This window comes from Streptococcus sp. 4094 (assembly GCF_013277125.1).
GTDB lineage: Bacteria > Bacillota > Bacilli > Lactobacillales > Streptococcaceae > Streptococcus.
On sequence record NZ_VMMI01000031.1, the window covers coordinates 1 to 49235 of the forward strand.

Annotated in this window: 34 protein-coding genes and 5 pseudogenes; 8 read left to right on the forward strand and 31 right to left on the reverse strand. The window is 40.4% G+C overall.

What is annotated here, in order from left to right; genetic code table 11:
• Window positions 1-339 precede the first annotated feature (339 nt).
• Entirely contained in the window at window positions 340-1314 is a 975-nt protein-coding gene (locus HT721_RS07015; protein ID WP_173229397.1) for an Rpn family recombination-promoting nuclease/putative transposase, read from the reverse strand.
• A gap of 198 nt (window positions 1315-1512) precedes the next feature.
• On the opposite strand from HT721_RS07015, the gene HT721_RS07020 reads away from it, so the two are divergent.
• Both HT721_RS07020 and HT721_RS07025 read left to right on the forward strand, forming a co-directional pair.
• Window positions 1513-2490: a Gfo/Idh/MocA family oxidoreductase gene (locus HT721_RS07020; RefSeq protein WP_173229399.1), complete on the forward strand. Its 978-nt coding sequence runs from the start codon at window positions 1513-1515 to the stop codon at window positions 2488-2490.
• On the forward strand, window positions 2487-3569 hold the full coding sequence (locus tag HT721_RS07025) for a DEAD/DEAH box helicase (protein ID WP_173229401.1): 1083 nt from the start codon (window positions 2487-2489) through the stop codon (window positions 3567-3569). The genes HT721_RS07020 and HT721_RS07025 overlap by 4 nt, the downstream gene beginning before the upstream one ends.
• Before the next feature lie 80 nt (window positions 3570-3649).
• Here the strand turns inward: HT721_RS07025 and HT721_RS11145 are convergent, their stop codons facing one another.
• The 11 genes and pseudogenes from HT721_RS11145 to HT721_RS11390 all read right to left on the reverse strand — a co-directional run.
• Complete coding sequence (locus tag HT721_RS11145; protein ID WP_240149975.1) at window positions 3650-3955, reverse strand: hypothetical protein; 306 nt, start codon at window positions 3953-3955, stop codon at window positions 3650-3652.
• A 98-nt stretch (window positions 3956-4053) separates the two neighbouring features.
• Window positions 4054-5250: an elongation factor Tu gene (tuf, locus tag HT721_RS07035; protein WP_001040724.1), complete on the reverse strand. Its 1197-nt coding sequence runs from the start codon at window positions 5248-5250 to the stop codon at window positions 4054-4056.
• A gap of 1071 nt (window positions 5251-6321) precedes the next feature.
• Window positions 6322-7191, reverse strand: coding sequence for an aquaglyceroporin Gla (gla, locus tag HT721_RS07040; protein ID WP_000348121.1), 870 nt, complete (start codon window positions 7189-7191; stop codon window positions 6322-6324).
• A gap of 179 nt (window positions 7192-7370) precedes the next feature.
• Window positions 7371-7604 (reverse strand): annotated as a pseudogene (locus tag HT721_RS07045) (ATP-binding cassette domain-containing protein); the annotation flags it as partial.
• A gap of 160 nt (window positions 7605-7764) precedes the next feature.
• A pseudogene (locus tag HT721_RS07050) lies at window positions 7765-8190 on the reverse strand (flagellar assembly protein H domain protein); the annotation flags it as partial.
• Window positions 8191-8616, reverse strand: a pseudogene (locus tag HT721_RS07055) (flagellar assembly protein H domain protein); the annotation flags it as partial.
• A complete protein-coding gene (locus HT721_RS07060) occupies window positions 8612-9601 on the reverse strand; it encodes an Rpn family recombination-promoting nuclease/putative transposase (protein WP_173229406.1) in 990 nt (329 codons plus the stop codon). The gene HT721_RS07060 and the pseudogene HT721_RS07055, both read right to left, overlap by 5 nt.
• Before the next feature lie 553 nt (window positions 9602-10154).
• Window positions 10155-13598 carry a G5 domain-containing protein gene (locus tag HT721_RS07065; protein ID WP_173229408.1) on the reverse strand — a complete coding sequence of 1148 codons (3444 nt, stop codon included), beginning with the start codon at window positions 13596-13598 and terminating at the stop codon, window positions 10155-10157.
• A gap of 102 nt (window positions 13599-13700) precedes the next feature.
• On the reverse strand, window positions 13701-20255 hold the full coding sequence (locus tag HT721_RS11305; RefSeq protein ID WP_345890558.1) for an LPXTG cell wall anchor domain-containing protein: 6555 nt from the start codon (window positions 20253-20255) through the stop codon (window positions 13701-13703).
• Between the two features lie 141 nt (window positions 20256-20396).
• Window positions 20397-20906: pseudogene (locus HT721_RS11385) on the reverse strand (adhesin); the annotation flags it as partial.
• 2199 nt (window positions 20907-23105) lie between these two features.
• Window positions 23106-23210 (reverse strand): annotated as a pseudogene (locus HT721_RS11390) (YSIRK-type signal peptide-containing protein); the annotation flags it as partial.
• Between the two features lie 462 nt (window positions 23211-23672).
• Between HT721_RS11390 and HT721_RS07075 the strand changes: the two are divergent.
• From HT721_RS07075 to HT721_RS07090, 4 genes are all read left to right on the forward strand, one after another.
• A complete protein-coding gene (locus HT721_RS07075; RefSeq protein WP_173229412.1) occupies window positions 23673-24596 on the forward strand; it encodes an Rpn family recombination-promoting nuclease/putative transposase in 924 nt (307 codons plus the stop codon).
• A 211-nt stretch (window positions 24597-24807) separates the two neighbouring features.
• Window positions 24808-25770, forward strand: a complete 963-nt coding sequence (locus HT721_RS07080; protein WP_173229414.1) for an Rpn family recombination-promoting nuclease/putative transposase — start codon at window positions 24808-24810, stop codon at window positions 25768-25770.
• Window positions 25771-26065: 295 nt separating this feature from the next.
• On the forward strand, window positions 26066-27784 hold the full coding sequence (locus HT721_RS07085; protein WP_173229416.1) for a phospho-sugar mutase: 1719 nt from the start codon (window positions 26066-26068) through the stop codon (window positions 27782-27784).
• Between the two features lie 111 nt (window positions 27785-27895).
• Window positions 27896-28243 carry a PedC/BrcD family bacteriocin maturation disulfide isomerase gene (locus tag HT721_RS07090; protein ID WP_173229418.1) on the forward strand — a complete coding sequence of 116 codons (348 nt, stop codon included), beginning with the start codon at window positions 27896-27898 and terminating at the stop codon, window positions 28241-28243.
• Window positions 28244-28520: 277 nt separating this feature from the next.
• Here the strand turns inward: HT721_RS07090 and HT721_RS07095 are convergent, their stop codons facing one another.
• From HT721_RS07095 to HT721_RS07120, 6 genes are all read right to left on the reverse strand, one after another.
• Window positions 28521-29360 carry an amino acid ABC transporter substrate-binding protein gene (locus HT721_RS07095; protein WP_173229420.1) on the reverse strand — a complete coding sequence of 280 codons (840 nt, stop codon included), beginning with the start codon at window positions 29358-29360 and terminating at the stop codon, window positions 28521-28523.
• 9 nt (window positions 29361-29369) lie between these two features.
• A complete protein-coding gene (locus HT721_RS07100) occupies window positions 29370-29999 on the reverse strand; it encodes an amino acid ABC transporter ATP-binding protein (protein WP_173229422.1) in 630 nt (209 codons plus the stop codon).
• A 9-nt stretch (window positions 30000-30008) separates the two neighbouring features.
• Window positions 30009-30650 carry an amino acid ABC transporter permease gene (locus HT721_RS07105; protein ID WP_112444235.1) on the reverse strand — a complete coding sequence of 214 codons (642 nt, stop codon included), beginning with the start codon at window positions 30648-30650 and terminating at the stop codon, window positions 30009-30011.
• A gap of 145 nt (window positions 30651-30795) precedes the next feature.
• Window positions 30796-32025, reverse strand: coding sequence for a tetratricopeptide repeat protein (locus tag HT721_RS07110; protein ID WP_173229424.1), 1230 nt, complete (start codon window positions 32023-32025; stop codon window positions 30796-30798).
• Window positions 32015-33181, reverse strand: a complete 1167-nt coding sequence (locus HT721_RS07115; RefSeq protein WP_173229426.1) for an AI-2E family transporter — start codon at window positions 33179-33181, stop codon at window positions 32015-32017. The genes HT721_RS07110 and HT721_RS07115 overlap by 11 nt, the downstream gene beginning before the upstream one ends.
• 223 nt (window positions 33182-33404) lie before the next feature.
• Window positions 33405-35381: a peptide ABC transporter substrate-binding protein gene (locus HT721_RS07120; protein ID WP_173229428.1), complete on the reverse strand. Its 1977-nt coding sequence runs from the start codon at window positions 35379-35381 to the stop codon at window positions 33405-33407.
• Window positions 35382-35578: 197 nt separating this feature from the next.
• Between HT721_RS07120 and HT721_RS07125 the strand changes: the two genes are divergently transcribed.
• Window positions 35579-36592 carry a lactonase family protein gene (locus HT721_RS07125; protein ID WP_173229430.1) on the forward strand — a complete coding sequence of 338 codons (1014 nt, stop codon included), beginning with the start codon at window positions 35579-35581 and terminating at the stop codon, window positions 36590-36592.
• Between the two features lie 47 nt (window positions 36593-36639).
• Here HT721_RS07125 and HT721_RS07130 read toward each other — a convergent pair whose 3' ends face one another.
• The 13 genes from HT721_RS07130 to mltG form a co-directional block, all read right to left on the reverse strand.
• Complete coding sequence (locus HT721_RS07130) at window positions 36640-37059, reverse strand: F0F1 ATP synthase subunit epsilon (protein WP_000068041.1); 420 nt, start codon at window positions 37057-37059, stop codon at window positions 36640-36642.
• A gap of 10 nt (window positions 37060-37069) precedes the next feature.
• The gene (gene atpD, locus HT721_RS07135) at window positions 37070-38476 is read right to left on the reverse strand and encodes a F0F1 ATP synthase subunit beta (RefSeq protein WP_000094360.1); all 1407 of its coding nucleotides are present in this window, start codon (window positions 38474-38476) and stop codon (window positions 37070-37072) included.
• Between the two features lie 85 nt (window positions 38477-38561).
• Window positions 38562-39440 carry a F0F1 ATP synthase subunit gamma gene (locus tag HT721_RS07140; protein WP_000301223.1) on the reverse strand — a complete coding sequence of 293 codons (879 nt, stop codon included), beginning with the start codon at window positions 39438-39440 and terminating at the stop codon, window positions 38562-38564.
• A gap of 15 nt (window positions 39441-39455) precedes the next feature.
• On the reverse strand, window positions 39456-40961 hold the full coding sequence (gene atpA, locus HT721_RS07145) for a F0F1 ATP synthase subunit alpha (RefSeq protein ID WP_173229432.1): 1506 nt from the start codon (window positions 40959-40961) through the stop codon (window positions 39456-39458).
• 14 nt (window positions 40962-40975) lie between these two features.
• Window positions 40976-41512 carry a F0F1 ATP synthase subunit delta gene (locus HT721_RS07150; protein ID WP_173229434.1) on the reverse strand — a complete coding sequence of 179 codons (537 nt, stop codon included), beginning with the start codon at window positions 41510-41512 and terminating at the stop codon, window positions 40976-40978.
• Window positions 41512-42006 carry a F0F1 ATP synthase subunit B gene (gene atpF / locus HT721_RS07155; protein WP_112444247.1) on the reverse strand — a complete coding sequence of 165 codons (495 nt, stop codon included), beginning with the start codon at window positions 42004-42006 and terminating at the stop codon, window positions 41512-41514. The genes HT721_RS07150 and atpF overlap by 1 nt, the downstream gene beginning before the upstream one ends.
• A gap of 13 nt (window positions 42007-42019) precedes the next feature.
• A complete protein-coding gene (gene atpB / locus HT721_RS07160) occupies window positions 42020-42736 on the reverse strand; it encodes a F0F1 ATP synthase subunit A (protein ID WP_000392851.1) in 717 nt (238 codons plus the stop codon).
• 34 nt (window positions 42737-42770) lie between these two features.
• The gene (locus HT721_RS07165; RefSeq protein ID WP_001054562.1) at window positions 42771-42971 is read right to left on the reverse strand and encodes a F0F1 ATP synthase subunit C; all 201 of its coding nucleotides are present in this window, start codon (window positions 42969-42971) and stop codon (window positions 42771-42773) included.
• 255 nt (window positions 42972-43226) lie between these two features.
• Window positions 43227-43385, reverse strand: coding sequence for a hypothetical protein (locus tag HT721_RS07170; RefSeq protein ID WP_173218090.1), 159 nt, complete (start codon window positions 43383-43385; stop codon window positions 43227-43229).
• A 45-nt stretch (window positions 43386-43430) separates the two neighbouring features.
• The gene (locus HT721_RS07175) at window positions 43431-43841 is read right to left on the reverse strand and encodes a GNAT family N-acetyltransferase (protein ID WP_173218092.1); all 411 of its coding nucleotides are present in this window, start codon (window positions 43839-43841) and stop codon (window positions 43431-43433) included.
• A gap of 100 nt (window positions 43842-43941) precedes the next feature.
• Window positions 43942-45303: an amino acid permease gene (locus HT721_RS07180; RefSeq protein ID WP_173262165.1), complete on the reverse strand. Its 1362-nt coding sequence runs from the start codon at window positions 45301-45303 to the stop codon at window positions 43942-43944.
• A gap of 75 nt (window positions 45304-45378) precedes the next feature.
• The gene (gene greA / locus HT721_RS07185) at window positions 45379-45861 is read right to left on the reverse strand and encodes a transcription elongation factor GreA (RefSeq protein WP_000818760.1); all 483 of its coding nucleotides are present in this window, start codon (window positions 45859-45861) and stop codon (window positions 45379-45381) included.
• Window positions 45862-45922: 61 nt separating this feature from the next.
• Window positions 45923-47587, reverse strand: coding sequence for an endolytic transglycosylase MltG (gene mltG, locus HT721_RS07190; protein ID WP_173229435.1), 1665 nt, complete (start codon window positions 47585-47587; stop codon window positions 45923-45925).
• 207 nt (window positions 47588-47794) lie between these two features.
• On the opposite strand from mltG, the gene HT721_RS07195 reads away from it, so the two are divergent.
• Window positions 47795-48961, forward strand: coding sequence for an IS30 family transposase (locus HT721_RS07195; protein ID WP_173229437.1), 1167 nt, complete (start codon window positions 47795-47797; stop codon window positions 48959-48961).
• Window positions 48962-49235: the final 274 nt, after the last annotated feature.

Here is a 49235-nt window from a genome sequence, read left to right on the forward strand (position 1 = left end):
CTTCTAAAACATTGATAGAAATTACTTTGACTTTCCTGACTGATTTGTTCAGTTCTTATTTCATTCATATATGCTATGCATTAACCGATAGCGGATACCTACGGAGAACTTGCCACTCAGATGTAGGACCTGCCCATCATACAAAAAAACAGACTTCATCCCACAAAGAGATAAAATCTGTTACTATTTTCTACACGATATTTCCTAATTTTTAATCCAGCAGTTGGTCTGCCTGACTGATGGCTCGCTCGGGGTGCTGGGTAAAGGGTTTGTTCCCGAAAAACTCCAACCATGGTTTACGAACCTCGTCTTTGCTGGTTTCTCTGTATTTTTCAATTCTTATTTATAATGGTCTTTCAATAATTCTTCAAACTCAGAGACAGTCACGCCTAATTGCTGACTGGCAACCTCGGAAGTCAGAAGTCCTTGACGGACCATATCTAGGAAGGCAAAAAGTTTTCCACGCTCTAGACCTTGTTCAATCCCTTCAGCTCGTCCACGTTCAAGACCACGCTCTAAACCTTGTTCAATACCTTCTGCACGACCTCTCTCCAACCCTTTTTCTTCAGCTTGTTCCAAGGCATAGTCATGAGCGAGTAAGGCTTGTTCTTCTCGCATACGTAGTTGGCTAAACATTTTCCTGTCCTCCTCGGACCAGCTCTTGTAGTCCAGTAGTTGATCTGCTTGGCTGATGGCTCGCTCGGGTTCTTGGGTAAAGGGCTTGTTGCCGAAAAACTCCAACCATGGTTTACGAACCTTGTCTTTGCTGGTTTCTCTGTATTTTTTGAGTTCCAAGAACGCCATCTTGACCAGATGGTTTTCTTGTCCATTGTTTGTAATTGTTAAAATCTCACCTGTCGTGTCCTCGCGCATACTAAAGCTATGGAAAGCCAAGTCATCTGAAAAGTAATTGCTATCCACAATGGCAATTGCGTATACTGGTGCGATGTGTTTGTAGCTCTGGTGAGTATCTCCTTCACGTTGACGGATTTTTTCTAGGTTTTGATTGACCTGACTGCACAGGTAAGCCCATAGGCGATTGATGAAAAAATTCTGATGATGAACTTGAATTTCAATGATAACCTGTGTCCCATTGTCCAACTCTGCCAAAACATCTATACTGGTATAGAAATCCTGCGCCGAGTAGGGCAGGGAAGGCAAGACGTGAATGTTGCTTCCCTCCAAAATGGTCACATTTTTGGCTGGCAAGTCCAGCATATCGCGAATAAATTGACAAGTGATTTCTGGGTTGCTGAAAATTTTCTTAGCAACCAAGTCATTAGTTGGGCTAATGCCCGGATGTCTGAGAATCATCCTTTTCCTCCTTCTATTATAGCACATTTTTAAATCTAGGTTTACTAGATTCTCTGGCTCTATCTATTTATTCGTAAAAGAAAGCTTTTTTTCAGAAGAAAGCTAATCGCTTATTTGAAATTTTTTCCCCTCTGTTGGATAGTCCCGTCTATCTATGTTATAATGAAAGAAGGATTTAAAATCGGAAAAGGAGTATTTATGCTAAAATTAGGTGTCATCGGAACAGGTGCTATCAGCCACCATTTCATAGAAGCAGCCCATGCTAGTGGGAAATACCAGCTGGTCGCAGTCTATTCTAGAAAACTAGAAACTGCGGCAACCTTTGCTTCTCGCTATCAGAATATCCAACTCTTTGATCAAGTAGAGGACTTCTTCAAGAGCTCCTTTGATGTGGTCTATATTGCTAGCCCAAACTCCTTGCATTTTGCTCAGGCAAAAGCTGCCTTGTCTGCTGGTAAACATGTTATTCTTGAAAAGCCAGCTGTCACTCATCCACAAGAATGGCTGGATTTGGTTCAAACAACTGAAAAAAATCACTGTTTTATCTTTGAAGCAGCTCGCAATTACCATGAAAAAGCTTTCACTATCATCAAAAACTTTTTAGCGGACAAGCAAATTTTGGGAGCAGATTTCAACTATGCCAAGTATTCTTCCAAAATGCCTAACTTGTTGGCTGGACAAACACCAAATGTCTTCTCAGACCGTTTTGCTGGCGGTGCTCTCATGGATTTGGGGATTTATCCTCTCTACGCTGCCGTTCGCCTTTTTGGAAAAACTAATGACGCAACCTATCAGGCTCAAAAACTTGACAATAGCATTGACCTAAATGGAGATGGAATCCTCTTCTACACTGACTATCAAGTTCATATCAAGGCTGGAAAAAACATCACTTCCAATCTCCCTTGCGAGATTTATACGACAGATGGTACCTTGACTCTCAACAGCATCGAGCATGTCCGCTCAGCTATTTTTACCGACCATCAAGGCAATCAAGTCCAACTCCCTATCCAACAGGCTCCTCATACGATGACTGAGGAAGCCGCTGCATTTGCACACATGATCCAGCAACCAGACCAGACACTCTACCAAACTTGGCTGGAAGATGCAAGTTCAGTTCATGAGCTACTATATACCATGCGCCAGACTGCTGGCATTAGATTTGAGGCAGAAAAATGAAAACCAAACTACCGACTGAATGGCAAGAACTGAGTGACCAACTCGGTTTCCAAGAATTCACCCCCATTCAAACTCAACTATTTGAGCCCCTTCTTGCTGGAGAAAATCTTCTAGGAGTAAGCCCAACAGGAACAGGCAAGACCCTAGCTTATCTCCTACCAAGTCTTCTCAGACTACAAAAGAAAAAAGCCCAACAACTCTTGATTCTAGCACCAAATACGGAGCTTGCTGGACAGATTTTTGATGTATGTAAAACGTGGGCAGACGCTATCGGCTTAACTGCCCAACTCTTCTTATCAGGTTCGAGTCAGAAACGCCAGATTGAACGCCTAAAAAAAGGACCAGAAATTCTGATTGGAACCCCTGGCCGTATCCTTGAACTCATTAAATTGAAAAAAATCAAAATGATGAATGTGGAAACCATCATTCTAGATGAATTTGACCAATTGCTCGATGATTCTCAGATACACTTTGTCGAGAAAATTACTCACTACGCACCGCGTGACCACCAACTCATCTACATGAGTGCGACGGCCAAGTTTGACCAAGAAAAGATTGTGCCGAATACACGCACTATTAATCTCTCTGATCAAAAACTGGACAATATCCAGCATTTCTACATGCAGGTAGACCAACGTCACCGCGTTGATATGCTACGAAAACTGGCTCATGTTGAGGATTTCCGCGGACTAGTCTTCTTTAACAACCTGTCAGACCTTGGAAGTGCAGAAGAAAAATTACAGTATCGTGATATCTTGGCTGTTTCTCTAGCTAGTGATGTCAATGTCAAATTTAGAAAAGTCATCTTAGAAAAGTTTAAAGACAAGCAACTAACCCTGCTTCTTGCAACTGACCTTCTGGCTCGTGGAATTGATATCGATATCCTAGAATGCGTCGTAAACTTTGATGTCCCGAGAGATAGCGAAACCTACACACACCGTGCTGGCCGTACTGGCCGTATGGGCAAAGAAGGTTATGTTATCACTCTCGTCACTCATCCAGAAGAACTTAAAAAACTCAAGAAATTTGCGAGCGTACGTGAAATTGTCTTGAAAAATCAAGAACTCTATATTAAATAATCCCCCATTGCTCTATACACATCTAGTGTATGGAGCTTTTTCTGTAAGCAATTCAATTTTATACTCTTCGAAAATCTCCTTCAAACCGCGTCAGCTTCGCCTTGCCGTATGTATATGATACTGACTTCGTCAGTCTTATCTACAACCTCAAGACCATGTTTTGAGCTGACTTCGTCAGTCTTATCTACAACCTCAAGACCATGTTTTGAGCTGACTTCGTCAGTCTTATCTACAACCTCAAAACGGTGTTTTGAGCTGACTTCGTCAGTTCTATCTGCAACCTCAAGACAGTGTTTTGAGCTAACTTCGTCAGTTCTATCTACAACCTCAAAACAGTGTTTTGAGTAGCCTGCAGCTAGCTTCCTAGTTTGCTCTTTGATTTTCATTGAGTATTAGTTCAATATCTGAAAAAAAAAGAACCTTGCAAAGCAAGATTCTTTTAGTGTCTGACTTAAATAATTGTTCTTCTGGGAACTAAATCGAATTAAGCTTCGATTTCTGTAACCATACCTGAACCAACAGTACGTCCACCCTCACGGATAGAGAATGTAGTACCTTGTTCTACGGCGATTGGGTGGATCAACTCAACGTCGATTGTCACGTTATCACCAGGCATTACCATTTCAGTACCTGCTGGAAGTTCGATTGAACCTGTAACGTCAGTAGTACGGAAGTAGAATTGTGGACGGTAGTTGTTGAAGAATGGAGTGTGACGTCCACCTTCTTCTTTAGTAAGGATGTAGACTTCACCTTTGAATTTAGTGTGTGGGTTGATTGAACCTGGTTTAGCAATAACTTGTCCACGTTCGATTTCATCACGTTGAACACCACGAAGAAGGACACCTACGTTATCTCCGGCAAGACCTTCGTCAAGTTGTTTACGGAACATTTCAACACCAGTAACAACTGCTTTTTGAGTTTCTTCTTTGATACCAACGATTTCGATTTCGTCGTTGACTTTAACGATACCACGGTCGATACGTCCTGAAGCAACTGTACCACGACCAGTGATTGAGAATACGTCCTCGACTGGAAGAAGCAATGGTTTGTCAGTGTCACGTTCTGGTTCTGGGATGTACTCATCAACTGTGTTCATCAATTCCATAACGATGTCTTCGTATTTAGAGTCACCTTCAAGAGCTTTAAGTGCTGAACCTTGGATAACTGGAAGATCATCACCTGGGAAGTCGTATTCTGACAATAGGTCACGGATTTCCATTTCAACCAATTCAAGCAATTCTTCGTCGTCAACCAAGTCAACTTTGTTCATGAAGACGATAAGGTGTTTAACACCAACCTGACGTGAAAGAAGGATGTGCTCACGAGTTTGTGGCATTGGTCCGTCAGTTGAAGCTACTACAAGGATAGCTCCGTCCATTTGAGCGGCACCAGTGATCATGTTTTTAACGTAGTCCGCGTGTCCTGGAGCGTCGATGTGAGCGTAGTGACGTTTTTCAGTTTCGTACTCAACGTGCGCAGTGTTGATTGTGATACCGCGTTCGCGTTCTTCTGGAGCAGCATCGATAGACGCATAGTCTTTAGGTTGGTTAACTGATGAAGGCAAGCGACGTGCCAAAACAGTTGTGATAGCTGCAGTTAGGGTAGTTTTACCGTGGTCAACGTGTCCGATAGTACCAATGTTAACGTGTGGTTTACTACGATCGTATTTTTCTTTTGCCATTTGAGTAAAAGCCTCCAATAAAATATATTTTATAGATAGACAGTAGGCAATACAGTCTAACTTTCCTTACTATTTTATCAAATTTCAGCTAAATTGCAAGTGTTTTACAACGTTTTTGTGAATTATTCTTGGTAAAAATTTAGCTAGCTAGTAGAAAGTACTAAATAGACTTAGCCTTCAAGGAGTTTTCAGCATTATTCATCCACTCACTTGCTGAGAATGCAAACAGTCTCTGGTTTATACTACAAAAGCAAACTAGGAAGCTAGGTAAAAGTTACTCACAATATCGAGTTAATACTCTTCGAAAATCTCTTCAAACCACGTCAGCGTCGCCTTACCGTAGGTATAGTTGAGACTGGTCAAAAAGTCTTTGCAATCAGAAAAACATATAGTATCCGGTCTTGTGAAACCTTGGTACTATACGTTTTATTGTGGAAAGATTTACTTCATTTTCTCCTAAAATCGAGTTTTTGCCCAACCTCTTCATCTACAACCTCAAAACACTATTTTGAGCTGACTTCGTCAGNNTGCGGCTAGCTTCCTAGTTTACTCTTTGATTTTCATTGAGTATAAGATTGCAGATAAAACGATAACCATCATAGGACACAGCAGAGCCAATGTCGGTCGAAGAATAGCCCCCTAATCGCTTATTTTATAGTAAAATGAAATAAAAACTGAACATTTTGTTGAGGAAGGCAAATCAATTCCTCACAATGTTTGAGAAAGAAGGGCGGACTATTCCAACTTCAACCCACTATAAAGCAGACTTACAAGATAGGGAACCCATCTCCGATAATATCGATAATATATAGTAGAATGAAAACTGCACAATTTGATTGGGGAATTCAAACCAATTTCTCACAATGTTTTAGAAACAAGGGTCTATTATTTCAACTGCAACCTACTATAGCCCATTGAAGTTGGAATAGCCCACTGAGACTTCTAAACCACTGCTGGAGAAGAGTTTATTTCGATTTTCTTTCATTTCCCTAAAAAATCAAAAAGAGAGAACCAATCTGATCCTCTCTTACTTATAGATGGTGCTCACTCAAATGTTAAAGGAGCTATTTCTTAGAGATAAAGGAATTTGAATACAGCTACTGCCGCAATTGCTGCTGCAATAGGTGCTACTACTGGTACCCAAGAATACCACCATTTTGAATCGCCTTTATGCTCACCAAGAACTGATTTTGGAAGGAAAGCATGAAGGAGACGTGGTCCCAAGTCACGAGCTGGGTTCAAGGCAGGTCCTGTAGGTCCTCCAAGTGATGTTACCAAAGCCATAACGAGGAATCCAAGTGCCAAGTGAGCCACAGAAAGTCCTGAAGCAGTGTGTGGAGCCACCTGTGCTTTAATAGCCAAGTCAGAAAAATCAACTGTTTGTCCTGCTTGTGTTGCCATTTGTTTCATGTATTGAAGCACTTCAGCACCAAAGAAGTTTTTAGTCAAACCAAGAGCTGCAAAGAACAAAACAAATGAACCAACAAACTCGTTAATCAAACCATTGACAGTTGCTGCATAGCGACTTTCTTTTGTACCATGGTCAATACTTGAAATAGTTGAGAAAGTTCCCAAGATGTTATTTGAGTTTTCAGTTTTCAAGTAGAATGGACGGTGTGTTGCCACAACCAAGGCTTGACCAAAGATAGCCCCCAAGACTTGCGCGATAATGTAAGGTACCACTTGTGCCCAAGGGAAAAGACCGCTAACTGCAAGTCCTAGAGTGAAAGCAGGGTTGATGTGGTTCCCAGATACGTTACCAAACATCAAGGCTGGGATCATAACCCCCATACCATAACCAACAGCGATGACGATCCAGCCACTTTGGTGACCTTTCGTACCTTTAAGTTCAACGTTGGCAACTGCACCATTCCCAAGAATGATCAAAATGGCAGTTCCCAAAAATTCAGTGGCATACTTCAGTGCCCATGTGAAATCCATTTGCTAGATTCTCCTTAAAATTTTTTAGATATTCCTTATTTTATCAATTTTTACCCTATTTAGCAACTAGTTTCTGGAAAGATTTTTTAAAAATAATACTCTTCGAAAATCTCTTCAAACCACGTCAACGTCGCCTTGCCGTATGTATGGTTACTGACTTCGTCAGTCTTATCTGCAACCTCAAAACGGCTATCTTGGGCTAGGTAAGACAGAGAAATATCTTTTTTCTTATTGATTTCTCCGCTAGTTGGCTCCTCTTCTCCAACTAAAATCTTCAAAAGAGTAGACTTACCTGCACCATTTTTCCCAACAAGGGCAATCCGATCTCGTTCATCAACCTGCAGGTTGATATTATCAAAAAGAACCTCTCCTGCAAAAGAACGTTCAATTTTATTAGCTTGTAAAATAATCATACAAGTAGTATAGCATGTTTCCCTAAGGCATTCAAGACAATCGTCTTAACTCAAATATCCTAGAAAAACCGGCTCTGCTTATTCTTGGTATTAAAAAGTATTTGGATTATAAACTCTACTTATTTTTTTGCAAGATAGCTAGCTAAACATTTTCGCTCGTTTACAAGAGTGACTCAAACTCAGCGACAGTCATTCCTAACTGCTGGCTGGCAACCTCGGAAGTCAGAAGACTTTGGCGGACCATATCCAGGAAGGCAAAGAGTTTTCCACGTTCAAGTCCTTGTTCTAAACCTTTTTCGATGCCCTGTTCAATCCCCTCTGCACGACCGCGTTCCAACCCCTGTTCAATACCTTCTTCCCTAGCTGTTTCCAAGGCATAGTCCTGTGCTAACAAGGCTTGTTCTTCGCGCATACGTAGTTGACTAAACATTTTCCTGTCCTCCTCGGACCAGCTCTTGTAATCTAGCAGTTGGTCTGCTTGGCTGATGGCTCGCTCGGGTTGTTGGGTAAAGGGCTTATTCCCGAAAAACTCCAACCATGGCTTGCGAACCTCGTCTTTGCTGGTTTCTCTATATTTTTTTAGTTCTTATTTGTGATGGTCTCTCAATAGTTCTTCAAATTCAGAGACAGTCATACCCAACTGCTGACTGGCTATCTCCGAAGTCAGAAGACCTTGACGAACCATGTCTAGGAAGGCAAAGAGTTTTCCACGTTCAAGTCCCTGTTCAATGCCCTCAGCTCGCCCACGTTCAAGACCACGCTCCAGTCCTTGTTCAACCCCCTCAGCCCTAGCGGTTTCCAAAGCATAGTCCTGTGCTAACAAGGCTTGTTCTTCTCGCATACGTAGTTGACTAAACATTTTCCTGTCCTCCTCGGACCAGCTCTTATAGTCCAGCAGTTGGTCTGCTTGGCTGATGGCTCGCTCGGGTTGTTGGGTAAAGGGCTTATTCCCAAAAAACTCTAACCATGGTTTGCGAATCCTATCTTTGCTGGTTTCTCTGTATTTTTTAATTCTTATTTATGTCTTTCAATAACGCTTCAAACTCAGCCACGGTCATGCCTAACTGCCAGCTGGCAACCTCAGGTGTTAGAAGACCTTGACGTACTAGATTTACTAAACCTACTTTTAATCCCTGTTCGATGCCTTCAGCTCGTCCACGTTCAAGTCCTTGTGCTAAACCTTTTTCGATGCCTTGTTCAATCCCCTCTGCACGACCACGTTCAAGTCCACGCTCTAAACCTTTTTCCTCAGCTTGTTCCAAGGCATAGTCCTGCGCTAACAAGGCTTGTTCTTCGCGCATACGTAGTTGACTAAACATTTTCCTGTCCTCCTCGGACCAGCTCTTGTAGTCCAGCAGTTGGTCTGCTTGGCTGATGGCTCGCTCGGGGTGCTGAGTAAAGGGTTTATTCCCGAAAAACTCCAACCACGGCTTGCGAACCTTGTCTTTGCTGGTTTCTCTGTATTTTCTTAATTCCAAGAACGCCATCTTGACTAGATGATGTTCCTGTCCATTGTTTGTGATGGTTAAGACTTCACCTGTCGTGTCTTCGCGCATACTGAAACTGTGGAAAGCTAGATCATCTTGGAAATAATTACTATCCACAATAGCTATTGCGTAAACAGGTGCGATATGCTTGTAACTCTGGTGGGTATCACCTTCTCGTTGGCGAATTTTTTCAAGATTTTGATTGACCTGACTGCACAAGTAAGCCCACAAACGATTGATGAAAAAATTCTGATGATGAACCTGAATTTCGATGATAACTTGCGTACCATTATCCAACTCCGCCAAGACGTCTATACTGGTATAGAAATCCTGAGCCGAGTAGGGTAGAGAAGGCAAGATGTGAATGTTGCTTCCCTCCAAAATCGTCACATTTTTGGCTGGTAAGTCCAGCATATCGCGAATAAATTGACAAGTGATTTCTGGATTGCTAAAGATTTTCTTAGCAACCAAATCATTGGTTGGGCTAATGCCCGGATGACGTACAGTCATATTTCTTCTCCTCTCATTATAGCACATTTTTTAATCTAATTTACTAGATTTGATGCTTCTATCTATTTATTCGGAAAAAGAGTAGAAAAAACAAAAGAAATTCAAACTTTATAGCAAAAGGAAATAAACTCTGAACAAATAGGATAGTAAAGTCGAATCAATTTCTAGCAATGTTTTATAAGTTATAATGTTCTGTTCTGAATTTAAGATAACATATAATTTAAAGAGACTGGACCAAAACTCAACTTCCGGAGAAAATAAAGTAAATCTTCCCACAATAAAACGCATAGTCTCAAGTTTTGAACACCTGATACTATGCGTTTTTCTGATTTGAGAGGCTTTTTCTCAGCCTCTTCTTAATCTTATACTCAATGAAAATCAAAGAGGAAACTAGGAAACTAGCCGCANNTCAGTTACATATATCTACGGCAAGGCGACGTTGACGCGGTTTGAAGAGATTTTCGAAGAGTATTAGCTTTTCTCCACCCCACTACAGTTGACAATGAGCCAAAAAAAGAAGATGACGAATCATCTTCTTAAAAACTATGAGTTTTTAGTCTTCTTTTTTCTTGAAGAATCCTAGTCCTAGACCAGCTAACAAGGTCATGATACCAGCGCTAGCCAAGGTAGCATTCGCTTCTGTACCTGTGTTTGGCAACTCTGCTTTATCAGATGTTTTTGTAGATGTTGCACTATCTACTGTCTTTTCTGATGTAGCTGTAGCCACTGCCTCACCTTTTTGTTCTGAAACTTTAGATGGTGCTGGGCTTGAAGCCTGTTCTGGACTTGGAGTTTGGTCTTTTGGAGCAGGAGTTTGAGCTTGCTTGGTTCTAAACACATGAACTATCAAGTTATCTCCTTCACGGTGACTCTCAACAAATTCATAGCCTGGAACTTCACCTGCTTCTTGCTTATCAACTGATGGCACTTTCAAGTCTTTTCCGTTTTCATCGCGCCATACTGTACGAACCGCTGGAGTTTCAGCTTTGTTTGGTTTTTCTGGCGTTGAAGTTGATGGCGAACTTGATGGAGTCATTGGATGACTAGTTGGGCTTTCTGGTAAAATTGGGGTTCCATTCGCTACTTTCTCAAATGTATGCGTCAAAATACCTTCTTCTAAGCGACTAGATAACCACTTGTAGCCTGCAATTTCGCCAGCCTGTACTTTTTTGCCAACTACTTTTTCCTTAATCTCCTTACCTGCTCTATCTACCCACAGCGTTACTGGATACTCTGGGTTTGCTTCTTCGATTGATAAAGCAGCGTATACAAACGGAGTATACTCACTCGTTTTATGCTTGGCTTGAGCTTGGACTTTTTCTTTATTGACAACTGATTCTCGTGGAATGGTTACAGTACCTGTTTTCTTGTCTAATGTAACATTTTCAGGTTGTTTGTCTAAAGTCCATTCGCCACTAGGTTGCTTGGTAAGAGTGAGAACCTCCTCACCAGAGCCATCACTCTTAGGATAGGTGATTTTGACTGTATCCGCATCTTTCTTAGGTGCTTTGACTTCGATGCTTGCTTTATTCGCTTCTTCCACAATAGCGATAGTCGGCGGAGCTACCTTAAGATTTGGTTGGTCTTCAGGCTCAGATGGTTGTCCTGGTTGAGCCGGTGCTTCCTCAGGAGCGGTTGGCTGTCCTGGTTGACTTGGAGTTCCTTTTGGTCCTCTCTTAACCGTTCTTTTTACCATTTCTTTGGTAATTTGAGTTGTAGTCGTTTCAGTAATATCACCTGTTTTTCCATCTACAGTATAAGTAGTCGTTGTTGTTTTTTCACCTGGTTGACCTGGTGTTACTTCTTTTTCTGTTCCTGGTTCAAGAGTTGGGTCATCTTCATACTCTGTGACAACTGGAATTTCTTCTACTACCACTTTATCCTTAGCTGGGACTTTGACGACAGTTTCTGTTGGTTCTACCACAACTGGATCGCCTACTTTTTCTGTAACCTTACCTGTTTTTGGATCTACTTCATAGGTTGTAGTCGTTGTAGATGTACCTGGTTTCCCTGGAACTTCTTGGTTTGGTTGTCCTTTTTCTTTATCTGGATCCTTCTCATATCTCTTAGGAGATGGGACAGGAGTTACATCTACTTTCGGTTGGGTACCAACTTTAACAACACGCGTCACTGGCTGCGTTGTTTCTGTTGTTGGTTCATTTTGTGTTACGACACCTGTGTCAGGATTCATCGTATACGTTGTCTTTTTGACTGTTTTTCCATCAACACCTTTTACAGTTTCTCTTTCTTCTCCATTTGGAATAGAGTCATCACGTTCATAACGAGTTGGGAATGGAATTGGTGTTTCTTCAACTTTTGGTTTTACTCCAACACGAACAACTTTTTGTACCATCTCTGTTTTTTGAACAGTTGGTTGATTTTCAGTAGTTGTTCCATCTTGTTCATTTAAAGTATAAGTTGTAGTTGTTACAATTTTTCCTTCTGAACCTGGATTGTCAATAACCGTTTTTCCATAGTCTAGGTCTGGGTCTTGGATATATTTAGTCGTAATGTCAATAATCTCTGTTGTTTCTACAGGTTTGATACCAACTTTCACTACTTTTTGCTCCATTGGTTTATCGTCTTCTGTCACAACAGGAGTATGTGTCTCACCAGTGTTTGGATTAACACTATAAGTCGTAGTTTTTGTATGAACCCCTTTTGAACCTGGAGTTACCACTTCTTGCTCATCACGAGTTCTAGTTTCATCAGGAATATAACGAGTTGTGATTTCAGTCTCAACCACTTCTTTCTCAACATTCCCGACTCGAACTTCTTTTGGAACCATAGCCACAGTAACATTCTCTGTTCTTGTTGGATTAGACAAATCACCAGTTGTTGGTGAAACTTCATAGACTTTCGTTATTTCACGAGTTCCTTCCGTTCCATTGTTATCTGTTTCTTGTCTATCTTTTTCTAATCTTGGATCAGCGGTATAGTGGGTCGTAATATCAATTTTTTCAGTTGTGACTTCTTTATTACCAACTTTAACAACTTTGTCTTCTTTCTCTACAGTAGTAACTGTTTCTTTTGGAGTGACCTCACCTGTATTCTCATTCAAATCATAGGTTGTCTTTTTGGTAACTGAACCATCATGACCATCAACAGATGTTACTTTCGTATTGTAAGGAGTATCAGAATCTCCTACATAACGAGTTGTTTTAGGAGTTGTTTCCACTTCTTTCTTTGGTTTTGTTCCGATTTCGTAAACGTCGTCTACTTTATCAGCATCTTCTCCTTCATTCACATGGATACGATAATACTTAGATAGTACAACATTACCATCTTCTGTTACCACATTTTCTTCTGCATCTGGATTTACTGTTAGGGGTTTATTCGATTCTACGACACTATCATCACTATCAATTTCACCACTAGCCTCATCTGGTTTACCATCGTGGTTACTGTCATCTTTATCTGGAGTATATATACCTGAGTCAAGACGATGAGGATACTTAGGGTCAATTTCACTCACTTTAGGTTCAACAAAATTAGGATCATTCTCAAGTGGTTGACCTGCATTTGCATTTATAGCATCAGCATCAGCTCTTTTATACTTAGGATCAACTTCACCATCGCCATCGTCATCATATAATTTTTTGAATAAATTTTCTAGTTCATTACCCGATTCCTCAAAATGATCTGTTATCTTTTCCTCTGTCAAATTCTTATTTGGCTTTGCTTTTAAAATGAAACTATTACCATTATGACCCTCTGTGATCAATTTAGGTTGAGCATTAGGATCATAATCCACATCATCATTTCTTACATATTTTTTACCTTTAGGAACAAAAACTTGGTAACCCTCAGTGGCACTAGACAATTCACCAATATTTGGTTCCTCGTCTGAACTAGTATCTGAAGCATAAACTGTAACATTTGGTGCCATTATTGCAACACCACCTAGGGTAATGACAGTAGCCACTACACAGGAACCGAAAACTTTTCCGATTTTGCGTAGAGCATATTTTTTATTCTTAGTTGATTGTCTTGACATATTTTCCTCAATTTTACTTTTATTTTAGTTTCTAGGTTGTTGACTCCGAGCCAAAAGCCAGATAACTCATCCAACTTTTGGCAAGAAGCAACGTTTTCTATATTATTCGGATTCATCTTCTTTTTTCTTGAAGAATCCTAGTCCCAAACCTGCTAACAAGGTCAACAATCCTGCCCCAGCTAAGCCAGCATTAGCTTCTGTACCTGTGTTTGGCAACTCCTCTCTCTTACCTGTCTCATAAGTCGGAACTTCTGGGTCTGGACTCACTGGAGTTTCAGGTTCAGGAGTTGGCTCTGGTATTGGAGTCTCTTGATTTGGTAGTTCTGGGCTTGGAGTAGGAGCACTTGGATGCTCTGGATTTGGTTGTGGTCTCGGCTCCTCAGGTCTATCTGGAATTGGTTCGTTAGGAAGAACTGGCGGTATCTTTTCAAATCTATGAATCGTAATACCATCCTCCGTTACAGTTGTAATATATCTGTATCCTGGAATATTTCCAGCTTCATGAGTACCTGGTTGATCTGGTTTAAGTGGATTACCATCTTTATCAAACCAGACTGTAATTTTATATTCTGGCTTGTCTACAGATGGAGAACCTGCAAAGAAAATATGTGTGACTTTATTTCCTTCCAAACGACTTTCCAACCAAACATGATTTGCAATTCGACCTTTTTCATGTAAACCATTTTCAGTTGGTCTTAAGACATTTCCATTTACGTCAATCCATTCTGTTGTTCCTTCAAATTTAGGTACATCAAGAATATTCGGCATAACACTAACAATCTTACTTTGTTTGTACTTATGTTTTGTTTGCGTATCTACCCATGTCTTCGGTTGAACTTGTTCACTTGGAATGTAAACACGACCATTCGTCGGATTGATAGTCACTCCAACTGGAGATTTTTCAATTTTCCACGTACCATCTTTATCTTTCTTCGTAACGATAGTTTCTTTTTCAGTACTGTTTCGTTTTGTAAATGTAATAGATAAAGTATCAGCATCTTTATTTGGCACGTCAACTTCTACAGTATTACCGCTTGGACGTTCGACAATTCTCGGTGTCGGTGGAATAACATAGATTTGACGTAACTTCACGACAAAGACTTGAGACGGATCTTTTCCTTCTTCATCTTTTACGTTATCAAATGTTGCTCCATCTTTCAGTGGATTGTCTACTAACTCGTAGTCACCATTATTAACTGGGTCACCTGTTAGTTTCTTCAATGTATCATTAAAGTTTTCTGTTGGGATTTTCTCTCCAGTTTTACCTGTCAGCGACATCCTTGAAGCAACAAGCTCCGTTTCTTTTCCGTCTTCGCCTATGACAACAAATTTGACAATAGCTCTTTGTCCATCTGGTGTATACTTGATTGGTGTATCCATCTTAGGATCATTTGGCGTTTCTGGAACTGGTGGCACCTTATATCCTTTTTCTGGATGTTCTGGATCTATAGGTACTAATGGAGTTCCGTTTGGTGTCTTAGGTGTATAGCCTGGAACGTATGGAATCACTGGCACTTTCGGTACTGGTTGACCTGGTTGTGGCGGAGTGGTTGGATAATCTGGAGTTTTAGGCTTAGTTGGATCATCTGGATCATTTGGATACGGAATTGGTGTTGGTTCTTCTTTTCCTGGTACTTTTGGCACCCATGAACCGATTTTTCTGTATACCACTTTTTCCACGAATGATTCACTATCTCCTGTCACTTCACGAGATTCTACCTTGACTTTATCCGCTAGATAGCCTTCTAACACTGGAGTCTTCACTTCTCCTAGTATTTGTTTTTCACTCCATTTTCCATTACTAATCCGACCTGTAGCCAAGTTTATACTGATGTCACGACTAAAGTTTACAGTCTGAGTATTGGTTGGTTGTGCATTCTCAACTTCTACTTCTGCGCCATTTTGTTCTTCAATTTTAACGTATTTAATCGTTCTTGTAACTGCTTTTGTCTCTGTATCAAAGCTTATCCGTTCTCTAACGAGGAGATCATATACCTGTGTTGGGTCTCCATTTTCTGGATCTTTTTGATTATCAAAAACTTTACCTTTCAACAAGTCCTTGTTATCAACAGTGTATCCACGTTTTTCCAACTCTTTGATTTTATCTTCTAAAGATTTAGTTGGAATAGCTTGATCCGTTTTACCATCATTGATACCTACAGTATCATTTTCTAATGGTATCTTCACTCCATCTTTCACATTGTACACTTTGACCAATGCTCGTTGCGAATCAGGAACATAGCTAATTTCTTTATCTGTTCCTGGTTCTGTCGGTATTGATGGCGGAATATAACCTTTTGTTGGGTCTCCTGGAACTTTTGGTTGTAATGGAGTTTCCCCAATTTTCGGTGTGTATCCTGGTACATACGGAATTACTGGGACGTTTGGTGTATTTGGATCTGTTGGATCTCCAGGCTTCGTTGGATCTGTTGGATGGTTTGGATATGGTAGTGGTGTTGGTGTGTCTTCACCTGGGACTTTCGGAATCCACGAACCTAATTTCGTATAGACTACTTTCAGTTCTTGATTTGCAGAGTCTGCTTTTAGATGTTCACTTGCTACTACACTTGCTCCACTTGCCTCTACTAAACCACCTTGTGTATCTTGGTTGGCCTTTAAGACATAACCTTTGACCATCGGAGATAGTACCGCAGCAAATGTAGTGTCATTATCTACAGCCATCCATTCTCCATAAGTAATGGTTTTGGTCACGACATTGATGAACGCTGTTCTAGTAAAGGTTACTTTATCTGTCACTGCATCTGTCGTTTCTTGACCATTAGCTGTATAGGTGACCTTAGCTCCCTCTTCATCCACATACGTAATTGTACGTGTCACTTCCTTCTTGGTATCCAGCTGTTTCACTAAGTCCTCTGTCCATCGTGGGATGGTTGGATCATTTGGTTTGTCTGGATCAACTGGGGTCGTTGGATCAATTGGTGTTCCAGGTTCGATTGGCTTATCTGGCGTTGGCGGTGTTACTGGCACCACTTTTTCATGAACTTTCAGTGTAAAGACTTGCGTTGGGTCTCCATCATCTGGATCCTTCACATTATCAAATTTTTGATTATCTAATAAGTCTTTGTTTTCTACGACATAGCCACGTTTTTCCAAGTCTGTAATCTTCTTGTTAACGTCATCTTTCGGAATATCTGCATCTGTTGAGCCGTTACCAATAGCTACCGTATCGTTTGGTAATGGTATTTCTTTTCCTTCTTTAACGTTTACGACTTTAACTACAGCTCTTTGTGGATCAGCAAGATAGCTTATTTCTGTATTTGTATTAGGCTCTGTCGGTACTGCTGGTGGAATATAGCCTTTTGTTGGGTCTCCTGGTACTTTTGGTTGTAACGGAGTTTCCCCAATTTTCGGTGTATATCCTGGGATATACGGAATCACCGGAACATTTGGATCTGTTGGATTACCTGGTTTTGTTGGATCGGTTGGGTGGTTAGGGTAAGGTTTTGGATTCGTATCAGTTCCTTCTGGTGGCACTACACCTTTTGGTATTTTCGGAATCCACGCGCCTAATTTCGTATAAATAACTTTTTCTACTAAATTATTTGAAGTTTCAGAAACTGTTACACTAGCTACGGATAGCTTATCTGCTACATATCCATCTAGTTTTTCTGTTGTTACTTCTGCTAAGTTTTTATCCGTACTTGTCCAGTCTGTATACTCTACAACTGTTCTAGTTGCTACGTTTACTTTTACATTGCGTTTAAAGTGTGCTGTTTGAGTTACAGTTGGTTTAGCGTTTGGAATTTCTTCTCCATTTGGAGTGTCTTTCTTAACATAAGTAATGGTACGTGTAACATCTTTCTTAAGTGACAATTGGTTCACTAACTCTTCTGTCCATCTTGGAATACTTGGATTATTAGGATCATCTGGAGTATCTGGGTCGATTGGTGTATTTGGAGTTGGTGGTTCTGTTACTTCTACCACTTTTTCATGAATTTTTAGCGTGAATACTTGGGAAGGGTCTTTCCCTTCTTCGTCTTTTTGCTTATCAAAGCTTGACTTGGTAATCTCAGCGATTACCTCATCCTTATTATCCACAATAAAGCCACGTTTTTCCAAGTTCGTAATCTTGGCAAGCACTTTCTCTGTTGAAATCTTTTCTGCAGTCCTACCTTCAAGATTGACATCTTCTGCTGGTAAGCGCACTTCCACTCCAGTTGTGGTATTGACGACTTTGACCAATGCCTTTTGTGGATCTGGTTCATAGGTGACAGCTGTGTTAGACTTAGGATCGCTTGGTTTTGGCGGTGTATAGCCTTGACTTGGATCTCCTGGTACCTTTGGTTCCAACGGTGTTTCCCCAATTTTTGGTGTATATCCTGGCACATGCGGAATCACTCCTGGTGTCGGATCACCTGGTTTTGTTGGATCAGTAGGATGGTTTGGATAAGGAATTGGATCAATTGGAGTTTCTCCTGATGGGAGATTTGGTACCCAAGTCCCAATCTTAGTATAAACAACTTCTTCTTGAATATCTTCAGTTGTAGCTGTTACTTCACGTTCTCCAACTTCCGCTCTATCTGCTATATAGCCTGATAGGACTGGCGATGCGACTTTATTTAAGGTTTGTGCTTCACTCCATTCACCATAGGTCGTCTCCCCTGTAACAAGGTTGAACTTGATTTCACGGTTAAATGTCGCTCTATCCGTCACTGTCTCATGTGCTTCAGATGGAACTTCTACACCATCTACAAGGTCTTTTTTCACGTATTTGATCGTACGCGTTACAGTTTTACTATCAGTGTCTATGCTGATTGGTTCTTTAACAAGTATTTTATAAGTCTGAGATGGTTCTCCCGTAGTGGCATCGTCCACTCTATCGTACTTGGTAGTTGCCGTGATAGGATTGGTGCTCTCCACAGTATAACCACGTTGTCTCAAGGCTTTTATCTTGTCATCAACTTTCGTTTTATTCTTATCCCCAACTACTTGGTCGGATACGCCACTAAATTCCAGTTTTTCTTTTGGCATTTCCACTTCTTTCCCTGTCGTGATATTGACAACCTTAATCAGGATTTTTTGTGGATTTGGCACATACTCTATCTCTTTATTCTTCTTAGGATCACTAGGTATTTCTGGCACCTTGTATCCCTTTTTAGGATCATTTGGATCCAATGGTTCTAATGGTTTTAAAGGATTGGTATCTGGATTTTCAGGTTTTGTTGGATCCGTCGGTACTTTTGGTGTGTATCCTGGTACATATGGAATGACTGGTGGTGTTGCTGGAGTTTCAGGTGTCCCTGGATCTCCCGGTTGAGGATTTGGTGTCTCTCCTGGAGTGTCAGGGGTTTCTGGATAAGTTGGAGTTTTAGGCTTGGTTGGATCGTCTGGGTCATTCGGATACGGGATCGGTGTTGGTTTGTCTTTGCCTGGTTCTTTCGGTATCCAGCCTCCTATTTTTCTATAGACAACTTTTTCCTCTATATCCGCACTGTCTCCTGTCACTTCACTTGATTCTACTTTTGCTCTGTCTGCTACATATCCTTCTAATACTGGAGTTTTTACTTCTTCTAATGTTTGTTTCTCACTCCATGTACCAGTTGTAGTTTCCCCTGTAACTAGGTTCCTTGTCAAGGTACGTGTGAAGCTCACTGCTTTTGTATTTGTTTGCTGGGCATTCTCGACTTCTACTTCTACACCGTCTACAAAATCTTTTTTCACATACTTGATTGTACGTGTAACTGGCTTCGTTTCTTGTGTTGTTTCAGTTCCTTGGTCATATGTTACTGTTATTGTACTATTTTTACTATCTGATGTTACCTCCATTGAGGAGACTTCCGTCATTGACGGATTCGTATATTTATCAATTGTTGGTGAAACTACTTTTTCCCAGTTACCTTTTGTCCATTCTGTATAAGTCGTCGTTCCTGCTGCTTTATTCTCTGTTTTCTCTCGAGTTAGAGTTACTGTCTGTACGACATCCTCTTTTAGTTTTTGTTTCGTAACGTTATCAACGTAACGAATTGTACGTGTAATAGTTTTAGTTTCTGTAGTTTTTACTGCATCTACTTCATAGTAGACAGTTTCTTCCACGTTACCTCTATCTGCAATTTCTTGCGTGATTGTTACGCTGTCAACTTTATCTTTTGCTTCGTACCTGTCTCCAACTTTTACTGTTGGATTTTGGTAACCATCTAGTTTAGGAGATACCACCTCTTCCCATTTTGTACCATCTGGAATTTCCCAAGCTTCTTCTGCTTCTACTTTTCCTGTTTGTTTATTTTTATACACCTTTCGTGACACTGTTACCGTTTGTGTTTTAGATTCAGATACAAGATGTGTTTCATTCCCTTTTTCTACATATTTAATAGTACGTGTCAAGGTTTTTGTTTCTGTATCCTCTACAGATTCTGGTATTTCCTCATAAACATAAGTTACAACTGTTTCTCCAGGACTTAGTTCCCCAGCTGCTGCAGCTGAATTCTCTGCTCGCTCTGGTGTGTTATCTGCTAATGAACGACGTACACGGTAGCGTTTACCATCACTTGTTGAAATAATATTATCTACCGTTTTATCAAATGTGTCTGTGTAGCTCAAACCTAAATAACCAGCTTTATTATCCGTAGTCTCTTCTTCTTTTGGCACAGAAACTTCTTGATCCTGGTTATTATTATCTTTTATCTTAACGGTTACCATAACTGGATTTCCAGATTTATCCAGATATTTAACGAGTTGTTTTCCAACCTCTCCTGGTTTATCCGTTATATTGGCGGTATTTCCATCTTTATCTGTAAAAGTCCTCAAATACTTGGCATCCTTAATCTCTGTACCCGTAGTATCAACATAACGAACTTTTACACTTCCTTTTAAAAGTTCTTTTAATTCAGAAGTTTTCTTAACTTTTTCAATCTCCTCCTTTATTTTTTTTCCTTTATCTTCTGGAATTTTCTTTTCTTCTATTAGTTTATCAATAATACGACGAGAAACTTCTTTAGCTGGCTCAACGGTATCTTGAATAACAGAAAAATCAGCTAAGATTGGTAGATTATACTGAACGCGATGACTTTGAGGATTGACCCCAACTCTTTCGTTATCGGCCGAAAACACTTGAACAGTATAAGATACCACATCTTTCCCTAATGGAATATCTCCACTAGAAAAATAACCTCCTTTTCCTAGTTTACTATCTCCTTCTCCAAGTTTTTCTTTGATTTTGTTCGATAATTGATCATCTGTCAGAACTTCATGTGCTGGTCGTTCTATTTTATCTGTTCCAACAATGTGTCCAAATATACCATATTCCTCACCACCTTTTACAATCCCATCTCTACCATGTGAATTTGCTATAGTGTTCGTTCTAGTCCTTGCTAACATATTCTCAGTAATATCATACTCGTTTGCAGTACCAGTGGCTCTTATCGTTGATCCTTGAATAATAGTCTCTTTCCCATTATGAGCTTGTAGATAAGTGTAACTATATTTATCCTTCAGCTTGTTTCTGAGGTTATCACGCTCCTCAACTAGTTTTTTGCGTTCAGTTTCATCTTTAGTGGCTGTTATAGCTTCATTTTTTTCTTTAATCTCTTCTAAAATTGTCTTCGTCTCTGGACTGACATAATTGTTCTCAATCTCTAGTCTATCTTCCTCTGGATGATAGGTGATTTTAGATGCTTGTGGAAGCAGAAGTCTAAGCAGCTTGTACACGCGATCGGGATCATGTGCTTTATCTCTTTCTTTAACAGCATTAGTCCAAGTCGGGTCAGTTGGTTCCTTAATGACAGTTTTTAAGAAATTATTCAACTCATTTGCCGATGCTATATACTTTTTACCTATACCTGGTAAAGTTTCTTTTAACTTATCTTCTTTTAAAGCTTCTTCACTGACTTCCATCACGATGTCGCTTTGTTTCGCCTCTTCTTTTGCTTCTTCACTCAACTGTTTTTTTAAATTTTTCTCTTCTTCCGACAAAACCTTTTTATTTAATCTATGTTCCGCTAATTTTTTATTTTGGATTTCATTACTACGATGGTTTAGCTCGTACTCTAAAATTTTTTTAATAGTTCTCGTAGCATCCGCCTCTCTTAGACTCCCATCAGGTTCAAGTTTTAAACCTTTTTTATATAAGTCTTCATTTTGAACGACTGTATCTATACGATGAACCGTTTGATCGTAGACTGTTTCTTCTGTACCATCACTTTTCTGAGCCTTAACCACTACTCGATAAGTCCCTTTAGAACCGTTTATATCCGAAATGTAACCTGTTACAAACTCTACCTTAACACGACTTCCATACTTAGTAGAAAAAGCAGTAAATTTCTTTTCAATCCCATTAAATCCCTTCACATTAGGAGAGTACTTAGTATACTTATCTTTCTCTACAGGTGGAAGTTTATCTAATGCCTTTAAGTCACCTGAGTAGCGTTCATTTGCGGCACGAGGATCATAATCTTTTCCATCTGAAACTTCTTCAGTACGATTGGCACGAGTACGTCCTTTAGCAAGCATAAGCATATACTTGAAACGACGATCTAAGGCTTGTTCATGAACATAGACATTATCTAGACCATCTCCACCAAGCATACCACCTTGCTCAATCGTACCATCTTCTTTACGACGCCAACCTGTGAAATAGCCATCTTTATTTCGTTTACCAATGACAAACTTCCCGCCATCAATAGCTTTCCAACCACCAAATTCCGTTAATTCCTTAATCTCTCCTGGTTGTAAACCTACAGCATCTCCCAGTGTATCCATGTTTCTTAGATAAGAACGCTCATTATTTTGGAAATCATCTGGTAGATTTTCGATGGCTTTAAACATTTCTTCGATAGTTGCACCATCTTTAAGCTCAAATGTCAAGTGAGCATTTTCATCTCCATCATGACTTGTATCATCTTTTCTTACCCAGTCATGATTTTTTGAAAAGACTGCTCCTTTTCGTTTGTTGATAGCGTCAGCAACAGCCTTATCCACATAATCTACATCAACAGTCTGGGGCTGATCTGTAAGGGTAATTGATTTGGGACCTGTTAACACTGGAACATAGGTCTTGATACCACTCTTAATCTCTTCAGGAACATAAGAAATGCTATCGCCTACTTGGTGTTCTCCAACAACTTGGATTTGTTTTGCTTCTCCTAGTTTTTCTCCGTCAACTTTCGGTTGATATTTTATATCCGTTGAAACAAGAGAACGTTTGCGCCGAGTTTTAGGTTTATCCGCATCTTCGGTTTTATCCCGGCTAGACTCTGTTTCTTTTTTCTCTGTTTCGTTATTAGAGGAAATCTCTTTAGTAGCAGGTAAAGAAACTCCGCTATCATTACTCTCACCAGAAGGAGTATGTTCTTTACCAGAGACTAGACTAGTATCCCCGATAATATCTGTCGCTTCTTCATTTGTCTTCCCAGAAGACATCTCTATACTGCGTGCCGGACTCGCTTCATAAACCGTCCCATTTACCGGAGAGGCATTTCCAGACTGTTCTGGATCTGTCGGGTTTGCTGTCCTCTCAGTTTCTCTAGCAGACTCCACGCCCTCCGCATGAGCAATCCCAGCTCCCATCAAAAGATAGAGCGCCCCAATGACAACACTAGCCGCACCGACACTCACTTTCCGAATACTATATTTTAATTGTTTTTCTGTATGATTCATTCTTACACTCCATATATATATATATCGTACCCTATTACTTCCTATATAATAGAATACAATTCATGAATATATTATACACCAGTCGGCTTGAAACTTCAAATTTTTTGAATGGAAGACCAGGAGATAGACGACTCTTTTTACTGAGACCAAAGCTAGGTTAGGAGTCCCTCATCAGTAAGTCGACACAAAAGATGAAGCCTCATCATCCTTGCCTTGTCGTGTGCATCTTATGGACTTACTTCCTCCTATCAGCAAGCTCAGCATTGCGCTTTGAGACCTTTCCAGCTTGCTTTTGGATTTCCATTAACTTTTACACTTATTTCTTTAAAAATGAGCCAATTTGACATTTTTTCTACTCTTTTTCTACTTTTTCCGAATTCTACTTTTTCCGAATAAATAGATAGAAGCATCGAATCTAGTAAATTAGATTAAAAAATGTGCTATAATAGAAGGAGAAAAAGGATGATTTTAAGACATCCGGGCATCAGCCCAACTAATGACTTGGTTGCTAAGAAAATCTTTAGTAATCCAGAAATCACTTGTCAATTTATTCGCGATATGCTGGACTTGCCAGCCAAAAATGTAACCATTTTGGAGGGAAGCAATATTCACGTCTTGCCTTCCCTGCCGTACTCGGCACAGGATTTTTATACCAGTATTGACGTCTTGGCAGAGTTGGACAATGGCACTCAAGTTATCATTGAGATTCAAGTGCATCATCAGAATTTTTTCATCAATCGCCTGTGGGCTTACCTGTGCAGTCAGGTCAATCAAAACCTAGAAAAAATTCGTCAGCGAGAAGGTGACACTCACCAGAGTTACAAGCACATCGCCCCCGTTTATGCCATTGCAATTGTGGACAGCAACTACTTCTCAGATGACTTGGCTTTCCACAGTTTCAGCATGCGCGAAGACACGACGGGTGAAGTCTTAACCATCACAAACAATGGACAAGAAAACCATCTAGTCAAGATGGCATTCTTAGAATTAAAGAAATACAGAGAAACCAGCAAAGACGAGGTTCGCAAGCCCTGGTTGGAGTTTTTCGGAAACAAGCCCTTTACCCAAGAACCCGAGCGAGCCATCAGCCAAGCAGACCAACTGCTGGACTACAAGAGCTGGTCCGAGGAGGACAGGAAAATGTTTAGTCAACTACGTATGCGCGAAGAACAAGCCTTGTTAGCGCAGGACTATGCCTTGGAACAAGCGGAGGAAAAAGGATTAGAACGTGGTCGTGCAGAAGGTATTGAACAAGGACTTGAACGTGGAAAACTCTTTGCCTTCCTGGATATGGTTCGCCAGCATCTTTTAACACCTGAGGTTGCCAGCCAACAATTGGGAATGACTGTGGCTGAGTTTGAGGCATTGTTGGAAAAACATGAGTGAGAAATCTGTCAACCTTATGCAATCTTAAAACAAACTAAAAAAGATAGCTAAATTTCTTGATGTAAAGAGTTTGGCTATCTTTTTTTACTTAATGTATTGTTATTTTCAAGAAAATTTGAACTTTTCCCTTTCTTTTCCGAATAAATAGATAGAGCCATAGAATCTAGTAAACTTATATTTAAAACTGTGGTATAATAAAAGGAGGAAAAGGATGATTCTCAGACATCCGGGCATTAGCCCAACCAATGATTTGGTTGCTAAGAAGATTTTTAGCAATCCAGAAATCACTTGTCAATTTATTCGCGATATGCTGGACTTGCCAGCCAAAAATGTGACCATTTTGGAGGGAAGTAACATTCATGTCTTGCCCACTACACCTTACTCGGCCCAAGACTTCTATACAAGTATAGATGTTTTGGCTGAGTTGGACAATGGTACGCAAGTTATTATTGAGATTCAAGTTCATCATCAGAATTTTTTCATTAATCGTTTGTGGGCTTATCTATGTAGTCAGGTCAATCAGAACCTAGAAAAAATTCGCCAGCGTGAAGGTGATACTCACCAGAGCTACAAGCATATCGCACCTGTTTACGCTATCGCTATTGTAGATAGCAACTACTTCTCAGATGACTTAGCTTTTCATAGTTTTAGCATGCGCGAGGACACGACAGGTGAGGTTTTAACCATTACCAATAACGGACAAGAAAACCATCTGGTTAAGATGGCATTCTTGGAATTAAAAAAATATAGAGAAACCAGCAAGGATAGGATTCGCAAACCCTGGTTGGAGTTTTTCGGGAATAAACCCTTTACCCAACAACCTGAGCGAGCCATCAGCCAAGCAGACCAACTGCTGGACTACAAGAGCTGGTCCGAGGAGGACAGGAAGATGTTTAGTGAACAACGCAGACGCGAAGAACAAGCCTTGTTAGCACAGGACTATGCCTTGGAACAAGCGGAGGAAAAAGGTTTAGAGCGTGGTCGTGCAGAGGGGATTGAAAAAGGGCGAGAAGAAGGTCTTGAACAGGGACTGGAGCGAGGGAAAGTTGAAGGAAGTTTGTCCATGCTACTAAATTTAGTCCGTCAAGGTCTTCTGACTTCTGAGGTAGCCAGCCAACAATTGGGAATGACTGTCTCTGAGTTTGAAGCCTTGCTGGAAGATTATCACCAATAACGGTCAAGAAAACCATCTAGTCAAGATGGCATTCTTAGAACTAAACGTCTAGTCACAGATTAAAGATGCTGGGTAAAAGTCTTCTCATAATAAAACGTTTGGTATCAATGTTTTATTATGAGAAGACTTACTTTTTTACTGAGATTGAATTTTTCCTAGCCTCAACATCATATAAACCCCAAATTCAATCTGACCTGGTTTGAAGAGATTTTCGAAGCAGATAAGGTTTTACTAAAATTAAAAAAAATGATATAATCAAACTGATTAAATGTTTTAAAAATAAAGGAGAATTTGAATGTCTTACCAAGAAAATTACCAGAAATGGGTTGATTTTGCGGAGCTTCCCGACTACCTTCGTCAAGATTTAGAAAATATGGACGAAAAAACTAAGGAAGATGCCTTCTATACAAATCTTGAATTTGGTACTGCAGGGATGCGTGGCTTGATTGGTGCTGGTACAAACCGCATCAACATCTACGTTGTTCGCCAAGCTACTGAAGGTTTGGCTCGTTTGATTGAGTCAAAAGGTGGAAACGAAAAAGAACGCGGTGTCGCAATTGCCTACGATAGCCGTCACTTCTCACCTGAGTTTGCCTTTGAATCTGCGGCAGTTCTTGCTAAACACGGTATCAAATCTTACGTATTTGAAAGCCTTCGTCCAACTCCAGAACTATCATTTGCGGTTCGTCATCTCAACTGTTTCGCAGGTATCATGGTCACAGCCAGCCACAACCCTGCTCCATTTAACGGATACAAGGTTTACGGTGAAGACGGTGGACAAATGCCTCCACACGATGCGGACGCTTTGACTACTTATATCCGTGCAATCGAAAACCCATTTGCAGTTGAAGTTGCTGATGTGGAAGCTGAAAAAGCTTCTGGCTTGATTGAAGTTATCGGCGAAGCTGTCGATGTGGAATACCTCAAAGAAGTGAAGGACGTTAACATCAACCCAGCCTTGATTGAAGAATTCGGTAAAGACATGAAGATTGTCTACACACCACTTCATGGTACTGGTGAAATGTTGGCTCGTCGTGCTCTTGCCCAAGCAGGATTTGACTCTGTTCAAGTCGTTGAAGCGCAAGCAACTGCTGACCCAGACTTCTCAACTGTAACATCTCCAAACCCAGAAAGCCAAGCAGCCTTTGCACTTGCTGAAGAACTTGGTCGTCAAGTTGGTGCAGATGTTCTTGTGGCAACTGACCCTGATGCTGACCGTGTTGGTGTTGAAGTTCTTCAAAAAGATGGTAGCTACCTCAACCTTTCAGGTAACCAAATCGGTGCTATCATGGCAAAATACATCTTGGAAGCCCACAAAAACGCTGGAACTCTTCCTGAAAATGCAGCCCTTTGCAAATCGATCGTATCAACTGACTTGGTAACGAAGATTGCTGAAAGCTACGGCGCAACCATGTTCAACGTTCTGACTGGTTTCAAATTCATCGCTGAAAAAATCCAAGAATTCGAAGAAAAACACAACCACACTTACATGATGGGATTTGAAGAAAGCTTCGGTTATTTGATTAAACCATTCGTACGTGATAAAGATGCTATCCAAGCCGTTCTTGTCGTTGCTGAACTTGCTGCCTACTACCGTTCTCGTGGTTTGACACTTGCTGACGGTATCGAAGAAATCTACAAAGAGTATGGCTACTACGCAGAAAAGACAATCTCTGTTACCCTTTCAGGTGTTGATGGTGCTGAACAAATCAAAGCGATTATGGCTAAATTCCGTAACAATGCTCCAAAAGAATGGAATGCAACAGCTATCACTGTCGTAGAAGACTTCAAGGCACAAACTGCTACTGCTGCTGACGGAACTGTTACAAACTTGACAACTCCTCCAAGTGATGTGTTGAAATACACACTTGCTGACGGTTCATGGATTGCCGTTCGCCCTTCAGGGACAGAACCAAAAATCAAGTTCTACATTGCAGTTGTAGGGGAAACCAACGAAGAATCACAAGCTAAGATTGCTAATATCGAAGCAGAAATCAATGCTTTTGTAAAATAAAATCCTATAAAAGATGAGACCAACCAATCTCATCTTTTTTTCGTATCAAATCTAAGCAATTTTAGAAACTTTATGGCATACTAGACTTATCAATGAAAGCGAGGTAATCTCATGGAACAATTTTTAGATAACATCAAAGACCTTGAAGTCACTACAGTTGCGCGTGCGCAAGAAGCTCTTGATAAAAAAGAAACTGCCACTTTCTTTATCGGTCGTAAAACTTGCCCTTACTGCCGTAAATTTGCAGGTACTTTGGCAGATGTCGTAGCTGAAACCAAAGCTCACATCTACTTCATCAATAGTGAAGAAGCAAGCCAACTCAATGAGTTGCAAGCATTCCGCTCACGCTACGGAATTCCAACTGTACCAGGCTTTGTTCACGTTGCAGATGGACAAATCAACGTCCGTTGCGACTCTTCAATGTCAGCACAAGAAATCAAGGACTTTGCTGGATTGTAAAAAATCAGCTAACAAGTCTTAAAATCACAAAAACGCATAATGTAAGGTGCAAAAACCTTGATATTATGCGTTTTATTGTTCCTAAAACAGTTGCATCAGCATTTCATTACAGAACATTTTAATTTTGTAAGTCAAATCAATTTTTAACAATGGTTTAGAAATCACAGTGGGCTATTCCATATTCAATTATGCAGATTCAATCGCTATTATCGTTTTCCTAGACTACAAAAAAACTACGTTTTGCTAATCAAAACGCAGTCTCAGCCACTATTTTATCTTACTGTCCTTCATTTACTTCTTTGGTTGCTACATCTTCTCCAAACCATTTTTGGCTGATTTCTTGGAACTTGCCTTCTTGATGTAGTGCAATAAAGGCTTGATTTAAAGCTTGCAGCAATCTCTTGTCTGCTGGTCTAACTCCGACCGCAAAAGATTCACTTTCAAATCCTGCTGAAAAAACATTATAATCATTTAATATCCCTTCAGACTGAAGATAATAATTGGCATACACTCGGTCAATTAACAGAGCATCAATCCGGTCATTTTTCAAATCAATCAAGGCCTCATTAAAACTCTGGTATTGATTGGCCTTCTGATCTTTGACACGATTTTTCAGTAAATCTGGCTGGGCTTCAAAATCCAAATAACCAGAGGAACCGGCTTGGGCTCCCAAGGTCTTATCCTTCATATCCTCTACTGAACGAATTTGCTGGCTTTTCTTCGCAACCAGAACTTGCTGATTTTCCATATATGGAATGCTAAAGGCAACCTTCTCTCGGCGTTCATCAGTGGCAGAATAGCCATTCCAGATGGCATCTATAGTTCCATTTTGCAGTTCCGTCTCCTTCATATCCCAGTCGATTGGCTGAAATTGAACCTTAAAACCTAATTTTTCAGAGACAGCTTGCGCTAAGTCAATATCAAAGCCTGTATATTGGCCATTCTTTTCTTCAAAACCCATGGGTACAAAGGTATTATCAAAACCAATGGTTATACTCCCCTGCTCTTGATACTTATCCCAGTTATCCTGCTTTGGATCGCTAGCCTTCTGAGTACAAGCCGTTAAAAAGAGAGTCAGGAGCGAAACCAACACTAAAGCAATTTTCTTATTAGTCATTGGCACCTCCTACTTGGGCTCAACCTTGAGAATCTGATCTGCAATATTTTCCGCGAACTGCAAATCATGTGTTACCACAATCTGGGTCATCCCAAGTTCCCTATTTTGCAAGATTAGCTTCTCCACTTCCAAACGTAATTCTGGATCCAGGGCAGAAGTTGGTTCATCGTAGCCAATGATTTCTGGGTCAATCATCATAGCACGCGCCAAGGCCACCCGTTGCTTTTGCCCACCAGATAGTGAGAAAGGATAGGCATCTGCGTGTCCTTCTAGTCCTAATTGTTCCAAAAGACCACGCGCCTTCTTCTCAGCCTCCTCCTGCTTCATTCCCATGGTCTTCACAGGCGATAAAGTCAAATTGTCCAGAACTGATAAATGAGGGAACAGTTGAAAATCTTGGAATACAAATCCCAGTAGGTTTCGCTTCTGCAATTCATCCAGCTCTAAAGGTTGTCCATTATAAAAGATTTGCCCAGAATCAATGGTTTCAAGACCCGCAAGCATACGTAAGAGAGTTGTCTTACCTCCACCGGAAGGCCCAACGATAGCCAGGATTTGCTTTTCAGGAATACTTAGACTGAAATTAGACAGGATTTGTTTGTCTCCAAATTTCTTATTGATATTTCGTAATTCTAACATGGCAGCCTCCTATCTATAATAACTATACTTCTTCTCAACTTTTTTGGAAATAATTGTCACAATCCCAATCAAAATCAAGTAAATGGCTCCTGCCAAGAACATAGGAACCAGACTAGCATCACGATTGGCAGCTGTTCGACTAGCCAAGATAAGATCAGAAATTCCGAGAGCATAGACCAGAGAAGTATCCTTGACCAAACTCATAACTTCGTTAAAGACACTAGGAAGCACGATCTTGATCACTTGGGGCAAGATAATATAGCGCACTGTGTCAAAGGGACTAAACTTCAAGACCTTGGCAGCCTCATACTGTCCTCTTGGAATAGTGTCAATTCCTCCACGGAAAATTTCTGCAAAGTAAGCTGCATAGTTGAGAACAAAGGCAATAATAGCAGCAGGAAGGCGATCTAAACGAATCCCAATACTTGGGAGCACATAATAAATAAAAATCAATTGCAAGAGCAAGGGGGTACCACGCATAACCCAGATGTAAATGTTAATCAGATAATGGAGGGGCTTCCAATGGACTTGCAAGGCAAAGGCAATCAGAACGCCCAAAGGAATCGAAAATAGCAAGACCAGTGCAAAGACCTGTACAGTCGTGCTCGCACCATTCAGTAAACTCGGTAATATCTCAAATAAATAAGACATACTGCACCTCCTAAAAGTAATTGTTCCTATTATAGCATGAATAAACAAAATAACCAACCATTTTTGCAAAAAAATTCTATCATATACAAATAAAAACCGTAGCTATCAAAAGAGATAAACTACAGTTCTATATGTTTAAACATTCTTACAATCTCTCAAACAGTTCTTGCATTTGCACATCATCTGGAACCAGTTTTAAGTAAGCGTGAGCATGGACTTTGGCTTCTTCAAAATAGCCTAATTCACGCAAGAGATAGATATAGTGTTCCAGAAACTCTGGATTGTCCTTCAAATCTCCTACTAACTCTTGGTAATGCTCATAGGCAGTATCCAAATCGTCCATTTCTTGATAAGAACGAGCAATCATCCACTTGGTCAAGAGATTTTCTGGCTCCTCGCTCTGTAAGTTTAGAATATCCTCATAACGCTCCTGCTCCAGATAAATAGTTGCTATACGGAGTAAGATTTCTTCCGTATCCTCAGCATCTTCTTTTGCAGTAAGGAGGTAGTTTTCTGCACCACTGGCATCATGTAATTCATAAGAGAATTGTGAAGCAGCTAGCAAGAGGCGAGTTTCAAAGGGATTTTTCTCTAAGCCTTGCTTAGCGATACGCAGAGCTTCTTGAACTTGGTGTTCCTTATGCAAGGCCTGACTATAGCCATACTCATAGCCTTCAAAGTCAGGAGAAATAGTATCGATCTGCTTAAAGTAGAGGACGGCTTTTTGGTATTCTTCTTGATCAAAGTAAAGACTGGCCAGCTCAAAAGCTGTTAGGTCATCGTATTCTAACTCCAGAGCTTTTTCTAAAAACTCTGTGGCCGTTTCAAATTTACCTAACTGGGCATAGGCAAAGCCAATTCGTTGATAGGTGGAAATGCCTGTTTGCTCATAAATAGTACGATTATCTAACTGGGCATAGCCTTGAATGGCCTCTTGGTAATTTTCCAACTCACTATCCAACTCTGCCAAGCCCAATATCAAGAGAGGATCCTCTGAATAAGTCAATGCTTCTAGCAACTTCTCACGCGCCACATCTGTCAAACCTTCCATCTGGTAAAGGTCTGCTTTTAGAGTCAAAGCCGAAACATACCAGTCACTGTCAGCTTGGATTTCCTCAAGGTAAGCGAAGGCTTCCTCGATTTGACCATCCTCGCTAGCAATTGCAGCTAGATTAAGATGAACCTCTGGAAAATCCTCTACGATTTTCAGGTAAATTTCCTTGGCCTGAGGATAGAAACCAATCCCTTCAAGATAAGTTGCCAACTCATACAGAAGATCACTTGAATCATTTTCTAAAGCTTTGGCGAAATAATGCTCAGCCTTAGTTAAATCTTGCTCCTCCAAAGCCTGTAACATCTGTTGACTATTGTTCACTTTTGACTTCCTCACCCTCTAATTCATATAGACCACTGACTACCTTATACCATTCGAAAATGGCTGAAATGACAACCTTAGCAGAGGCATAAACCGGAATACCAAGTAAGACTCCCCAGATACCAAACATAGATCCTGAAGTTAACAAAACAAAGAGAACATTAATGGGATGGATATTTAATTGACTTCCCAAAATCAATGGAGAGACAAAACGACCTTCAATAGTTTGTTCTACGATAAAGACAATCACTACTTTCAAAAGCATGACTGGACCAGCAATCAAGCCCAATACTAGGGCAGGAAGCATGGCTAGGAAGCTACCAAGATAAGGAACCAGATTTAAAATACCAGCAGTAACACCCAGCGTAACCGCATAGCGTAGACCGATAATCTTGAAGAAGATCATAAACATTACTGCTACAATAATAGCCACTGTCACTTGCCCTCGAACATAGTTGGACAACTGTTGATTCACATCTGACAAAACCTGTCCAACAGGTTCTTTCAATTTTGTCGGCATGAATTGCGTCAAATAGTTACGCAAGCCTTTCCCATCACGCAAGAGATAAAAGAGCATGAAAGGAACGATAATCAAGGCAACAATCACTTGAGAAGCTCCGCTAATAAAGGCACTCACCCAGTTGACTGCCTGAGATGAAACCTTGCTTGCCCAAACTGTAGCCTGACTAGAGAAGTTTGTCAAAACTTGCTCTAACTGGGGTCTGAAATCATCTGGCAAACGCTTGGTGACCAAATCATCAATAACCCGATCAGCATCTTCAAGATAGATTGGTACATTTCTTGCAAATGTTAAAACTTGACGTTGCAGATTTGGAATGGCAACTGCCAAGCCCCAAATGATAAAGAGAGCGATGATGACAAAGACAATAGTGATAGCTATAACACGATTAACCTTATGCTTCTCCATCCAATCAACAATAGGATTCAGTAAATAGTATAGTAAACCAGACAGAATGACTGGCAACATCACAACTGCTAAAAAGTCTAAAACAGGTGAAAATAGAAAACTAATCTTACTTAAAATAAAAAGATTCAGTCCCAATAATAAGGTTACCAAAAATACCGTAATGGCCTTGTTATCTAAAAACCACTTAAAAAACCAAGATAGGCTAAAATGTTTCTCTTTTTGCTCCATAAATACTTCCTTTCTATCGTTCTCTCATTATACCATTTTTGAAGTAAAATAACTCTTTTTTTAAGTGCTTATACTCTTCGAAAATCAAATTCAAACCACGTCAGCTTCGCCTTGCCGTACTCAAGTACAGCCTGCGGCTAGCTTCCTAGTTTGCTCTTTGATTTTCATTGAGTATTACATGGAGACAGCGACATAAAAAATCCCCTCAAAAGAGGAGATTCGATTAGTCTTGAATATGACGGTCTAAGTTCTTCTGATAATCAGCATTTGATTTGGCTTTTTCATCAGCAAATTTCTTACGGAAGTCATCCATTTCTTTAGAAGTGACAATCTTGTCTTGTAATTTTTGGTACTTGTAGCTGTGTTCACTTGTCTTATCACCTACCCAACCATCTGCACCGCTACCTGGAACTTTCTTCGTTATTAGCATTTGGGCACCATCTGAGTATACAGGAATAACTAAGGCACTATCTGTTAACCAAGCTTGAGCTTTAGCATATTTAGAATAACGTTTTTGCAGATCTGTTTTCTCACCACTAGCATCAGTAATTAACTCTTTAAACTTATCTAAACCAACAGCTTTGATTGCCGGATTATCTGTACCTGGTGCTACACCAAGTGCTCCTAGAAGAGTTGGGCCAGATGTTGGATCAAATACATCTAAATAGGTTGATGGATCTGCATAATCAGGACTCCAACCACTATTTACATTGATATCCCAATCAGTATTGTTAGTCGATGTTGCAAATACTGTCATATTTCCCAATTCATCATCAGAAACTTGTTGAATGTCAATCACTATATTTTCAGAGCCTAAGGCTTCCTCAATGGATTGTTTATAAGATTGGGCTTGACGAATAAAATCTGTCTGAGTAGAGGAAACTGGAAGGTCTAAATGAACGGGGAACTGTACTCCATCGGCTTGAAGTGTTTTCTTAGCAACTTCAAATTTAGCTTTAGCCTTGTCTACATTATGAAGTGAATCCTGGGCATCATCAAGACTGACATCTTTCCATACATCATCTAACTTATCCAGTTCTGCCTTAGCTACTTGCCCAAACGACTGCTCTCCAACTTGGACAAATGTTGGAGGGGTAAAACTTGTACGTAATTTACGAGGTGCCACTTCGTCCCCAAATACTTGAGATACTGCAGCGGTACGATCTGCAGCGAAAGCCAAGGATTGACGGAAATCTTTATTCAACAAAGCCTTTTTAGTGGATGATTTTTCCGCATCACTTGTTTTAGCAGTATGGTTATAAGCTACACGATCGATATTAGTTGAGATATAGAAAGTTCCGCCTCTTTGTGGCCCATACACAATATTATCCTTGTACTTTTCTTTTAGACGCTCATAGTTGGCAGAATTTTTAAAGAGAGGCGCCGCTGGATAATGTCCTTCATCAAAGCCACGTCCAAGAGAATCGGCGTCTTGACCATCAAAGAAAGACAATTTAATATCATCAATAAAGACATTTTGCTTATCCCAATAGTTTTGATTTTTGGTCATCTCAATGGAAGATTTAGATGTCAATCCCTTGAGGAGGTAAGCACCATTATAAAGAATGCTTGTTACATCAGTCGCCTTCCCAAAGTCTTCTCCTTTAGAAGCCAAAAAGTCCTCGCTAATTGGGGCAAGAACGCCCATTGTTGTCTTGGAATTCCAGAAAGATTCTGGATGGTTCAAAGTGTAAACAACCGTATAATCATCTGTTGCTTTTACACCAACAGTAGAGAAATCTGTTGTTTTCCCATTGACATAATCGTCCAAACCTTGAACTGAGTCTTGAACCAGATAAAGAGCCTGTGATTTCTTATCAGCTGCGTGCTTCAGACCAGTTACAAAGTCCTGAGCTTTGACTTCACCATATTCTTCGCCTTCATTGGTATACCATTTGACACCCTGACGGATTTTATAGGTATAGGTCAAACCATCCTTTGAAACAGTCCAATCTTCTGCAACTGATGGAATCAGATTCCCATATTGGTCATTTTCAAGTAGACCATCAATAACATTACCTGTAATTTGTTTGGTGCTAGCAGTTCCAGAAACTGTATAATCCAGAGTCGTAGGGTCTGTAGAGAAGACATAGGTATAGGTAACAGGTTTAGTAGCATCTTTACCACCTGTTGAACACGCTGCTAGCATAGCCGCCGAGAGTATAGCTACACCAGCTGCTAGAAAAACTCGTTTTTTCATAGTAAGGACTCCTTTAAACATTTTATGAGTTCATTATAGCACTTTTAAGAAGAAAAGTAAGGAAAACAATCTCAATATTATTATATTTTTCAAAAAACCAATCAATTATTTTTTTAAAGTGCTTACATCTAATTGGATGTCTTTAATTGGCTTGTTTTTGTGATATAATAGTCTTATCTTTATATAGAGGTAACGTTATGAAAGAAACTGTTTATTTTGGAACTTATACACGTCGGACTTCCCAAGGGATTTACAAGGCTGACTTTGATACAGAAACTGGTCTGCTTTCAAACCTAGAACTTTTTGCAGCTGAGCCAAGTCCAACCTACCTTGCCTTTGACCAGCACCAACACCTATACACCGTTGGTAGTCAAGATGACAAGGGGGGCATTGCAGCCTATCAAACTGACGGGACTTTGTTAAATCATGTTGTTGAGGAGGGAGCTCCCCACTGTTATGTTGCTGTCGATGAAAAGCGTAATTTGGTCTATGCAGCCAACTACCACAAGGGACAGGTCCTTGTTTATAAACGTCAGAAGGATGGGAGCCTTTTACTTAGTGATGTAGATCAACACAGTGGCCAAGGTCCACATGAAAATCAAGCTTCCCCCCATGTCCACTATACAGATTTAACACCTGACCACTATCTAGTGACCTGCGACTTGGGAACTGACCAAGTCATCACTTATGACCTTGATCAAGAAGGGAAACTGTCTAAACTCTATACCTACAATAGTATTCCTGGAGCTGGTTCTCGTCATATCGTTTTCCATAACCATTATAAAATTGCTTATCTCATTTGTGAACTCAATAGTACTATCGAGGTTTTAATCTACGATGGTGTTGGCGAATTTGAACGTATGCAGGTTATTTCAACTTTACCAGAAGCTTACGAAGGCTTTAATGGAACTGCTGCTATTCGTCTCTCAAAAGATGGTAAATATCTCTACGCTTCTAACCGTGGCCATGATTCTATCGCAGTATATACCATCCTTGCGGATGGTAGCTTAGAGTTATTAGAAATCGTTCCAACACATGGTAAGACTCCGCGAGATTTTGATTTGACACCCGACCAAAAATTTCTCATTGCTGTCCACCAAGAATCTGACAATGCAACTGTCTTTAAACGTAATTGTGACAATGGTCGTCTAGCAGAACTCTCCAACGACTTCCATGTTCCCGAAGCAGTCTGCATCCGTTTTGCTCCTTAATAAAACATATAAAAAATGAACTTGGAATTTTCAAGTTCATTTTTTTCTTATAGTCTATTTCCGACATTAATACGGTTAATGGCACGTTGCAGTGCAATCTTCGCACGACGTTCTTGGTCAATCAAGTGTTTGTCTTGTGCTTCTTCAATTGCACGTTCTGCACGAAGTTTGGCACGTTCTGCACGACTGATATCAATATCACGAGCACGTTCTGCAGAGTCAGCGACGATTGTGATCATATCATTGGCAATTTCAATAACACCGCCGTTTACTGCAATCCAGTTCACGTGATCTTCGTCATCAATACGTTTCACCTTTACTTCATCAACTGCTAAAACCGCAATCATATTTTCATGTCGTGGCAAGATCCCCATCTCACCATCCAGAGTTCGAACCGATACATAGCTGGCATGGTGATCATAGACGAGACCATCTGGTGTCACGATCTGGACAGTTAACTGAGCCATAGATCACCTCTTAAAATCCCATTTTTTCAGCTTTTGCAATCACATCTTCGATAGAACCTACACCACGGAAGGCATCTTCTGGCAAGTGGTCGTATTTACCATCAAGGATTTCCTTAAAGCCACGTACAGTTTCAGCAACTGGAACATAAGAACCTGGCTGACCAGTAAATTGTTCCGCAACGTTGAAGTTTTGTGACAAGAAGAACTGGATACGACGTGCACGAGCAACCAAGGTCTTTTCTTCATCAGAAAGCTCATCCATACCAAGGATAGCAATGATATCTTGCAATTCATGGTAACGTTGAAGGACACGTTTTACTTCTGCAGCAACTGCATAATGCTCTTCTCCAACAATTTCAGGTGCCAAGGCACGTGAGCTTGAAGCAAGTGGGTCAACGGCTGGGTAGATACCCAATTGTACCAACTTACGTTCCAAGTTTGTAGTAGAATCCAAGTGAGCGAAGGCTGTTGCTGGCGCTGGGTCAGTATAGTCATCCGCTGGCACATAGATAGCTTGGATAGAGGTTACAGAACCCTTCTTAGTTGATGTAATACGCTCTTGCAATTGACCCATTTCCGTAGCAAGGGTTGGTTGGTAACCAACGGCTGATGGCATACGACCCAAAAGGGCAGATACTTCTGAACCAGCCTGAGTGAAACGGAAGATATTATCGATAAAGAGAAGCACGTCTTGGCCTTCCACATCACGGAAGTATTCAGCGATTGTCAAACCAGTAAGGGCAACACGCATACGTGCTCCTGGCGGCTCATTCATCTGACCAAATACCATGGCTGTTTTCTCGATAACGCCTGATTCTTTCATTTCCCAGTAAAGGTCGTTCCCCTCACGAGTACGTTCCCCAACACCAGTAAATACTGAAATACCACCGTGTTCTTGGGCAATGTTGTGAATCAATTCTTGGATTAAGACGGTTTTACCAACTCCGGCACCACCAAAAAGTCCAACCTTACCACCTTTAAGGTAAGGGGCAAGAAGGTCGATAACCTTAATCCCTGTTTCAAGGATTTCAGAAGAGGTAGACAACTCATCAAAAGTTGGAGCTTTTTTATGAATTGGCTGACGCTCTGCGTCTTCTGTAAAAGGAGCTTCCAAGTCAATGGTATCTCCCAAAACGTTGAAGACACGTCCCAAAGTTTCTTTACCTACTGGTACAGAGATTGGACGACCTGTGTCCAATACTTCCATTCCACGAGTCAAGCCATCTGTTGATTCCATGGCGATAGTACGGACCATACCATCTCCCAACTCCAAGGCTACTTCAAGGACGATTTTTGTTTTTCTTTCGTCATTTTTGTAGACGACAAGTGCATTGTTAATCTCAGGAAGTTTTTCCCCTGCTGCAAACAAGACGTCTACAACGGGACCGATAACCTGAGCAATTTTACCTGAACTCATCTCCTTCTCCTATTCTATATAAGATACTGTCGGCTCCTAGCTCAACTAGGTCCTAAGTTCATTTTCATACGAGCTGGACTAGAGCCTATTCTAAGGCACTAGCTCCTGCTACGATTTCTGTAATTTCTTGTGTAATCGCCGCCTGTCTGGCACGGTTATACTGAATTGTCAAATCATTGATGACTTTCTTAGCATTATCAGTCGCTGTTTGCATGGCTGTCATACCAGCAGCATTCTCAGCTGTCTTGGCATCGATAATGGCACCGTAAATCATACTTTCTGCAAACTGTGGCAACAATTGCTCCAAAATTTCTTCTCGGCTGGTTTCCAATTCAAAGGTCAAGCTATATTCTTCATCCGCTTCATTTGGATCCAAGTCAACAATCGGAAGCATTTGTTCCACACGCATTTGACTGGTTAGCGTATTGACATGGTGGTTGTAGCAAACATAAAGCTCATCAAAGAGTTCATTTTGGTACATTTCAACAGTTTTTGAAATAATCTTACGAACTTGATCAAAGCTAGGCTGATCCGCCAAGCCACGTAATTCATAAAGTGGTTGAATACCACGAGCCTTAAAGAAATCAGCTCCCATTCCACCGATACAGATCATTTCAAAACCTGTACCGTCTGGGTGGTATTCTTCTTTCAACTCCATAACGGCTTTCAGAATAGAAGAATTATACCCTCCAACCAAACCGCGGTCTGAAGTGATGACGATGTAGCCTGTCTTCTTCACAGGACGACTAATCAACATGGGATTAGTTGAACCACCAGCTCCATTACCATGAAGGATATCTGTCAAGAGCTTGCGAACCTTCTGAGCGTAAACTTGGAAGTTGCGAGCTGCTTCTTCAGAGCGACCAAGCTTAGCAGCCGATACCATTTGCATGGCATTAGTGATTTGACTCGTATTTTTTGTTGAGGCGATTTTTGTTTTAATATCATTTAGAGATACTGCCATCTGACACCTCTATTCTTATTGGAAGCTGGTTTGATTGAGAAACTCTGTAATCGCAGCATCCAAGACTGCTTCTTCTGGCAAGTCTTTTGTATCACGAATGGTTTCTAAAATCTCTGGATGTTGAGCATCAAAGAAGGCATGGAACTCTTCCTCAAAACGAACAATATCATCTACTGGAACAGTATCCAAGAAACCATGTGTCAAAGCATAGAGAATGGTTACTTGTTTCTCAACAGGTAATGGTTTGTGAACAGGTTGTTTCAAGACCTCAACGGTACGACGTCCACGGTTCAATTTAGCCTGTGTTGCCGCATCCAAGTCAGAACCAAACTTAGTGAAGGCTTCCAACTCACGGTATGAAGCAAGGTCGATACGAAGTGTACCAGCAACCTTCTTCATGGCTTTGATTTGTGCAGAACCACCTACACGTGATACAGATGAACCCGCATCGATGGCTGGACGAATACCCGCATTGAAGAGACCATCACCAAGGAAGATTTGTCCATCAGTGATTGAAATCACGTTGGTTGCGATATAGGCAGAGATATCTCCTGCTTGTGTCTCGATAAATGGTAGGGCTGTAATAGATCCACCACCAAGTTCATCAGAAACTTTAGCTGAGCGCTCAAGCAAACGGCTGTGAAGGTAGAAAACATCCCCTGGGAAGGCTTCACGACCTGGAGGACGACGAAGCAAGAGAGACAGTTCACGATAAGCTACCGCTTGTTTTGAAAGATCATCATAAACGATCAAAACATGCTTCCCTTGGTACATAAATTCTTCCGCCATGGCAACCCCAGCATAAGGAGCTAGGAAAAGCAATGGAGATGGTTGTGAAGCAGAGGCTGTCACAACGATTGTGTAGTCCAAGGCACCGTACTGACGAAGTGTTTCTACTTGTGTACGAACTGTTGATTCTTTTTGTCCAATTGCGACATAGATACAGATCATATCTTGATCTTTTTGGTTCAAGATTGTATCAATCGCAATGGTTGTTTTCCCTGTCTGACGGTCACCGATAATCAACTCACGTTGACCACGACCAATCGGTACAAGGGCGTCAATAGCTTTCAAACCAGTTTGCAATGGTTCTGATACAGACTTACGTTGCATAACACCAGGAGCTGGTGCTTCTACTGGACGAGTTTTATCAGTGTGGATTTCTCCAAGACCGTCAACTGGACGACCAAGTGGATCCACAACACGACCAATCAGACTTTCACCTACTGGAACTTCCATGATTTTCCCTGTACGGCGGATTGTATCGCCTTCACGGATATCTGTAAAGTCACCTAGGATGATAATACCAACGTCTGTTGACTCCAAGTTTTGAGCCATACCATAAGATCCGTTTTCAAAGATCAACAACTCTCCACTCATGGCATTTTCAAGGCCGTGAGCACGCGCGATACCGTCCCCGATATAGGTTACAACACCTGTTTCAGTCACATCAAAATTGGGTTTGAAATTTTCAATTTGTTGCTTAATTAAAGCGCTGATTTCTTGTGCGTTAATTGCCAAAAGAACACCACTTTCTATTTCAAATTTTCTTTAACAACTTTAAGTTGTTGTTTAATACTCACATCAATTGTCTTGTGATTGGCAAAAATGACAAAACCACCAATGAGACTTTCATCGATTTCTTCTTTTACACTCCTTACTTTAAGAGACATTTTCTTCTCAATCAAAGGGAGCAAACGAGTCTTCTGTTCATCAGTTAAAGGATGAGCAGCAGTAATCGTCACTTCAAATCGATTTGTTTCTTTTTCAAGTCGGTCCAAGCAATCTACAAGCACATCATAAAAAAGATTTACTCTGTGATTGTAGGCCAGAACCTGGATAAAGTTTTGTAATAAAGGTGACACAGAGTCTTGGAAAAAAGCAATTATTTTTTCCTTATCCGACTCGTCTACTGCCACTTGTTTTAAAAAAGAAGGCAGACCTGTTTCTTCAGCAACTTGCTTGATTTGAGTCAAGTCTGAAAAGATACGGTCTTCTTCTCCTTTTTCAAGTACCAATTGGACAAAAGGCATGCTGTATTTTTCAATTACCTTTACTGTTTTCTTGTCCATTAAGCTTCTCCTAGCTGATCGATATACTGATCAATGAGTTCTTTATGGGCATGACCGTCAAGGTTTTGTGAGATGATTTTACCAGCTAGGCTGATGGTCAAATCTGCTACCTCACCCTTAACGCTTTGTAAAGCTTCAGCTTTGTTTTGAGCAATTTCTTGGTTTGCTTTTTCTTTTAAGCGTCCTGCTTCTAGTTTAGCATCTACTAAAATACTAGCCTTACTTTTCTCAGCTGTTGCTTTCGCATTCTCAATGATTGCCTTGGCTTCTTTACGGCTACCAGCCAATTCATCTTCGCGTTTTTGAGCCAATACTTCTGCTTTTTGACGGGCTTCTTCAGCACTGTCAATATCAGTAGCAATTTTTTCAGCTCTTTCTTCGAAAATGCCTGTAATATTAGACCATGCAAATTTTTTAATCAAGACTAGCAAAAGAATAAAAGAGCCAGTGATTAAAATAAAATTACCAATCAATTCACCTACTGTTACGTGCATCAGTTACTCCTTTCTATTCCTCTTCAATATTAATCTTATTCCCTAAATACACAGATGTCAAAAGAGTAAAGACATAAGCTTGGATGCAGGAAATAAAGACAGAAAATGCAGTCCAAGCCAAATTAGCTCCAAAGGCTACTGGATACCAATAAATAGCTTGGTGGGAAAGAAGAAGTAACAAACTCGTCATGACCTCTCCTGCAAAGATATTCCCAAAAATCCGCAAAGCCAAAGATAAGAAGTTTGTAAATTCTTCCAAGATATTCATCGGTATGACAAAAACAGGACTCATAAAAGATTTTATACTTTTTTTAAATCCACGACGACGAACGCTTTCTATATGTGTCAACAAAATGACAAGAAAAGATAAGGTTAAGTCATACTGTAAATTAGCGGTTGGCGAACTCCACCAGTTAGTCCCATCGATCGTTTGAAGCTTTGTCATTAAGCCAAGGTTATTGGCAATCACCATGAAAAGAAATAAACAAAGGAAAAAGAGTGAGTAATCTTTCATGTAGCGCGAACCAATGTTAGGTTCTGTAAATCCAATAACAAAGTCATAGACATACTCAAGTACATTTTGCTTTCCTTTGGGTTTCAAGGTCATATTGCGGCTTGCCCAATAAATAAAGACAAAAATAACTCCCACAATCAACAAGGTCATGGCTAACATAGTCAGATTGAAGATAACAGGACCAATAGAGATGATTGGATTAATACTTTCTTCCATCTAAAATCCTCCCTTTTCTTCTCGTTCCATGTATTTATTTGATAATAAATGAGAAGACAAGAGTTACAAAGAAAGTTCCTTCAATAAAGGCAACACCTAAAAACATCAAACTACGAAACTCAGAAAGCATATCTGGTTGGCGTGCTACTGATTTAAACAGTCCATTCATCAATAAACCTTCACCGACAGATACGCCCATACAGGCAATACATAAGCCTAAAAATGTTAAATTCATAACGAATTCTCCTTTAAAATAAAATTTACTTACTTAGTGTAGTCCTAAAATTTAAATTTGTCAACTTTTTTTGCACATTGGAAGCGTTTAATGAAAATTACTTCTATTTTCTTTCGGATTTCACTCTATTCTGAAAAACTTGTGTATATTTACTGAAGCTAGCAAGTCTTACCTGTAAATTTAATGAAAGCAACACAAAATCCGAGAGGGGAATCTCGGATTAAGGTCAATTTAAAAAGATAGAGAGTGTTAAGTTTAAATATAGGATTTCAAAATATCGACGGCATCGCTTCTTTTCTTAACCTGATAGGACTTGATTCCCAATTTCTCAGCTGCGATTGCATTGTACTCAATATTGCCTAGAAAGACACAATTTGTAGGATTTAACTGGTATTTATCGAGAATCCCCTTCATACTTATGTCAAGAACCCCTCTTTGCCTTATCCTTTCATATTCTCCTTACAAATCTTTTTGGTAATAAAATCTTTTTCCTGTGTAGGGATAGTCTTGCAAAGCAAAGACTTCCTTGTAGCCATGTTTCTGATAAAAATCTGGCGCCTGAAACTGGTAAGTATTAACAAAAGCAAAACGACAGTTTCGATTCTTAGCTTCAGTCTCTACTTGCTGCAATAGTTTTGAACCGATTCCTTGCCCTCGCAGTTCCTCTTTTACAAATAAATACTCGATTTCTAGCCAATTTCCAAAAGTCTCTGCTATCAAGCCTGCCAGAAGATTGCCCTTTTCATCTTCAACATAAAGATTAAGTGGCTCACTTTCAGCCTCTTCTCTTTTTGAACGATTATAAGCACGAATCAAATTCCCAATTTCTTGTGATTTATGGGATTCCTTATTTTCCAATCTAAAGTACATCTAAACCTCCTCAAACACTGTTACAGCTTGATTATAGTCTTATTTCAATAGACTGTCAAACTAGCAAAAACTCACCAACCTGAGTTGATAAGTCTTTAACCTATTTTCTAAATTTCCACTGGCTATAAATCCCGAAACCGATAATCCAGATAGCTGAGCCGATTGCTCCTACAAATGTAGACTCTTGTAAAAAGAGGGTTACAAAGACAAAGGCAAAGAAGAGCATGGTTAAGGGATTTAGGAAACGATAATGGGGCATGAGATAGCCATCCGCCATAAAGTCTTGTGACTTGCGGTATTTAAGGTGAGCCACCATGATCAAGATATAAATGGCAATATAGACACCAGATGATGAAGCCGTAATCAAGGCAAAGGCATCCGAAACTCCTGGCAAGACGTTGATAAAGGCTGCTAGGGCAATCAAAATCGCTGAGGCAATGATGGCATTTTGTGGTACATTGTGGCGAGAAAGAGTATCTGCTTTAATAGCCTTTAGGAAGCGATTTGGCGAATCATGAGCAATCTGGTACAAATGACGACCTGTTGAATAAAGGGTTGAGTTAAGAGCAGAGGCTGCTGAGGTCAAAACGACGAAGTTAATCAAGGCTGCTGCCCACTTGACACCGGCCAATTCAAATACTGTTACAAAAGGAGAATCAGCAGAAGCCAGTTCACGCCACGGAATGATAGCCATGATGGCTAAGAGGGCACCACCGTAGAAAAAGGCGATACGCAAAGGAATTTCCTTAACGGCTTTTGGCAAGACCTGACGTGGATTTTTGGTTTCAGAAGTTGTGACCCCGATAAACTCAATCATGAGGTAGGCAAAGAACACCATCTGGAAGGCCATGACAAAGTTCACTCCACCATTTGGAAAGAGAGAGAAATTATCAGCAATATTGGCTAAACTTGCTACTCCATGAGGTGTCTTAAAGCCTGTCAAGACCATAAAGACTCCTGTCGCAATCATAGCTAAAATAGCCACAATCTTAACCATCGCAAACCAAAACTCAACTTCCCCAAAGAGCTTCACCGCAATCAGATTAACTAAGGCTAGAATGGTCAAAAATCCAATTTCAATCATCCAACTCGGCCAAGTTGGGAACCAAAATTGCACATAATGTGCGATAGCAGTGATTTCCGCCATACCGATAAAGACAACGGATAGCCAGTAAGACCAAACCGAGAAATAGCCCCAGCCCTTACCCAAATGGCGCGTGATAAAGTTGATAAAGGTATGTTGCTCAGGGTCTTGGTAGAGCATTTCCCCAACAGCACGCATCATGAGGAACATGAAAGCCCCAGTAATCATATAAATCAGTACAATGGAAGGACCTGTTAGGCTAATAGAGCGACCTGCTCCCAAAAAGAGTCCTGTTCCGATTGTGCCAGCGATGGCCATAACCTGCACATGACGATTGGTCAGACCACGCTCCATCTTGTTTTTCTTCTTTGAACTCATAACGTCTCCAATTCAATTTAAAATGGAAAAAGGAGTGAGTGAAGCGCACAGCCCCCCCACTCCTTTTTTCTGTTTTTAGGCTGTTTTTTCAACCTTTAAGATTTTTACATCATAGCTACCAACAGGTGTTTCAATGGTTGCTGTGTCACCTGTTTTCTTGCCAATCAAGGCTTGTCCAATTGGGCTTTCATTTGAAACTTTACCTGCAAAGGCATCCGCACCAGCTGAACCTACGATAATATAAACTTCTTCTTCGTCCTCACCAATTTCTTGGATGGTGACTGTTTTACCAATCGCTACTTCGTCTTGGGCAACTGCGTCGCTATTGACGATTTCAGCATAGCGGATTTTTGTTTCCAAGCTAGAGATTTGTCCTTCAACAAAGGCTTGTTCATCCTTAGCTGCTTCGTATTCACTATTTTCAGAAAGGTCACCGTATGAACGGGCAATCTTAATGCGTTCTACTACTTCTGGTCGACGAACTAATTTCAATTCTTCTAATTCTTTTTCAAGTTTTTCCTTTTCCTCAAGGGTCATAGGATATGTTTTTTCTGCCATTTTTCTCAACTTTCTTCTGATGATATTTTCGAAAGAAAATTATGTGAAGTATCACATAATTTTAGTTTGTTTGGTTTAATTTGCTGTTGACATGTTCAGCGACATTGCGGTCGTGGTCTTCTTGATTGTTAGCATAGTAGACCTTGCCTTCTGTGACATCTGCTACAAAGTAGAGGTTATCGCTCTTAGTTTGATTGATGCTTGACTCAATCGCATCCAGACTCGGACTATCGACTGGACCAGGCATGAGACCTACATTTTTATAAACATTATAAGGTGAATCAATGTTGGTATCAATCGCAACATCCTCAGCTAGGCTGATATTTTGCCCCAGTTTTCCTTGAGCATACAAGATTGCAATGTTACTTTGAAGTGGCATATCACGATTCAAACGATTGTAGAATACACCGGCAATGAGCTTACGATCTTCTGTCTTGGCACCTTCTTTTTCGACCAAGGAAGCAATGGTCAACAACTCATTGACAGTCAAGTTTTTAGATTTGATAGTACTATAATAAGGAGATGTGTTCTTGTCCATAGCTGCCAACATCTCATCAATCAAGCTCTCAATAGTTGTGCTTTCCTTGATAGAGTATGTAGCTGGGAAAAGGTATCCTTCCAAACGATAACGCGCACCGCTGTCTTTTGTAGGCAAACTTTCCAATAAAGTAGGATATTTAGCTACTGCTTGACTGATAAACGTCTCATCTTGAACTTTTGCCAAGAAAGCCTCCGCTGTCAAAGGCTCTTTGAAGTCACCTTGCAATTGACCCACAGCTTGAGCAATCTGATCCAAGGTATAACCTTCTGGAATTGTCAAAGTCGCAAGGACAGGTTCTTGTGGTTCATCTGTTCCACCTTTTTGCAACTCTTTGAGTAAGTCTTCTGTACTCATACTCTTTTGCAAATTGTAGTAACCTGCTTTCAAATCGGTATAATTTTTATACTTAGCATAAAAGCTAAAAATCAGACCATGCTTTACCAAACCAGCTTTTTCAAGCGTCGTACCGATTTCTTGAACGTTTGAACCTTCTGGAATTCCAACAGTCACATATTGTTTCGATGAAGCATCCACAGGCTGTAAAGATGCCTGAACATACTGGTAACCAAAGTAACCACCTGCTGAGAGCAAGGCAAGGAATACAAGGAATGAAATCACAAAGGCTTTCACATGTGACTTCTTCTCTTTCTTAGGCTTAACGGGTTTTGCTCCTTCTCTACGGCTACGACGTGGTGTATCGCTGATGATATCCACTGTTTCTGTAGCAGGCGTAGGTGTTTCTGAACCTGCTTGTTCTGCTTTTTTCTCTGCCGTCTTATAGGAAACAGCTACCCTTGTTGGGGTTTCATTGTATTCTCTTTCAAGTTTCTTAGGTCTAACAGGACCTGGTCCTGGTCTTGAACCACTTTCTTCCGCTGGAGAAGAAGGTACATCTTGACTTGGATGACTTGGAACACCAGGAATTTCTCTTTGAATCTCATCTGCTGGAGAAGCTGGTACATCTTGACTTGGGTGAGTAGGCGCAGCAGGAGCTTTTCTCATAATCTCCTCTACCGTTGACAAGGAATCAGCCATGAGTTCTTCAGCTGAAGGTTCATTTGCAGGAGTGCGAACTACTGCCTTATCTTCTCTCAGAACTTCATCATAGCCTTTTACTTTTTCTAAATCTCTCAGAATCTGCTCTTTAAAGCTTAATTTCTCTTCTTCTCTTGACTTTTCACTCAAAAGTTTTTCCTCCTTGTTGACAATCCATAATATTATATCTTAAAAGTCCAAGAAAAGCAACCTATGATACTTTTCCTAGCTTATTTTTTATACTCGCTAACTTCTCAAAGTAACTTCCACTCGCCTAACCGAAGTGGAAATTAGTCTAAAACGGATTTTTATGGTGGAATTAAGTGTGAGACGTTTGAATTAGAAATGAGGTCTACTATGACAAAACATAAACACCTTACCCTTTCAGACCGTAATGATATCCAATTAGGTTTAGAGCGCGGTGAAACATTCAAAGCTATTGGACAATCCATTCTAAAAGACCCAACTACTGTTTCCAAAGAGGTCAAACGAAACAGACAAGTCCGAGAGTCTACAGGCCATAACCTTCCTTGTCCTTTACTAGACAAAGCTACCTTTGTCTGTAATGGATGTCCTAAAAGAAGACAAAATTGTGGCTATAAGAAGATCTTCTACCTCTCTAAACAAGCTCAAAAACAATACGAACAAACTCTTGTAGAAGCTCGTGAAGGAACTCCCCTCAATTCCAAGACCTTCTGGGAAGTGGACAAAGTCATTTCTGATGGAGTTAAAAAGGGACAACACATCTATCATATCCTCAAAACTCATAACCTTGATGTCAGCTCCTCAACTGTATATCGACATATCCGAAAAGGATACCTATCTATCGCTCCTATTGACCTAGCCAGAGCCGTTAAATTCAAAGAAAGACGGAAACGTAATCTCCCCTCCATTCCTAAAGAAGCTAAAAAAGGTCGCTCCTATGAGGATTTCCAAAACTATTTAGCCCTTAATCAACTAGACTCTTGGCTGGAAATGGATACAGTTCTGGGAAGGATGGGAGGGAAAGTCCTACTCACCTTCAATCTATCTTTCTGTAACTTTATCTTCGCTAGACTTCTGGATAATAAAACTGCCCTTGAGGTTACCAAACACCTCTATGACATCAAGAACACTCTTCATCAAGCTGACAAAGATTTCTGTCAACTCTTCCCTGTCATCCTGACAGATAATGGAGGAGAGTTTGCCAGGGTCGATGATATCGAAATGGATGTGCGAGGAGAGAGTAAACTCTTCTTTTGTGACCCTAATCGCTCTGACCAGAAAGGGAGAATTGAGAAAAATCACACGCTGATTCGCGACATTCTACCTAAAGGAACTTCTTTTGACAACTTAACTCAAGAGGATATCAATCTCGTCTGTTCGCATGTCAACAGTGTCAAACGCGCTGCTTTGAATGGAAAGTCAGCCTATGAACTCTTTGCCTTTACTTATGGAGAAGAAATTCCTAAACTTCTCGGCATTTCTAAAATACCTGCAGAAGACGTCTGTCAGTCGTCTACATTACTCCAACATAAGTTCTAAAAACTAACCTTTAACCCCATTCAAACGTCTCACACTAACTTCCACCATAGCGGAACTTAATCTGAAACGCTTTCAGATGAGGGGATTTTGTGCGCTCTTTTTTTCTATTCATTTTGGCTACAAAAGCGATGAAATCAAGCATGATTAAAACCAGTGGAACTTACCCTGACACGGATTTCCACTGGTTTTTAGGATTTTTATCAGACTAACTTCCACTTGGATTAGCGGTGGAAGTTAGTTTGGGAATTTACCATTTTTTATACTCAATGAAAAT

Excerpts from the sequence above, each read along its gene's own strand:
- HT721_RS07060 (WP_173229406.1), bottom strand. The coding sequence starts at position 9,601 with ATGACTGTACGTCATCCGGGCATTAGCCCAACCAATGATTTGGTTGCT.
- HT721_RS07120 (WP_173229428.1), bottom strand. The coding sequence starts at position 35,381 with ATGAAAAAACGAGTTTTTCTAGCAGCTGGTGTAGCTATACTCTCGGCG.
- HT721_RS07130 (WP_000068041.1), bottom strand. The coding sequence starts at position 37,059 with ATGGCTCAGTTAACTGTCCAGATCGTGACACCAGATGGTCTCGTCTAT.
- HT721_RS07025 (WP_173229401.1), top strand. The coding sequence starts at position 2,487 with ATGAAAACCAAACTACCGACTGAATGGCAAGAACTGAGTGACCAACTC.
- HT721_RS07080 (WP_173229414.1), top strand. The coding sequence starts at position 24,808 with ATGATTCTCAGACATCCGGGCATTAGCCCAACCAATGATTTGGTTGCT.
- HT721_RS07095 (WP_173229420.1), bottom strand. The coding sequence starts at position 29,360 with ATGACTAATAAGAAAATTGCTTTAGTGTTGGTTTCGCTCCTGACTCTC.
- HT721_RS07065 (WP_173229408.1), bottom strand. The coding sequence starts at position 13,598 with ATGTCAAGACAATCAACTAAGAATAAAAAATATGCTCTACGCAAAATC.
- HT721_RS07165 (WP_001054562.1), bottom strand. The coding sequence starts at position 42,971 with ATGAATTTAACATTTTTAGGCTTATGTATTGCCTGTATGGGCGTATCT.
- tuf (WP_001040724.1), bottom strand. The coding sequence starts at position 5,250 with ATGGCAAAAGAAAAATACGATCGTAGTAAACCACACGTTAACATTGGT.
- HT721_RS11305 (WP_345890558.1), bottom strand. The coding sequence starts at position 20,255 with ATGGTAACCGTTAAGATAAAAGATAATAATAACCAGGATCAAGAAGTT.
- HT721_RS07150 (WP_173229434.1), bottom strand. The coding sequence starts at position 41,512 with ATGGACAAGAAAACAGTAAAGGTAATTGAAAAATACAGCATGCCTTTT.
- HT721_RS07195 (WP_173229437.1), top strand. The coding sequence starts at position 47,795 with ATGACAAAACATAAACACCTTACCCTTTCAGACCGTAATGATATCCAA.
- atpD (WP_000094360.1), bottom strand. The coding sequence starts at position 38,476 with ATGAGTTCAGGTAAAATTGCTCAGGTTATCGGTCCCGTTGTAGACGTC.
- HT721_RS07175 (WP_173218092.1), bottom strand. The coding sequence starts at position 43,841 with ATGTACTTTAGATTGGAAAATAAGGAATCCCATAAATCACAAGAAATT.
- HT721_RS07105 (WP_112444235.1), bottom strand. The coding sequence starts at position 30,650 with ATGTCTTATTTATTTGAGATATTACCGAGTTTACTGAATGGTGCGAGC.
- atpF (WP_112444247.1), bottom strand. The coding sequence starts at position 42,006 with ATGCACGTAACAGTAGGTGAATTGATTGGTAATTTTATTTTAATCACT.
- HT721_RS07115 (WP_173229426.1), bottom strand. The coding sequence starts at position 33,181 with ATGGAGCAAAAAGAGAAACATTTTAGCCTATCTTGGTTTTTTAAGTGG.
- HT721_RS07085 (WP_173229416.1), top strand. The coding sequence starts at position 26,066 with ATGTCTTACCAAGAAAATTACCAGAAATGGGTTGATTTTGCGGAGCTT.
- HT721_RS07170 (WP_173218090.1), bottom strand. The coding sequence starts at position 43,385 with ATGAAGGGGATTCTCGATAAATACCAGTTAAATCCTACAAATTGTGTC.
- HT721_RS07075 (WP_173229412.1), top strand. The coding sequence starts at position 23,673 with ATGATTTTAAGACATCCGGGCATCAGCCCAACTAATGACTTGGTTGCT.
- HT721_RS07125 (WP_173229430.1), top strand. The coding sequence starts at position 35,579 with ATGAAAGAAACTGTTTATTTTGGAACTTATACACGTCGGACTTCCCAA.
- HT721_RS07090 (WP_173229418.1), top strand. The coding sequence starts at position 27,896 with ATGGAACAATTTTTAGATAACATCAAAGACCTTGAAGTCACTACAGTT.
- HT721_RS07020 (WP_173229399.1), top strand. The coding sequence starts at position 1,513 with ATGCTAAAATTAGGTGTCATCGGAACAGGTGCTATCAGCCACCATTTC.
- HT721_RS07015 (WP_173229397.1), bottom strand. The coding sequence starts at position 1,314 with ATGATTCTCAGACATCCGGGCATTAGCCCAACTAATGACTTGGTTGCT.
- gla (WP_000348121.1), bottom strand. The coding sequence starts at position 7,191 with ATGGATTTCACATGGGCACTGAAGTATGCCACTGAATTTTTGGGAACT.
- HT721_RS07140 (WP_000301223.1), bottom strand. The coding sequence starts at position 39,440 with ATGGCAGTATCTCTAAATGATATTAAAACAAAAATCGCCTCAACAAAA.
- greA (WP_000818760.1), bottom strand. The coding sequence starts at position 45,861 with ATGGCAGAAAAAACATATCCTATGACCCTTGAGGAAAAGGAAAAACTT.
- atpB (WP_000392851.1), bottom strand. The coding sequence starts at position 42,736 with ATGGAAGAAAGTATTAATCCAATCATCTCTATTGGTCCTGTTATCTTC.
- HT721_RS07100 (WP_173229422.1), bottom strand. The coding sequence starts at position 29,999 with ATGTTAGAATTACGAAATATCAATAAGAAATTTGGAGACAAACAAATC.
- HT721_RS11145 (WP_240149975.1), bottom strand. The coding sequence starts at position 3,955 with ATGAAAATCAAAGAGCAAACTAGGAAGCTAGCTGCAGGCTACTCAAAA.
- HT721_RS07180 (WP_173262165.1), bottom strand. The coding sequence starts at position 45,303 with ATGAGTTCAAAGAAGAAAAACAAGATGGAGCGTGGTCTGACCAATCGT.